We start from the raw sequence: 54,041 nt of genomic DNA, 5'->3' as shown, positions 1-54,041 counted from the left end.
GGCGTCGCCTCCAAGCGCCTAAAGGCGGGCTGGAACGCCGACTACCTTGGCAAGGTGTTGGGCCTGGCCATCTGATCCTTCATGCAATCGCCCTGCGCGCTGCGCCATGAGGGCAGTAAAACCACGGGCAAAGGGCTGGGGTCCTCAGCGCGGTTGCAGCCACTGCTGCACGGCGTCGCGCCGCCATTGGCCGGCGGCGTAGTCGCGCAGCTTGGCCGGCACCGGGTCGCCGTTGAGGATCAGGCGGTTGAGCATCAGCGCCAGGTCGGTGTCGGCGATGCTCCAGGCGCCGAACAGGTGGGCGCCGTCGACCAGGCTGTCGGCAATGCGGATAAGTTTGTCGGCGGCGGCCTGGCCGTCCTGCGACAGCGGCGTGTCTACCGGGCCGACGAAGACCACGCGGGTGCTGCGCTCGGCGCGCAGCGCCAGCAGGTCGCTGCGCAACCAGGCCTGGATCTGCCGCGCGCGGGCGCGCTGGCGCGGCTCGGCCGGCAGCAGCGCCGCGTAGCCGGGCGCCGGGAACACCTCGTCGAGGTATTCGACGATGGCGCTGGACTCGCTCAGCACGAAGCCGTCGTGCTGCAACGCCGGCACGCGCGCCGTCAACGCCAGGTCGCGGTACGGCGCCAGCTTTTCCTGGCCGATGTCGAGGTCGACCGTCTCCAGCGTGAACGCCAGCTTTTTCTCGGTCAGCCCGACAAACACCGACATCGCGTACGGGCTGTGGAAATGGCGGTCGGTGTACAGTTTCAGGGCGTGCGCAGACATCGTGGCTCCGGTCGGTGGATGGGGTAGGCCAACCATCTTAAGCCCGGCCCGGCGCGCCGCGTAACGTTATATATTCGACTTGTTTGTGAATTCCATTCACAAACAATTACATGACGATCTTGACCATCGGGTGCGCCGACAGCGCCGTGTAGAGCGCGTCGAGCTGTTCGCGGCTGGTGGCGCGCACCATCACGGTCAGGCCGGTGTAGTTGCCCTTGGGCGAGGGGCGCGCTTCCAGGCGCCCGGCGTGGAAGGTCGGGTCGAAGCCGAGCACGACTTCGGTAATGGTCGGCGCGAAGTCGATATGGGTCGGACCCATCACCTTGATCGGGAAGTCGCTTGGGTACTCGATCAGGGATTCGCTGCGGGGGATCGTTTCCATATGTATTCCAGTCAAAGTAGTAAAAAAAACCAGGCGGGAACGGCGCCGTGTTGCGCCACCCCCGCCTGGTATTGTAGCGAAAATCCGCCGGCCGGCCCCCGCCTTCATGGCGGGGGCCGGCCGCAGCCTTTACGCGGCGCTCTTGGCCGACAGGCGCTTCAGGCGTTCCAGCGTCGACTCGCCGGCCGTGTCGGCCTGGCTGACCGACTTGCGGATGGCCTCGATTTCGGCCGCCTGGTCGATTGGGCGCTGGCCGATGTCGGCGACGATGCGCATGCCGGCCGCCTCGTTGCTAACGGTCTGGGCGCGCCGCGTCAGCGCTTCCAGCGCGCTCGAGTTGCCTTGCAGGCCGGACAGGCCGGCCAACTGGCTCTGGCGCTCGCTGCGGATCGCCTGCAAGTCCTTTTGCGCCTTGGCGGTGGCCAGCGCCTGCAACGCCTTCTTGGCGGCGGCGTCGAAGTCGGACAGCTGTTTCGACAGCGCGTCGACGATCTTTTGCAACTCGTCCATGTATTGCTGGGCGTCCGCCTCTTCCTGCACTTCCTGCGGCAGGCGCGCCTTGTTCGACTCCAGCTCGTCGCAGAACAGGTTGATGGTCGCCTCCGAAATCTTGCCGGCGGCCAGGCGCTCGCCCAGCGTGTCGGTGGCCTTCTCGTCGGTGGCGATCAGGTTGCGCAGCTTGACCACGTCGGCGTGCTCCTTCTCGAACGAGGCGCGCGCCGCCGCCAGCTTTTGCGCGGTCGAGCGCAGCGTGTCGGCCAGGCGGTCGCGGTCGGCTTCGGTCGCCGTCTCGGGATCGAAATTGGCGATCGCCTCGGAGACGCGGTCGCCCAGCACGCCGAAGTGTTTGGAAATCAGGCGCGCGGTCAAACCCCAGCCATTCGAATTGCTCATTTGTATTCCTCTCGTAGAATTTGAAAACACCACATATTGGCCGTCCGCCCTATTGGATGACGAGCCGCTCCTGCTCAACCGGTATGCCAATGACGAAGTCGACGTGGATACCGCGTTGTGACGCATCGCCGTTGACGCTGGCGATTATTTCCGTTGTGATCAATAAATACTCCAGCCCGCCGCCCTGCAGCTCGCGCACGTAGGGCATGAAGTACATCTCCTGCTTCAAGCCGCGGGCGCCGGCGGCGTCGTCCAGGCGCACCTCGGTGCCGGTGAACGGCGCGACGAACTCGGCCGCCGGGTCGCCGGCGTCGCGCCGGTAGTCGAGGCGGTCGCTGTCGCCGAACACCAGGTCCAGTTCGGCCTCGTCCAGGCCGATGTCGCCGAGCTGCTCGCGCCACAGCGTGTAACTGGGGTCGCCCAGGCCGTGGCCGGACCCGCCGGTGTAGGCGTCCTGGTCCTCGGCCGTCTCCGGCACCACCCGCGCCAGCTGGGTGCAATACATCAGCTCGGCGATCTCGCCCTGGGCGTTGCGGAACACTTGCAGGAACTTCTCCTTGGCGTCGATGTCGCCCGTGGCCAGGTAATAGCGGTACAAGCCGCCCGCCATGTTCAGCTTGATCTGCGACACCGCCAGCACCCGCGTATCGCTCGGGCTAGGCAAGGTGATCAGTGAACCGTTGCTGTTGGCGCGGATGAACGGCGACTGCTGCAACTTGACCACGCTGCCGATGCGCGCGCCCAGCGGCAAGCCCTCGTCCTCGCGCCGCGCCTGGGTGTCGACGCCGCGCTTGGAGGCGACGCCGCGCATGTATTCAAATGCATCTTTCCAACCCATCTCATTCCCTTTCAAAGGAGTAGTTCGCGCCGCTGCGCGCGCCGGCGCGCTTGAAGCGCTTGACGCCGAAGTAAATCAACCAGCCCAAGCCGCCCAGCAGCGCCAGCCAGGCGAAGGTGCGCAGCACGGTCGCGCCGAACGACGGCGCCGCCGCCGCCGCCGGCAGGCCGGCGGCGCTGCCGATGCTGCCGGCGCCGGCGGCCGCGCCGAGGTTGGCGTTGCCTTGGTTGACGCCCTGGTTGACGCCTTGGTTGCCCGCGCCATTGCCCGACGGGTAGCCGCCGTTGCCGGCGCTGGCGCCGGTCGAGCGGCCCAGCATGAATCCCGTCAACACGTTGCCCCAGCTAACATTGCTCTGCGGCATAGAAGTCCGCCCCGATTGCTGCTCATACGAGGGCTGGTTCGGCCGCTCGTAAGGCTGTTGCTGGTTCGCCTGCTGCCGGTTCGCCTGCTGCACCGGGTCCAGCGGCGGCGGCGCGGCCGCAGCGGCGGCGGCGGCGGCACGGCGCGCGTCGAGCGTCTTTAAGGCGTTGGCGTTGGCGCTTTTTTGCTCCAGCTCCCTCGACAACGCCGAATCCGACTTGCCCGGGGCCGGCGCGTCGCCGCCGCGGGCGCTGCCAAACGAGCCGAAGCCGCCACCCGGCCGTTTCGGCGCGGCATCGTCGCCATACGATGGCGCCGGACGCGGCGCGGCCGCCGGCTGGCGCGAGCCGAACGTGCCGAACGACGGCTTCTCGCCGCTCGGGGCCGGACGCGCCTCGTAGCTTCTGGCCGGCGCCTTCTTTTGCGACGAAAAACCGCTCTTGTACGACGACGAGGTGCCAGACGACTTGTTGGCCGGACGAGAATCGGACAGGGCATGCGCCCCCAGAGGCAGCAGCAGGGCCGCAAGCAGTGCGATCTTGAATGACTTCATCGTTGTCTCTTATGCTATAAACTCGGTTGAAAAGGAGCATAGCAGCCTATATGGCGTTATGCATCGGTAATAAAAGGCTCACTTCACCATGACACGAAAATATCTGGACATGAATCAACACGACGCGCTCTACAAGGTGGCGCGCGGCTATCCCGGCGGGGTCGATGCGTTGGCGCAATGCATGGGCATATCCGTCAACGTCCTGCGCAACAAACTGGCGCCGACCATCGCATCGCATTATCCATCGTTTGAAGAAGTCTCAGCAATCATCGAACATTGCCAGCGCGCCGGCGTCGACGACGCAATGTTGCCGCTGCACGCGCTGCTGGTGCGCCACGGCATGGCGGCCTTCGTCGTGCCGCGGCCGGAGCAGGTGAGCAGCGACGACCTGTCGCAAACCGTGTGCCTGGTGATGAGCCAGGTGGGATCGGTGGCGGCGGCCGTCTCGACCGCGCTGATGGACGGCCGCGTGACACTGGCCGAAGCCGACCTGATCGAGCGCGAATTCCACGGCGCGCTCGCCGCGCTGGGCGAATGGCGCGCCCGCATCCGCCTGCGCACCGACGCCGCCTGAGCAACGCCGAAGCCGCTGTCGACGCCAGTCGGGTTACGCCCGTTGGGCTAACCCGACCTACAAAATCGGCCTATCACGGCTTGATGCCGCTCCTGCGGTCGTTCAGGCGTTCACGCGCGGCCTCCCTGCTTTGCTGCTCGGGACGCGCGGCGGCCGCCGGCGCCGGCGCGCTCGGCTGCGCCCGCATCACCGGCGGTGCTTGCTGCGGCTGCGGCCGCGCGGTGTCGGCCGCCGCGCCGCGCTGGCCACGCTCACGCTCGTGTTCCCTGCGCTCGCGCCCGGGATGCTGCGTTGCCGGCGATGCCGGTTCTGTCTCGGTACGCATGCGACCAGACCAAGGACGCTGCCCGCCCCAGTCGGGCCGGTGCGGCAGCTGCGCCGCTGGCGCCGCGCCGGCATCCGGCGGCGCCGTCGTCAGCGTCTGGTTGCGCGGCCTGCCAGGCGGCGTCACGGTCACGCCGCCTGGATGGCGGTCGCGCTCGTGCCAGGCGCTGGAACGGTCGCGCTGGCGCCACGCATCGACCCGGTCCGGCGCGCCGTCCTGCCTATGCCCGCGGCGCCACTCCTGGCGCCACTCTTGTTCCGCCGCCGTGCGGTAGCCCGGAACGTAGCGCTGGTGCGGCGCCAGCGGAACCCAGCCGCTGGCGGGCCGCTGCGCGCCGGGTCCGGCCGGCTTGGTATGCGTATGGTTGCCGCCGGGCCAGCCCACCAGCGCCGGAGCCCATACTTGGCGCTCCCTGCCGCGCCCCGGCGCCCAGTGCCAGCGCTGCCGCAGTAGTACCCAGCGGCCGTAATGCGACGGCGCATAGCCCCAGGGCGCGTTGTCGATCCAAGTCCAGCCCCACGGCGCGATCCAGCTCCAGCGGCCGTCGCTGTAGGGCGTCCAGCCGGCACGCAGCGCGCCCGGCAGCCACAACGGGCCATATTCCGCGTCGTCGCGCCAACTGCCGTAGCGGTCCAGCTCCTCGTAACCAGTAACGTCGTCGCTGAGGTAGCGCAGCGCCGCCGGCGCGGCGGCCGCGTCGGGCCAGTCGTCGAACGCGTCGCGCCGCAACTGCGCGGTGCGCACGGCGTCGGCGCGGATGTCGGCGCGCTGGCCGGCGCGCAGCGCGAAGCGGCCGGTGGCGCTGTCGACTTCAACCGCCCCCGCCACCACCCCGACCACGCTGGCGCCCACCTCGCGCCCGGCCTCGACCCGCAACTGGCCGGGTTCAAGCATGAGCACGCGCGCCTGTTCGGTTTCCAGCGCGAAGCCCGACAGCATGTCGGGGTTGGCCAGGCGCACGCCGACGCTGCCGTAACGCAGCCGCAACTTGAAGCTGTCGTCGTCCAGTTCCACCACCTCCAGTTCGGAGTCGCCGGCCAGGCGCACCGCGCCCGAGCCGACACGGAACTCGGCGCCGGCGCCGCGCCGCGTGGTGATGACGTTGTCGCTGGTGACCGGCCAGTTCAACGCGGCGGCGTTGCTGTCGGCGCCGCTGCGTACCAGCACCTGGCCCTGGCCGTCCACGGCGGAGATGCGCCCGACCAGCGCCGGCGGGTCGGCCAGCGCCTGCGGCACGCACGCCGCCAGCGCCAGCGGGAGGAATTGCTTGAGCAAGGTCAATCGCATGGCGCGCTCCCTGTGGAGAAGCCGGACGTGGCGTCCAGTTCGTCCAGATTAAAGCGCAGCCGGCTGGCCCGCAAGCGGGCTTACAAATGTTTTCACAGTGTACCGGCGGCAAGGCGGACACAAGGAGCGGGACCTAGGCCGGCGCCGCCAGCAACGCCCGCCAGCGCGCGCGGTAGGCCGGCCAGCCGGCCAGCGCCAGCGGCACCGCCGCGCGGCCGTTGGCGGCCGGCTGGCGGCCCCAGTGCCGCAGCATCCAGGCGCCGCACACGGTGCCGCTGGCGTCGTCCGAGACCGCCACCTCGCGGCCGGCGCGCAAGGCGGCCAGCAAGGGCGCGAAGTGGGCGTTGTCGGTAAACGAGCCTTCCACCACCACCGGCCCGGTGGCGCCCAGCGCGTCCAGGCAATAGTCGCTCATCAACACGCAATACAGCGTGGCCAGCGCGTAGCGTTCGGCCGGCGTCTCCGGCGCCGCGCCGAGGATTTTTCCGGCGCGGCCGACAAACGGCCCGCCCGACGCCGAGAAGCAGGGCAGCGCCATCGTGCCCCGGCCGACCAGCCGTTCCAGCTCGGCCGGGCCGCAGGGCGCCGCGTCGGTGCCGGCCGGCCCGGCGAACTCGCGCCCGCCCATGAAGCGCATGCAGGCGACCGGCTGTCCCAGCGCGTTGACGTTGGCCGGCATGTCGGCGCCCTCGTCCAGGCGGTCGAGCGGCGCGCCCAGCGCCGCGGCGATGACCCAGGTGCCGGTCGACAGCACCGTGCAGGCCGGCGCGCCGGCGCCGATATGGCGTAGCAGCGAGGCGTTGCTGTCGTGGATGCCGCATAAGACCTGGCAGTGGGGGCGGCAGGCCGGTGCGTTCGCTCAAGTCCCGGCGCAAGGGGCCGAGCGCACGCTCCACGCCGGCCGCAGCGGCGGGAATTTATCCTGCCAACCCATCTGCGCCACCAGCGTCGACGGGCGCCGCCGCAGCGGCTCCCGCAGGTCGGTGTGGCAACCCAGCGACGTCACTTCGCCGCCGGCGACGATGCCGTTCGGGCCGCGCCGCTCGGCCAGCACGGCGCCGTCGTCGTCGAGCAGGGTCAGCTTGACGTTGGTCTGGCCGATGTTGAACACCGCCGTGGCCGTCGTGACATTCGTGTTTTGATTCATTCTTCAGTCCAGGTGGAACATCGGCTGCAGCGGCGACGTCAGCGGCGCCAGCCCGGCGTTGGTGTCCATCAAGTCGGCCATGTGGGTCCACCAGCGGCGCATCAGCGGATGCCGCGGCAGCGCGTCCATGGTATGGGTGGCGCTGCCGAGCTGGGGCGCCGGCACCGGCGGCACCCGCTTCGCCCGCTTCTCCGGCGTCGGCGAGCCGCGCGGCGCGCTCGAGAAAATCGAGGACTGCGGCGTGATCCACCAACTGACGCGGGCGCGCCGACGGTGTCGCCGCACTTCCCCTGGGACAAGGTCAGCGACACCGCCGCGCTGCGCGACATCGCCGGCGGCTACGGCCTCAGTTTCGACGCCGTCAATTCGAACACCTTCCAGGACCAGGCCGGCCAAGTCCATTCGTACAAGCACGGCAGCCTGACCGCGAGGAAAAGGGCCGCCAGCGGCCGCCGAAAGCGGGCGCCAGCGGCATCGTTTAAGGCGTCGCGCCGCGCCCGTCATCCACACCAAGGGCGTGAAACTGGGGTCGGACCCCTCGCGCCAAGGCGAGAAGGCCTGACCCCGGCTCGTTGCCTTCGGCCGGGTTTCGGCGTTCGCGGCCCGCGTCGACTACAACCACACGTCGTTGACGGCGGTGCGCTCGCCCACCGCCTCCTCCCCCGTGTTGAGTACGCCGCGCGGCTCGATCAGCAGCAGTTTGACTTCCCGCCCGGCCGACGGTTTGTGTTCGACACCCTTCGGTACCACCACCATCTCGCCCTGCGACACGATCACGTGGCCGTCGCGATAGTCGATGCGCAACTCCCCCTCCAACACGATAAAGGTCTCGTCGGTCGCGGCGTGGCTATGCCAGACGAAGTCGCCCTGCAAGCGCGCGATCTTGAACTGGTAGTCGTTCATTTCGGCGATGACCTTGGGCGTCCACTGCTCCTTGAACAGGCTGAATTTCTGCGCGAAGTTAGTACTTTGATGGTGATCGATATTCATCTGGCCGCTCCTGTGGCTGGTTCGTAAGCGTCCAGAATAAGCGGGGCCGCGCGGCGCGTCTTGTACGTTTGTGCGGACCTTAGCGCGTCCGGGGCGCCGCGCTGGCGCGCATTGCCAGCCAGCGCGCCGGCGACATGCCGTAGGTCTTGCCGAAGTGGCGCGTCATATGGCTTTGATCGCTGAAGCCGGCGCGCAGCGCCGCCTCGGCCAGCGACAGTCCCTGCAACAGCAACGCGCGCACCAGGTCGAGGCGGCGCATGGTCAGATAACGGTAAGGGGAGGTGCCGAACAGCAGCCGGAAGTCGCGCGACAGGCTCCAGCGGTCGCGCCCGCTTTCCCGTTCCAGCTGGTCCAGCGTGACGCTGCGTTCCAGCGCGCCATGGATGAACCCGCGCGCGCGCTCGGCCGCCAAATAATCGACAGTGTGCCGCCGCGGCGGCGCGCCGGCCGCCGCGCTCAAGGCCCGCGCCAGGTCGAACAGCGCGTCGTCTTCCTGCAGCGGGTCGAGCGCGCCGTCCAGGCTAGCCAGCAGGGCGGCGGTGGCCGCGCCCAGGCGCGGATCGGCGCACAGGCCGCCCTGGATGAAGGGCAGCGGCTTGCCGCCCAGCACCTGCTGGATCAGCGCCGGCTCGACATACAGCATGCGGTACTGGAAGCCGTCCGCCGTGCCGGCCTCGCCGTCGTGCACCTCGTCGGGGTGCAGCACCATGGTGCCGCCGGGAACGCTGTTGCACTGCCCGCCCCGGTAGCGGAAGCTTTGCACCCCCGCCAGCGTCTTGCCGATCGCGTAGGTGTCGTGGCGGTGCGGAGCGTAGCCGTGGCCGGCAAAGAAGGCCTCGATGCGCTCCAGTTTACCGCCGGGCGGGGCGCGCTGGATCCAGTCGCCGCCCTGGTTGGCCATGGCCATGGCGCGTCAGGCGTGGGCGCCGCCGCGCTTGACGAAGAACAGCGCGGTGCCGACGGCCATCAGCATGCCGCCGAAGAAGCGGTTTTGCTTTTTTACCGCGCCGGCGTCGCGGAAATAACGCTGCATCGACGCGGCCAGGTAGGCGTAGCTGTGCATCACCACCAGGTCGATGCTGCACATGGTCACGCCGAGTATCAGCAGTTGCGGCAGCAGCGGGGCGGCGCCGTCGATGAATTGCGGCAGCACCGCGACCATGAAGATGATGCCTTTCGGGTTCGTGGCGTTGGTCAGGAAGCCGGTCAGCAGGCGTTTTTGCAACGACGGCAGTTCGCTGCGCGCCCCGGCCGCGGCGACGCCGCCCACCTGCACCTTGGCGCGCCACTGGCTCAGGCCGAGGTAGATCAGGTACAGCGCGCCGACCGTCTTGACGACGTTGAACGCCAGCTCGGAGGCCAGCAGCAGCGAACCGACGCCGGCGCCGGCAATGATCAGGATGACGATCAGGCCGACCTGCAGGCCGGCGATGGTGGCGCTGGTTTTCTTGACGCCGTACGACAGCCCGTGCGACATCGACAACACGGCGCCGGAGCCCGGCGAGACGGCGATGATGCAGGCGGCGATGACAAATCCGATCCAGGTGGCAAAGCTCATGCGCGTTCCATCATAAAAATAGAGGGGGAGCAACAATTCTACAGGTAGCGCGGCGGCCCCGCTGGCCGCGCCCCCGGCGCGTGCGTAAGTGCAGCGCTCCTTGCCGCTCTGAGGTAAGATTCCGCGTATATTTCTCAATGCACAAGAGCCCCATGACAATTCCCGCCCGCACGTCCGCCTCCGCCCATTCCGCCGCATGGGGAGGGCGCTGAGATGGCCAGCAGCCTGATAGCCCTGCTCGACGACATCGCCAGCATCCTCGATGACGTCGCCCTGATGAGCAAGGTCGCCGCCAAGAAAACCGCCGGCGTGCTGGGCGACGACTTGGCGCTGAACGCGCAGCAGGTGTCGGGCGTGCGCGCCGAGCGCGAACTGCCGGTGGTGTGGGCGGTCGGCGTCGGCTCGATGAAGAACAAGGCGATCCTGGTGCCGTCGGCGCTGGCCATCAGCGCGCTGGCGCCGTGGGCCATCACGCCGCTGCTAATGCTCGGCGGGGTTTACCTGTGCTTCGAGGGCTTCGAGAAGATCGCCCACAAGCTGATGCACAGCGAGGCCGAGGACGCCCGGCACCACGCCGTGCTGACGCAGGCCCTGGTCGACCCGAGCATCGACCTGGTGGCGCTGGAGAAGGACAAGATCAAGGGCGCCATCCGCACCGACTTCATCCTGTCGGCCGAGATCATCGTCATTGCGCTGGGCACCGTCGCCGAGGCGCCGTTCGGCCAGCAGGTGGCGGTGGTGGCCGGCATCGCCGTCGCCATGACGTTCGGCGTGTACGGCCTGGTGGCCGGCATCGTCAAGCTCGACGACGCCGGCCTGTACCTGAGCCAGCGCCCCGGCGCCGGCCGCCAACTGGTGCGCGGCTTCGGCCGCCTGCTGCTGGCCGCCGCGCCGCAACTGATGAAGGCCTTGTCGGTGATCGGCACGGTCGCCATGTTCATGGTTGGCGGCGGCATCCTGACCCACGGCCTGCCCGGCGCGCACCAGGTGATCCACCACGCCGCCCAGGCCGCCGGTACGCTGGCGCTGGTCGGCCCGACGCTGGAGGCGGCGACGCCGACCGTGCTCGACGCCTTGGCCGGGGTCGCCGCCGGCGCGCTGGCGCTGCTGGGCGTGAGCGCGGTGACGCGGGCGTGGCGCGCGGTCAAAGGCCAGCCGTAAGGGCCGGCGCCGGAACGCCGTTTTGGCGGCTTCCGCGTGGAACTCGTTAAGCCCCAAGACGTAACCCCGGGGAACCTCCGGCCGCGGGCGCCATCCAACCATCACCATGGCGGCAACGGTGCCGCCGGTTTTTTATTGGGTGCGCGGACATGCCGATGAGTGACCTTCAACGACGTTTGCAACTGGCGCTGGACGCGGCGCGTATGGCCATCTGGGATTCCCGCATCGTCAACGGCAGGGTGGCCGACGGCACCGTCAGCTGGTCGGCGCAGGGCGCCGCGCTGCTGGGCCTGAAAGCCGAACCGCTCACCCATGCGTTCAACGACTTCCTGGCGTTCGTCCATCCGGAAGACCGCGAACGCGTCACCGCCGTGCTGCAGGACGGCGTCGACCGCCGCACCGGCTACGAACTGGAATATCGCGTGCAGGCGCCGGACCAGTCGGTACGCTGGCTGGCGGCCAAGGCGCGGGTGTTTTGCGACGCCGCCGGCGCGCCCGAGCGCACGCTGGGCATCATCTGGGACGTCACCGAGCGCATGCTCAAGGAGCTGCGCGCGGCCGAGCGCAAGGACCTCGCCGAGGTCACGCTGGGCTCGATCGGCGACGGCGTCATCACCACCGACGCCGACGGCAAGACGCGCTACCTGAACCGGGTCGCCGAACAATTGACCGGCTGGACCACGGCGCTGGCGCGCGGCCTCGACATCGGCGCCACGCTGGCGCTGGTCGACGAGGCCAGCGGCGAGCCGATCGAGCACGTGGCGCTGAAATGCCTGCGCCAGCGCCAAGCCATCGGCGTGTCCTCGCACAGCATGCTGGTCACGCGCGACGGGCGGCGCATCGCCGTCGAGGACTCGGCCGCGCCGATCTGGTCGCGCGACGGCGCTATCCTCGGCGCGGTGGTGGTGTTCCGCGACGTCAGCCACGAACGCAAGCTGAGCCAGCAACTGTCGTGGCAAGCGACGCACGACGCCTTGACCGGGCTGATCAACCGGCGCGAGTTCGAGAACCAGGTCGCCGCCGCGCTGCACGCGTCGAAGCAGGACGGCCACGTGCACGCGCTGCTGTACATGGACCTGGACCAGTTCAAGATCATCAACGACACCTGCGGCCACGGCGCCGGCGACGTGCTGCTGCAACTTCTGGCGAAAATGCTGCAGGGGCCAATGCGCGACAGCGACATCCTGGCGCGCCTGGGCGGCGACGAGCTCGGCGTGCTGCTGCCGCACTGTCCGCCCGACCACGCGCATCTGATCGCCGAGCAGATCCGCCAGTCGATCAAGGACTTCCGCTTTACCTGGGACGAGCGCAGCTTCGAGCTGGGCGTGAGCATCGGCCTGGTCGAGGTCAACGAGCAAAGCAAGTCGATGACGGAGCTGCTGATCGCCGCCGACCAGGCTTGCTACCTGGCCAAGGAGCAGGGCCGCAACCGCATCCACGTGTACCGCGAGTCGGACCTGATGCTGGCGCGGCGCCAGGGCGAGATGCAGTGGGTGGCGCGCCTGAACGAGGCGTTCGAGCAGCAGCACTTCCGCCTCTACGCGATGCCGATCGTGCACTTGCACACGCACGCCGAAAGCCACGACGAGGTGCTGATCCGCATCCTCAACGCCAAGGGCGACCTGATCCTGCCGGGCGCCTTCATCCCGGCCGCCGAGCGCTACGACCTGATGGTGTCGATCGACCGCTGGGTCATCCGCGCGGTTTGCCACCACATCAAGAGCGTGCGCGACAGCCTGACGCCGCTGGAGGCGTTCGAGGAAAGCCACCGGCGCAGCCCGGCGCTGTACTCGGTCAACCTGTCGGGGGTGTCGCTGGGCGACGCCAAGTTGCAGGAGTACATCACCGAGCAGTTCGTCGAGCACGAGGTGGCGCCCGAGCAGATTTGCTTTGAAATCACCGAAACGGCGGTCATCGCCAACCTGCCGAAGGCGCAGGTGTTCATGGGCCGGATGAAAACGCTGGGCTGCCGCTTCTCGCTCGACGACTTCGGCAGCGGATTTTCCTCGTTCGGCTACCTGAAGGCGCTGCCGGTCGACTACCTGAAGATCGACGGCATCTTCGTGCGCGACATCGCCAACAACGCCATCAACCGCGCGATGGTGAAGGCAATCAACGAGGTCGGCCACGTAATGGGCTTGAAGACGGTGGCCGAATACGTCGAGGACGAGGCCACGCTGGAGGTGGTGCGCGAACTGGGCGTCGACTACGCCCAGGGTTACGCGGTCGGCCGGCTGCGCCCGCTGACGCCGGGGCTGGATTAAGCGCGTTGGCGGCGTTGAAAATCACGCCAAGGCAAAGAGCCGGGGTGAGACCCTGGGGTAACGCCTCTGGTTTTAACAGCGCCGGCGGCCGCTCCGATGAGCAAAAAACGATATCTTTCCGACCATCCTCATTCTGCCCAATATTGGGGTTTTTGATCTATATCAATAAATTTGCCGACACGACTCCGTACACTTGGTCGTCTCTTGCAATTGCGCAAGAGTTACCACACCCATTTGTTCCGGAGAGTCGCGATGCGCCAAAACCTGCCAATTAGCCAACAAGAAGTCCATGTGATGGACGACCAGGCCATCGTCTCCAAAACCGATTTGAACGGCGACATCACCTATGTGAACCCGTATTTTTGCCAGATCAGCGGCTACCTGGAGGCCGAACTGATCGGCGAGCCGCAAAATATCCTGCGCCATCCCGACATGCCGGTCGAGGCCTTCGCCGACCTGTGGACCTCGCTCAAGGCCGGCACGCCGTGGACCGGACTGGTAAAGAACCGCTGCAAGAACGGCGCCTTCTACTGGGTGCGCGCGAACATCACGCCGATCATGGACCAGGGCAAGACGGTCGGCTATATGTCGGTGCGCGTCAAGCCCGAGCGCGCCGAGGTCGCCGCCGCGCAGCGTAGTTACGCCGCCTTCAAACAGGGCAAGGCGCAGGGCTTGCGCATCAAGAACGGCCAGCTCATGCACACCGGCCTGAAACACCTGGTGGCCAACCTGGGCCACATGTCGCTGGCGATGCGCATCTGGCTGTGCACCAGCGTCGTCAACACGCTGCAACTGGGCGTGTGCGCCGCGGTGTTGTTCTCGACCGGCTCGCCGGCGAGCAACTACGGCATCTTCGGCGCCACCCTGTTGGGCTTCCTGGTCAACGTCTTCCTGTGGTACACGCTGCGCGTGTCGGTGCTGCGCCCCCTCAACAAGGCCGTCGGCGGCGCCCGCGCCATCGCCGCCGGCGACCTGTCGGGCAGCTTCGACACCGTCAGCACCGACGAGGTCGGCCAGCTGCTGCGCGCGCTACAGCAAATGAACAGCAACCTGATCGCCACCATCCGCGACGTGCGCGTCAACGTCGAAACGATGGCGGTGGCGACCCGGCAGATCGCCGCCGGCAACGTCGACCTGTCCGGGCGCACCGAGTCGCAAGCCGCCAGCCTGGAGGAGACCGCCTCCAGCGTCGAGCAGTTCTCGGCCACCGTCAAGCAAAACGCCGACAATTCGATCGAGGCCAACGTGCTGGCCGTGGCCGCCTCCAAGGTCGCCGTCGAGGGCGGCGAGATCGTCGCCGACGTCATCACGACGATGGGCGACATCAACGCCTCGTCGCGCAAAATCGTCGACATCATCAGCCTGATCGAGGGTATCGCCTTCCAGACCAACATCCTGGCGCTGAACGCCGCCGTCGAGGCGGCACGGGCCGGCGAGCAGGGCCGCGGTTTCGCGGTGGTCGCCGGCGAGGTGCGCAACCTGGCCCAGCGCTCGGCGACGGCGGCCAAGGACATCAAAAACCTGATCGAAATTTCGGTTGGCAAGGTTAGCGCCGGCATGGTGCAGGTGAACCGGGCCGGCTCGACCATGGAGCAGGTGGTCAGCTCGGTGCAACAGGTGACGACGATCATGCAAAGCATTTCGCTGGCCTCGCGCGAGCAGAGCGTCGGCGTCGACCAGGTCAACCAGGCGATCGCCCACATGGACCAGGTGACGCAGCAAAACGCCGCGCTGGTGGAGGAGGCCGCAGCCGCCGCGACCAGCCTGGCCGAGGAGGCCGGCCACCTGACGCAGGCGGTCAGCCTGTTCAAGTTCGGCAAGTTGCCGCAGCCGCAGCCAAGGCAGCGCCCGGCCCGCGCCGCCCCGGCCAAGCCGGCGCCGCGGGGCCTCAAGCGCCTGGCGGCCTGAACCGCACCCCGACCCGCTTTTCGAGAATCGATTTTATGTCCCCATCCCACAGCATCGCCGCGCCCGGCGCGAGCATCGAATTCGACGCCGGCGTCATCGGCAAACTGAGCCAGTCGGGGCCGCGCTACACATCCTACCCGACCGCCGACCGCTTTTCGGCCGACTTCGGCTACGGCAATTTCCTCGAGGCGCTGGCCGCGCTGCGCCTGCGCGGCGGCCGCCGGCCGCTGTCGCTGTACGTCCACATCCCGTTTTGCGACACGGTTTGCTATTACTGCGCCTGCAACAAGATCGTCACCAAGGACCGCGCCAAGGCCGCCACCTACCTGAGCTACCTGAAGCAGGAAATCACCATGCAGGGCAAGCTGTTCGCCGGCATGCACCAGATCGAGCAACTGCATTTCGGCGGCGGCACGCCGACCTACCTGAGCGACCGCCAGATGCAGGATTTGATGGCCCACCTGCGCCACCACTTCGAGTTCGCGCCCGACGACGCCGGCGAGTATTCGATCGAAATCGACCCGCGTACGGTCAGCCGCGAGCGCGTGCAGTCGCTGCGCGCGCAGGGCTTCAACCGCATCAGCCTGGGCGTGCAGGATTTCGACGCCGCGGTGCAGAAGGCGGTCAACCGCATCCAGCCCGAAGCCGAAACGGTGGCCATCATCGCCGCCGCGCGCGAGGCCGGCTTCCGCTCGGTCAGCATCGACCTGATCTACGGCCTGCCCAAGCAGAGCCTGGCCAGCATGGAGCAAACCCTGGCCAAGGTGATCAAGGCCGACCCGGACCGCATCGCGCTGTACCACTACGCCCACATGCCGCACCTGTTCAAGCCGCAACGGCGCATCCTCGACGCCGACATGCCCGACAGCGCCACCAAGCTGGCCATGCTGGGGCAGTGCATCGCCCGCCTGACGGCGGCCGGCTACGTCTACATCGGCATGGACCACTTCGCCAAGCCGGGCGACGACCTGGCCGTGGCGCAGCGCCAGGGCCGGCTGCACCGCAACTTCCAGGGCTATTCGACGCGCGCCGAGGCCGACCTGATCGCCTGCGGCGTGTCCGCCATCAGCTCGGTGGGCGCGGTCTACAGCCAGAACGAGAAAACCCTCGACGCCTATTACGAAAAGCTCGACGAGGGCCGCCTGCCGATCGCCCGCGGCATCAAGCTCGACACCGACGACCTGCTGCGCCGCATCATCATCCAGATGCTGATGTGCAATTTCGAGCTGTCCATCGCCTCGGTCGAGCAGGGTTACCCGATCGTCTTCAAGACATATTTCGCGGCCGAGCTGGCCAAGCTGGCCGAGTTCGAGGCGGACGGCCTGCTGACCATCGACGCCGAGTGGCTGAGCGTGACGCCGAAAGGGCGCCTGCTGATCCGCAATATCTGCATGGTGTTCGACCGCTACCTGAGCGCCGCCAAAGAGAACGCGCCGCAACCGCTGCGCTACTCGAAGACCGTCTGACGGCGCCGGCATGAGCGCGCTCAACCTGCTACCGGTGTTCATGGTGGGCCTGGCCGGCAGCGTCCATTGCATCGGCATGTGCGGCGGCATCGTCGGCGCGCTGTCGGCCGCCTCCAGCCCGCGGCCGCGGCCGGTGGTCGCCATCGCCGTCGCCGCCACCGGTGCGCGCTTGCACGACGGCGCGCCGCTGCGCGTGGCCGCCTACAACGCCGGGCGCATCGCCAGTTACATGGCGGCCGGCGCGCTGGCCGGCGGCTTGGCCGGCGGCGCCGCCCACCTGCTGCGCCTGGCCGGGCTGCAACTGGCGTTCTACTGGATGGCCAACCTGATGCTGGTCGCGCTGGGCCTGTACCTGATGGACGCCTGGCGCGGCCTGGCGCGGCTGGAGGCGGCCGGCAACCTGGTGTGGCGCCGCGTGCAACCGCTGTTGAAGCCGCTGCTGCCGATGGATAGCGCGCTGAAGGCGCTGGCGCTGGGCGGCCTGTGGGGCTGGCTGCCCTGCGGCATGGTCTACAGCGTGCTGCTGACGGCCATGCTGAGCGGCTCGGCGCTGCAGGGCGCCCTGGTGATGCTGGCCTTCGGCCTGGGTACCTTGCCGACGCTGCTGGCGCTGGGCCTGGTCGGCGCGCGCCTGCGCGCCGCCGTGCGGCGCCGCGGCGTGCGCCTGGCCGGCGGCCTGCTGGTGCTGGCCTTCGGCCTGCTGGGCCTGGCGCGCGCGGTCAACGGCGTCTCGCTGGGCTGGCTCGACGCGCTGTGCCTGACGGGCCACCCATGAGCGCGCAACCGGCCATGGCCGGCGCGCCGGCCGACCTCGACGCCGGCTGCTTCCACTGCGGCCTGCCGCTGCCGGCCGGCGCCGACTGGCCGGTCGACATCGACGGCGCCGCGCGCGCCATGTGCTGCCCCGGCTGCGCGGCGGTGGCGCGCAGCATCGTCGAGATCGGCCAAGCCGCGTACTACCGCGACCGCTCGGCGTTCGCCGCCAGCGCCGCCGGCAGCGAGCTGGTGCCGCCCGAGCTGCAACTGTACGACAACGCCGACGTCCGCTTCGCGCTCGACGAGGCCAGTTGCGAAACGACGCTGGCGGTCGAGGGCATCCGCTGCGCCGCCTGCGTCTGGCTGGTCGAACGGCGCCTGACGCGCCTGCCCGGCGTGCAGGCGGCCAAGCTGAACGTCGCCACCGAGCGCCTGTACGTGCGCTGGAGCAAGGACGCCTGCCGTCCCGGCGACATCCTGGCGGCGCTGCGCCAGGTCGGCTACGCGGCCTACCCGTACGACGCGGTGCGCCACGGCGAGCAGTTGCGCGGCGCCACCAAGACGCTGGGCCGGCAACTATTCGTCGCCGGCCTGTCGATGATGCAAGTGATGATGTACGCGGTGCCGGTCTACCTGGCCGACGACGGCACCATGGACGACAACATCGCCGGCCTGATGCGCTGGGCCAGCCTGCTGCTGACGCTGCCGGCGATTTGCTACTCGGCGCAACCGTTTTTCAAGGGCGCCTGGGCCAGCCTGCGCGCGCGCGCGCCCGGCATGGACGTGCCGGTGGCGCTGGGCATCATCGCCGCCTTCGCCGGCAGCGCGGTGGCGACCTGGCGCGGCCATGGCGAGGTGTATTTCGACTCGGCCACGATGTTCATCTTCCTGCTGCTGTGCAGCCGCTACCTGGAACTGCTGGCGCGGCGCAAGGCCGCCTCGGCGCTGGAGCGGCTGCAACACGCGCTGCCGGCCTGCGCCGCGCGGCTGGACGGCTATCCCGGCAGCCGCGCCGCCACGGTGGTGGCGGCCGCCGCGCTGGCCGCCGGCGACGTCATCCTGGTCAAGCCGGGCGAGGCGATCGCCGCCGACGCCATCATTATCGAAGGCAACACCGCGATCGACATGGCGCTGCTGACCGGCGAGAGCGCGGCCCAGCGCAAGGGGCCGGGCGAGGCGGTGCCGGGCGGCGCCATCAACGCCAGCGCGGCGGTGCTGCTGCGCGTCAGCCGGCCGGCGCGCGAGAGCACGCTGTCCGACCTGATCAAACTGGTCGAACGGGCCGGCCTGGGCAAGCCGCGGATCGCCCAGTGGGCCGACCGCGTCGCCTCCTGGTTCGTGGTCGCGCTGCTGCTGTTCGCGCTGGCCAGCTTCGGCTTCTGGTATTGGTATGAACCGGCGCGCGCCTGGCCGGTCGCCATCGCCGTGCTGGTGGTGTCGTGCCCGTGCGCGCTGTCGCTGGCGACGCCGTCGGCGCTGGCCGCCGCCACCGACCGGTTGCTGCGGCGCGGCGTGCTGATCGTCCGGCCGCACGTACTTGAAACGCTGCACCGCGCCACCCACGTGGTGTTCGACAAGACCGGTACGCTGACCCTGGGCAAGCCGGTGGTGCGCGGGGTCGAACCGCTGGGCGCGATGGCGCGCGAGCTCTGCCTACGGGTCGGCGCCGCGCTGGAGGCGGGCAGCGCCCATCCGCTGGCGCGCGCCATCGTCGAGGCCGCCGACGCCGAGGCGGCCGGTGTGCCGCAATCACACGCCGAGGCCGTCGAGGAAATACCCGGGCAGGGCTTGCAAGGCACGCTGGACGGGCGCCGCTACCGGCTCGGCAACGCCGCCTTTGTCGCCGGACTGGCCGGCCCGGGCCGCGCCGACGGCGCCACCGATACCGCCGGCATGACGCCGGTGTACCTGGGCGCCGAGGGCGAATGGCTGGCGCGTTTCCTGCTGAGCGACGCGCTGCGCGCCGACGCCGCCGCGGTGGTCGACTATTTCCGCGCCGCCGGCAAGAGCGTGCTCCTGCTCAGCGGCGACCAACAGGCGCTGACCCAGGCCGTCGCCGCCGGGCTGGGCATCGACGTCGCCAGGGGCGAATGCCTGCCCGACGAAAAGCTGCGCGTGGTGCAGCAATTGCAAGCCGGCGGCGCGGTGGTGGCGATGGTCGGCGACGGCATCAACGACGCCGCCGTGCTGAGCGCCGCCGACGTTTCATTCGCGATGGGTTCGGGCGCCGCGCTGGCCCAGGCGCACGCCGACACGGTGCTGCTGTCGGGCCGGTTGTCGTCGGTGGCCGAAACGGCGCGCGCCGCCGCCGCGACCATGGCGGTGATCCGCCAAAACTTGGCCTGGGCCACGCTGTACAATCTGCTGGCGATCCCGGCCGCCGCGCTGGGCTATCTGAACCCCTGGCTGTCGGGGCTGGGCATGGCGCTCAGCTCGGCCGTCGTCATTGCCAACGCGCTGCGCTTGCGCCGGAACTGAGCATGGAAGCCCTCTACCTCCTGATCCCCGTCAGCATCGCCACCGTGTTCGTTGCGCTGTGGGTGTTTTTCAAGGCCTCCGACGGCGGCCAATTCGACGACCTGGTCGGCCCCGGCCTGCGCGTGCTGCAGGACGACGACAGCGGCGCCGCCGCCAACGCACAGGAAGCGCTAAACACGCGGGAATAGCAAGAAACGCCGCGCCAGTGAGCGCCGCGCCAGACGTTTGCGCCCGCGTTTGCGGTAAACCCGCCGCGCTTACCCGGCCTGCGCCCGGAACACCTGATCCAGCGTGGCAGCGTCCACAAAGTCCTCGGACCACACCAGCAGTTCGGCCCAGGTAGCTTGTTCAAGGCGCCGTTGCACAGGATCGGGCAAGGCGCCGAAGCGCCGCCGCAACTGCTGCGTCAGCGCCTCGCGCAATCCCTCCTGCCGTCCCTCCTGCCGTCCCTCCTGCCGTCCTTCCTGCCGTCCCTCCCGCAGTCCTTCCCGCAGTCCTTCCCGCAGACCTCGCTTGAGGCCGCGCTCCAGGCCGATACGCTCAAAGGATGAAATATAAGGCATAGCCCGACTCCTTTCGAATTTCTCGATGCGGCGCCATAACTCGTGCTCCAGTGGTTGAGGCAGGCGCATTAACCAGTCGATCACCACGGTCAGGTCAATGATAATCCTCCTGTCCCGATTTTGCAGCAGGAGCCGTTCGAGTATGAACCACTTCGCGGCCGCGCGGCGGACGTCGTCGCCCTTGGTTTCGCGGGTGGCGAGGTAGGCCGCCGTCACCAGCGCGAACGGGTTCGGGTCGTCCAGCAACTGTTCGGCGCGTCCGGCGAAATCGTCCAGTTTAACAACGGGAAATTGAATCCCCACCGTGCAGCCGAGCAACTGGTAGCCGAAGCTGTCGGGTTTCCAGCCGGCGTTGCCGTCGGCCAGCAGCGCCATGCTGGCGACGGGCCGGCGGTAGCGGTCGAAAATGCGGTAGTTGTAGGTAAACATGCGCTCGGCGAAACGGCTGTCGCGCCGACCCTGCACTTCCAAATGCACCAGCACCCACTGCGGCGCCCCGCCCTTCAGGGTGACCTCGACCAGTTTGTCGGCCAGGCGCTTCCCCAGTTCGGCGTCGTGCGCCACCTGCGCCAATTCCTGCTCGAGGAAGCGCTGCGGGCGCGACCAGTCGATCTCGGCGTGGGCGCGGGGAAAATAGAAGGCCATGAAGTCCGCAAAATACCGGGTCACGGCGTCCTTCCAGGGCGTGTCGTAGTCGTCGTTCGGCGTGCTCATGAGCTAGTGTAGCGAAGCGCGGCGGCGGCGCCACCGCCGCGCGCAAACACCGGCGACATGCACCGGCCGGCCCCAACGCCCCACGTATCGGGGTCGTGGTAGCGCGCCCCCGCGTTAGTGCCTATCTGCAATTGATCTGGTGAATTTTGATCCACATCAAAGTTTTTTGATGGTCGAACCCGTACTCTTTGATGCACTACATCATCAAAGCAATCCCGGGAGAGCACGAGTGGACCATTCACTGAACTACAACTACAAGATCGTCAAGCAATTCGCGATCGCCACCGTAGTCTGGGGCATCGTCGGCATGCTGGTTGGCGTCATCATCGCCGCCCAACTGGCATGGCCGGCGCTGAACCTGGACATACCCTGGCTGACCTACGGCCGGCTGCGGCCGCTGCACACCAACGCCGTGATTTTCGCCTTCGGCATCTGCGGCCTGTTCGCCACCTCGTACTACGTGGTGCAGCGCACCTGCCAGGTGCGGCTGTTCTCCGACAAGCTGGCCGCGTTCACCTTCTGGGGCTGGCAGGCGGTGATCCTGTCGGCCGTGGTCACCCTGCCGATGGGCTTCACCCGCGGCAAGGAATACGCCGAACTGGAATGGCCGATCGCCATCCTCATCGCCGTGGTCTGGATCGCCTACGCGGTGGTGTTCTTCGGCACCCTGCTCAAGCGCAAGGTGGCCCACATCTACGTCGCCAACTGGTTCTTCGGCGCCTACATCATCGCCGTCACGCTGCTGCACGTGGTCAACGCCGCGGCGATGCCGGCGTCGCTGTGGAAATCCTACTCGGCCTACTCGGGCGTGCAGGACGCGATGATACAGTGGTGGTACGGCCACAACGCGGTCGGCTTCATCCTCACCGCCGGCTACCTCGGCATGGTTTACTACTTCATCCCGAAACAGGCCGAGCGCCCGGTGTATTCGTACCGCCTGTCGATCGTCCACTTCTGGGCGCTGATCTTCACCTACATGTGGGCCGGCCCGCACCATCTGCACTACACCGCCTTGCCCGACTGGACCCAGTCGATCGGCATGGTGTTTTCGCTGATCCTGTTGGCGCCGTCGTGGGGCGGCATGATCAACGGCATGATGACCTTGTCGGGCGCCTGGCACAAGCTGCGCACCGACCCGATCCTGAAGTTCCTGATCGTCTCGCTGTCGTTCTACGGCATCGCCACCTTCGAGGGGCCGATGATGTCGATCAAGACCATCAACTCGCTGTCGCACTACACCGACTGGGGCATCGCCCACGTCCACGGCGGCGCCCTGGGCTGGGTCGGCTTCATCACGATGGGCTCGATCTACTACCTGTTGCCGCGCCTGGCCGGCCGGACCAGGATGTACAGCACCCGCCTGATCGACATGCACTTCTGGGTCGCCACCATCGGCATCGTGCTGTACATCGCGGCGATGTGGATCGCCGGCGTGATGCAGGGCCTGATGTGGCGCGCGGTCAACCCCGACGGCACCCTGACCTACACCTTCGTCGAGGGGGTCAAGGCGACCTATCCGTACTACGTGGTGCGCTTCGGCGGCGGCTTGCTGTACCTGAGCGGCATGCTGTTGATGGGCTACAACACCTACATGACCCTGCGCGGCCGCCAATCGGTGACGGCGCGCATTCCCGCGCTGGCCGCGGCCCACGCCTGATTCGGAGTGAGCGATGAAATTTTCACATGAATGGATTGAGAAGAACCCCTGGCTGCTGATCGCGCTGGTGACGCTGGTGGTCAGCGTCGGCGGCCTGGTCGAGATCGTCCCGCTGTTCTTCCAGAAGTCGACCACCGAGCCGATCGCCGGCCTCAAGCCGTACACGCCGCTGCGCCTGGCCGGGCGCGACATCTACGTGCGCGAGGGCTGCTACAACTGCCACTCGCAGATGATCCGGCCGTTCCGCGCCGAAACCGAACGCTACGGCCACTACTCGGTCGCCGGCGAGTTCGTCTACGACCGGCCGTTCCAGTGGGGTTCGAAACGCACCGGCCCCGACCTGGCGCGGGTGGGCGGGCGCTACAGCGACGAATGGCACAAAACCCATTTGAACAAGCCGCGCGACCTGGTGCCCGAGTCGAACATGCCGAACTATCCATGGCTGGCGAAAACCGCCCTGGTGCCGGCCGAGATCGCGCCGAAAATGCGCGCGCTGAAACGCCTGGGCGACCCGTACAGCGAGGCCGAGATCGCCGCCGCGCCGGCCGCGCTGGTGGACAAGACCGAAGAAGACGCCCTGATCGCCTATCTGCAGGGCCTGGGCACATTAATCAAGACAAGGAACTAGCATGGCAATCGAGAACCTCTTTGACAGCGCCAGCAGCGTCATGACGGTGGTTTCCTTCACCACCTTCCTGGGCATCCTGTGGTGGACCTTCGTGACCCGGCGCAGCAGCGACTTCGACAGCGCCGCGCAACTGCCGTTCGCCGACGACGCCGCCGACATCGTCGTGGGGGAGGGCGGCCATGTCTGACTTCACCAGCGGTTTCTGGAACATCTACATCGTCGTGCTGTCGCTGCTGGGCATCTTCGGCTGCGGCGTGCTGCTGTACTCGCAGTCGACCCACAAGGTCGGCGCGCTGAAGGACCACGACGGCCCGGTCGGTACCACCGGCCACATCTGGGACGAGGACTTGACCGAGCTGAACACGCCGATGCCGCGCTGGTGGATGTGGTTGTTCTACATCACCATCGTGTTCGCGCTGGCCTACCTGTTCCTCTACCCGGGCCTGGGCACCTACGCCGGCAAGCTGGGCTGGAAGTCCAGCGGCCAGTACCAGGGCGAGCTGGACAAGGCCGACGCCGACTACGGCCCCCTGTTCAAGCAATTCCTCGGACAGGACCTGAAGACGGTGGCGGCCAACCCGACCGCGCACGCCGTCGGCGAGCGGCTGTTCCTGACCTACTGCGCGCAATGCCACGGCTCGGACGCGCGCGGCAACAAGGGCTTTCCGAACCTGACCGACAAGGATTGGTTGTACGGCGGCACGCCGGAGATCATCAAGACCACCATCCTGCACGGGCGCAACGGCCAGATGCCGCCGATGGGCGCGGCGCTGGGCAGCGACAAGGACGTGGAAAACGTCGCCCACTACGTGCTGAGCCTGTCCGGCTCGACCGCCGACCCGATCAAGGTGGTGTTCGGCAAAAACAAGTTCGGCGCCTGCATGGCCTGCCACAACGCCGGCGGCACCGGCAACCAGGCGCTGGGCGCGCCCAACCTGAGCGACAAGATCTGGCTGTACGGCGGCAGCGCCGACACCGTCATGGAAACCATCCGCAAGGGCCGCAGCAACGCCATGCCGGCGTTCGACGACTTCCTCGGCGAGGCCAAGGTACATGTGCTGGCATCGTACGTGTGGAGCCTGTCGAACCCGCAACCTTGATAGGCGAGCAGCCATGAGCGATCCCGCCCCCCAAGTGATCAAGATGTACGCGGCCCGCGAGGAGATTTATCCGCGCGAGGCGAAGGGCCGCTATGCCAGCCTGCGCTGGGTCTGCGTCTGGCTGACCCAGCTGATGTTCTACGGCTTGCCGTGGCTCAGCTGGAACGGCCGCCAGGCCCTGCTGTTCGACCTCGGCACGCGCAAGTTCTATATCCTCGGCGTGGTGCTGTGGCCGCAGGACTTCATCTACCTGGCGGCGCTGCTGATCATCTGCGCCTACCTGCTGTTCCTGGTGACGGCGATCGCCGGGCGGGTCTGGTGCGGCTTCGCCTGCCCGCAAACGGTGTACACCGAAATCTTCCTGTGGATCGAGCGCCGCATCGAGGGCACGCGCAGCGCCCGCATGCTGCTCGACAAGCAGGGGCCGTCGCTGCGCAAGGCGGCCAAGAAAACCGCCAAGCACCTGGCCTGGGGCGCGGTGGCGCTGTGGACCGGCTTCACCTTCGTCGGCTATTTCACGCCCATCCACACGCTGGCGCACGAGGTGGCCACGCTCAGCTTCGGGCCGTGGGAATGGTTCTGGGTGCTGTTCTACGCGCTGGCCACCTACGGCAACGCCGGCTGGCTGCGCGAGCAGGTCTGCAAATACATGTGCCCGTACGCCCGCTTCCAGAGCGCGATGTTCGACCAGGACACGCTGATCATCACCTACGACGTCAAGCGCGGCGAGCCGCGCGGCGCGCTCAACAAGAAGGCCACGCCGGCCGTCGCCGCCAAGACGGGCGACTGTATCGACTGCACCCTGTGCGTGCAGGTGTGCCCGACCGGCATCGACATCCGCCAGGGCCTGCAGTACGAATGCATCGGCTGCGCCGCCTGCGTCGACGCCTGCAACACGGTGATGGACAAGATCGACCGCCCGCGCGGCCTGATCCGCTACAGCACCGACCACGCGCTGGCCAACAATTTCAGCGTCGAGCAGATCCGCCAGCGCGCGCTGCGCCCGCGCGTGCTGATCTACACGGCGATCCTGGCCGTCATCACCGCCGCCGTGGTCGGCTCGCTGGCGCTGCGCACGCCGCTCAAGCTGGACGTGATCCGCGACCGCGGCGCGATGGGGCGCGAAGTCGAGGACGGCATGGTCGAAAACGTCTACCGCCTGCAGATCATGAACACCGCGGAGACGCCGCACCGCTACAAGGTGAAGGTGTCGGGCCTGCCGAGCCTGGCGCTGGTCACGCCCGACGAGGTCAGCGTCGGCGCCACCGAAACGCTGGCGCTGCCGGTGCGCCTGCGCGCCGCCCACGGCGCCGGGGCCAAGGGTTCCAACCAGATCGCCATCGAGTTGACGGCGCTCGACGACCCAAGCCTGCACGTGATGGAAAAAGCGGTGTTCTTTGTGCCGCGCTAAGCAATAAAGGAGAAACCATGTCGAACGTATTGCCATTGCGCCCCCTGGCGCCGGCCGAACGCCCCTGGTACACGCACCGCTGGCCGTGGTTGCTGATGCTCGGCCCCTTCATCGTCATAGTGGCCGGCAGCTACACCGGCTACCTGGCGTTTTCGCGCCAGGACGCGCTGGTGGTGGGCGACTACTACAAGAAGGGCAAGGCGATCAACCAGGACTTGCGGCGCGACCGCGCGGCCAGCGCGCTGGGGCTGACGGCGGCGCTGCGCTACGACGCCGCCAACGCCGTGCTGGTGGGCAAGATCGACAGCCACGGCCTGCCCTACAGCGCGCCGCTGCTGCTGCACCTGGCCCATGCGACGCAACCGGAGAAGGACATCAAACTGGCGGTCCAGCCCGACGCGCAAGGCAACTTCAGCGCGCCGCTGGCGCTGTTCGAGCGCAGCCGCTGGCAAGTGCTGGCGGAAAACGCCCGGCGCGACTGGCGCCTGGATGGCAGTTGGACCTGGCCGACGCAGCGCGCCGTGGCGCTGCGCAGCGATTGATGGGATTGCCGCAGGTCGGTTAGCCCAGCTCCGTTACACGGCGTGGGCCAGCCGACCGGCGTCGCCGGCGGCTTAGGCGCAAGCCTCCGGCGTACCGGCGGTAATCGCCTTCAGCATGGCCGGATTAAGGATTTCAATTTCGCGGTTGCTGACGCGCAGCCAGCCTTCCTTCTTAAACTTCGACAACAGCCGGCTGATGCTCTCGATGGTCAGCCCCAGGTAGTTGCCGATTTCCTCGCGCGACATGCGCAGCTGGAACGTGACGCTCGAATAGCCGCGCGCCTCGTAGCGCGAGCCCAGGTTGACGATGAAGGCGGCGAAGCGCTGGGTCGCCTGCATATTACCCAGCAACAGCATGACGCTTTGCTCGCGCGTGATCTCCTGGCTCATCATGCGGTGGAAATGGCGCAGCAGCGTCGGCATCTCGCCGAGCAGCTGTTCAAGGCTGGAAAACGGGATTTCGCACACCTCGCTGTCTTCCAGCGCCACCGCGTTGCAATGGTGGCGGTCGGCGCTGATCGCGTCCATGCCGAGCAGCTCGCCGGCCATCTGGAAGCCGGTGATCTGCTCCTCGCCGCCGGCGTTGATCTGGTAGGTCTTGAAATGGCCGAGGCGGATCGCGTACAGGTTGACGAACGGGTCGCCGATGCGGAACAGCGTGGCGCCGCGCGGCACCTTGCGGCGCCGGCCGATGATCTGGTCGAGCCGGTCCATATCGCCCATGTCCAGGCCCATCGGCAGGCACAACTGGTGCATGCTGCAGGTGGAGCAGCGCGCGCGCAACACCTCCACGGGAACGCGGGGCAGGGTCAGGGCGGGCAGTTCTGTGAGCATAGCGGGATATACCTATTCGGAGGCTGTCATGGAGTTTATCGCATCCCGACGTTACCAAGTGGCAATAGCCCACTAAACGACCCGGGGTTGGTCGATTTAATTATATGGCAACTACGCCGGGGCGGCCGCTCCCGACGCCAGGCGCCCGCCTCAGCCCACCAGATACTCGCGCGCCAGCAGCCGGGCGCAGTGCAGCCGGCTCTTGGCGGCGGCCGCCGTCAGGCCGAGCAGGGCGGCGATTTCGGCGATGCTCAGCTCGGCGAAATCGCGCAACAGGATCATGTGCAGATAATCGGCCGGCAGCGATTCGAGCGCGTTCACCAGGTCCAGCCGCAGGCCGGCCGTGTCCTGCGCGGCCAGCCAGCGTTCGGCGCGCTCGTCGTCGTAGGGAGCGTGGCGCAGCGCCAGACGGGCCAGCTTGCGGCACTCGTGCCGCACCACCTTGAACAACCAGCCGGAGAACGCCGCCAGCAGGCGCACCGAGCCGAGCCGGCGCGACAGCACCAACAAGGCCTCCTGGACGGCGTCGTCGACGTCGCTGAGCAGGCAGGAGCGCCGGGCGTAGCGGCGGATGTCGGGCTGGCACAGCCGCAGCAACTGCGCCAGCGCGGCGGGATCGCCGCCGTGGGCGGCGTCCAGCACCGGTCGGTGTTGCTCAGCGAGCGTCATCGGCGCGGCCGGCGCGGTCCAGGCGGCGCCCGAGCAGCGCGCACATCGGACAGAAACCGAACAGCCCGGAGGCGACGAGGCCGGCGCCGCCGAGCGCGAGGCCGACGCCGGCCGCGCCGCCAAGCGCGAGCACGCCGAAGGCGATCGCCAGCAGGCCGGCGACGGCGCGCAAGAGCCGCTCCCAACCCGGTACATTTTTCATATAGAACATATTTTTCCCTTTCGACGGTGGCGAGGACATCCCTCGGCTACTAAGAGGCGGGCCGCGGCGGTTTCGATTCGCCGAAAGAAAAATATACTGGCGCCGCGCCATTCTACCCGCTGGCGCGGCGCCCGGCATCGCGAGCCGCGGGCCGATCCGCGGCAGCGCCTTCGGCGAGGCGGTCGGCCGGCGGCGGTGGCGCCGGTGATCCTGGCGGCCGCCGCGCGGCAGGGTAGTGCTTGCTAAGTATCCTTATTGATAGCACAATTCCCGGGCGGCCTGAATGCCCGCGCGGGCGTCCATAAAGGAAAGCAATGAAGCCACTCGGGATCAAAGCGAAAGTCGCCCTGGCAACGAGCCTGACGTCGATTCTCATGATCGCGCTGGTCACCGTGGCCCAGATGCAGCGCATGCGCGAGGACTTCACCGGGGTCTTGCTGGCGCAGCAGAACGCGCTGGTGCGCAGTACCGCGACCGAACTCGACGACAAGTTGCAGATCCTCCTCGACGTCGTCGGCGCCAGCGCCAGGCAGCAGCCGCCCGAGCTGATGGATTCGCCGGAGAAGCTCAGGGCCCACTACGCGACGCGGGCGGTGCTGACGCTGTTCGACGACGTGCTGGTGCTCGACGCCCGCGGCCGCCTGATCGCCGACGTGCCGGCGGTGCCGGGACGGGCCGGCACGGACGCCTCCGACCGGGCCTTTTTCAAAACCGTGCTGCGCACGCGCCGGCCGATGATCGCCGAACCGGTGCTCGGCAAGACCAGCAAGCAACCCATCGTGCAATTCGTCGCCCCGGTGCTGGACGCGCGCGGCGAAGTGGTCGGCATGCTGATCGGCGTGCTGCGCCTGTACAAGGACAACGTGCTGGGCCGGCTGCGCAGCGCCAAGGTCGGCAAGAGCGGCTATTACTTCGCCATCACGCGCGGCGCGGTGCCGCTGTACGTGCTACACCCGGACGCCAGCCGGCTGCTGCAGCCGCGCGCGGCCAACGCCAACGCGCTCACCACGCGCGCGCTGAAGGAGGACGGGGCGGACTCGGCGGTCAGCAGCAACAGCCAGGGCGTGGCAATGATCTACAGTTTCAAGACGCTGAAGTCGGCCGACTGGACGCTGGGCGCCGCGTTGCCGCTGCGCGACGCCTTCGAGCCGCTCGACGGCGCCTTGTACCGGCTGGCGGCGTGGAGCGCCTTCGCCTCGCTGCTGGCGGCCGCCGCGCTCGGCTGGCTGACGCTGCGCCTGCTGTCGCCGCTGGTGCGGCTGCGCGACGCCATCCGCGGCCTGCGCGCCGACGCCAGCCAGTTCGTGCCGATCGGCGTGGCCAAGCACGACGAAATCGGCGAGCTGACGATGGCCTTCAACGAGTTGATGAGCGCGCGGCAGGCGGCCGACGCGCGCCTGCAAAGCCTGATCGAATTCGCGCCGAACGCGATGGTCGTCGTCGGCGCCGACGGCCGCGTCGAAACCTTCAACCGCCAGGCCGAGCGCTACTTCGGCTACCGCCGCGACGAGATCGTCGGCCAGGCGGTGGAAACGCTGATGCCGGCGCGCTACCGGGCCCGCCACGCCAACGCCCGCAAGGGCTTCCTCGACACCCGCCTGAGCGCCGAGCCGCGCGTGATGGGGCGCGGCCAGGCGCTGTTCGGCCTGCGCCGGGACGGCAGCGAATTCCCGCTCGAGGTCAGCCTGAGCGCGGTGCAAACCGACCAGGGCACCAAGGTGCTGGCGGTGATCGCCGAAATCGCCGAGCGGCTGCGCCTGCAGGTCGAGGTGCAGGCCCGCGCCGCCGAACTGGTGGACGAGCGCGACCGCGCCGAGGCGGCGAACCGGGCGAAAAGCGATTTCGTCGCCAACATGAGCCATGAAATCCGCACCCCGCTGAACGCCGTGCTGGGCATGGCCTACCTGCTGGGCAACACCGCGCTGACCGCCGAGCAGCGCAAATACCTGACCATGGTGCGGGTTTCGGGGCAGTCGCTGCTGGGGATCCTCAACGATGTGCTCGACTATTCGAAGATCGAAGCGCGGCGCATGGAACTGGCGCCGGTCGAGTTCGACCTCGACGAGGTGATGAACACGCTGGCGACGACGATGACGATGAACGCCGGCGACAAGGAGCTGGAACTGGCGATCGGCGTCGACGCCGACGTGCCGCGGCGCCTGCGCGGCGACGCGCTGCGGCTGCAGCAAATCCTGGTCAACCTGGCCGGCAACGCCATCAAGTTCACGCCGCTGGGCGAGGTGCTGGTCGGGGTCAGCCTGGAGCGGCGCGACGCGGCCGGCGCGCGGCTGCGCTTCGAGGTGCGCGACACCGGCATCGGCATGAGCGCGGCGCAGCAGGCGCAATTGTTCACCGCCTTTTCGCAGGGCGACGAGAGCATCACGCGGCGCTTCGGCGGCACCGGGCTGGGGTTGGCGATCAGCAAGCACCTGATCCGCTTGATGGGCGGCGAAATCGCCTTCGACAGCGCCGAGGGCGGCGGCAGCAACTTCTGGTTCAGCCTGCCGTTCGAGGTGCTGCGCGAGCAGGAGGGCGCGCGCCGCAAGCCGGCGCTGGGCCAGTTGCGCCTGCTGGTGGCGGACGACAACCGCACCAGCCGCGAACTGATCGGCAAGCTGATCCACGCCTGGGGCTGGGAGGTCGACGAGGTCGACTCCGGCGCGGCCGCGCTGGCGCTGTACCGGCGCCGCCAGGCCGAGCGCGCGCCGTACGACGTCGTGCTGGCCGACTGGCACATGCCGGAGATGGACGGCCTGGCCACGGCGAAGGCGATCCGCCAGGCCGCGTCCGGCCAGAAGCAGCCGATCGTGGTGATGGTCAACGCCTTCGCCCGCAACCGCCTGGAGGAAATCTCCAGCGCCGCCGAGGCCGACGTGGTGCTGATGAAGCCGATCACCGGCTCGAGCCTGTTCGACGCGCTGCACCAGGCGCTGACGACGCCGGACGGCGGCGACGAGCAGATGATCTTGAACCGCAACCTGGGCCAGCACCTGCGCGGCGTGCACTTCCTGCTGGTCGAGGACAACCTGCTGAACCAGGCGGTGGCGCGCGGCATCCTCGAGCACATGGGCGCGACGCTGGACGTGGTCGGCGACGGCCTGCAGGCGGTCGAGCGGCTGCGCGCCGAGGCGCAGCGATACCACATCGTGCTGATGGACATGCAGATGCCGGTGATGGACGGCTTCAGCGCGACCCACCTGATCCGCACCGAACTGCGCCTGACGCTGCCGGTGATCGCCATGACGGCGGGGGTGCTGGCGTCGGAGCGCGAACGCTGCATCAGCGCCGGCATCAGCGACTTCATCGCCAAGCCGGTGGTGGTCGAGGAAATGCTGGAGGTGATCGACCGCAACTTGCCGGGCCGGGCGGCGACCGCGCCGGCCGTGGCCGCCATCGCCGCGCCGGCGCCGGCGCCGAAGCCGGAGCCGGACGAACAGGTATTCTCGATGGCGCCGTTGATGCGCGTGCTGGGACGCGACGCCAAGGGCCGCGGCATCCTGCGCAAGATGGTGGCTGAAGCGCTGGGCAACGGCATGGCGCCGCTGCGGCAGGCCGAACTGGCGGTGCGCGAAGGCCGCTGCGACGACGCCGCGCGCACGCTGCACAGCCTGCGCGGCGCGGTCGGCACGCTCGGCACGAAGCGCCTGATCAGCGCCTCGCTGGAAGCCGAACGCGCCATCGCCGGGCAGCGCCACGCCGAGGTCGCTGCCCTGCTGGCGCTGGCCGGCGCCGAACTGGAGTTGGTGCTGGCGCACGCCAGAGCCTGGCTCGACGGCTTGCCGGAGTAGCGCCGGCCGTCACACCCTCAGGGTTTGCCCCCGGGTACCGCCCTTGGTTTTCAGCGTTTCCGCGCCGAAGCCGCCTAACTTACAGGCCCCAAGGTTGGCCCGGATGTTTCACGTGGAACGTTGGCCCCAGGTGTTTTCGTAGACCAGCTCGCCGATCGCGCGGCGCGTGTCCCAGCCCTCGGTTTCCAGCATCGGCGCCGGGTAAAACTCGGCGACCGGGGCGATGCACAGGATCGCGATCGGTTTGCTGCCTTCGGGCATGTGGCACAGCGCCCGCAGTTGCGCCGGATCGAACAGCGACACCCACCCCAGGCCGATGCCCTCGGCGCGCGCGGCCAGCCACATGTTTTGAATCGCGCAGGAGGCCGACGCCAGGTCCATCTCCGGCATCGTGCGGCGGCCGAACACGTATTGCTCGCGCTGGTCGGTCAGGCCGACCACCAGCAGTTCGGCGCACGACAGGATGCCCTCGACCTTGAGCTTCATGAAGTCCTCGGCGCGCTGCCCCAGCGCCTCGGCGGTGAGGATGCGCTCGGCCTCGACGTGGGCGTGGATGCGCTCGCGCAAGGCGCGCTCGCCGACGCGCAGGAAGCGCCACGGTTGCATGAAGCCGACGCTGGGCGCCATGTGGGCCGCGCCGATCAGGCGCTCCAACTGGCCGGGCGCCAGCGCCTCGGCGCTGAAGTGGCGCATATCGCGGCGCTCGCGGATGGCGCGGTAGACCGCGGCGATTTCTGCAGGCGTGAATTGGTTCGGCGTCATGCTGGGCCTTGTGGCGTGGGGACGGGACGAATTCTAGTGCATCGGCGCCGCCCCCCTATCTTTGCCACGAAAATAAAAACCCCCGTCGCTCGGCAGCGCGACGGGGGTTGGGTACTACCGGGCGCGGCCTGGCCGCGGCCCGACCGCGGCGCTTAGCCGGCGGCTTTGACTTTCAAGTCGTTTTTGACTTCCTTGACGCCGGCGACCGAGGCCACCAATTGGACGACGCGGTCGCCGGCTTCGGCGCTAGGCACGTCGCCTTGCAGCATGACGACGCCTTTTTTGGCGCTGACGCTGATCGGCAGGCCGGCCAGTTGCGCGTCCGCGCTCAGGGCCGCTTTGGCCGAGGCGGTGATGGCTTCATCGGTCACTGCTGCGTTGGCGGCGAGCAGGGTCGCCTTCGCAGGAGCGGCTTGTTCCGCGTCCGCTGCGTAGGAAGCTGTGATCGATGCGCCCGACAGCAGGACGACGGCAACGAAGTTGTTCAGCAGTTTCGATTTTTGCATGGTCATGGTAAATCCTCTCGTATGTGGTTGAAGCAACACTGTTTGAAGCGTCACACCAAGACATATAGCAATCGCCGTGCCAGCTATTTAAATCGCTTATAAATCAATGACTTAGTATTTCACCCCGGCGACGGCCGCCGCCGCGGCGGGTTTTACGCCGCTTTTTGTCGCCTGGCAGCGACAACATTTCCACCCGTATCGCCAAGTCGTTGATTTTACAGCGCTTATTTCTGTCGTTCGTCGGCGACAAGCTCGGCGTCGGCCCTGAACAGGCTCGGCGTGAGTTCGTATTTTTGCAGCAGGCGGTAAAACTCGGTGCGGTTGCGGTCGGCCAGGCGCGCGGCGTCGGCGACGTTGCCGTCGGTCAGGCGCAGCAGTTGTACCAGGTAGTCGCGCTCGAAGCGCTGCTTGGCCTCGTTGTAGCTGAGCGCCTCCAGCGACGGCACCCGCAGCGCGCGCTGCACCAGCGACAAGGGCACCAGCGGCGCCGTCGCCAGCGCGCACACCTGCTCGACGACGTTGAACAACTGCCGCACGTTGCCCGGCCACGGCGCGCCCACCAGCGCCGTCAGCGCGTCGGGCGCGAAGCCGTTCAGCGGCTTCTGGTACTTGCCGGCCAGCGTTTGCAGGAAATGCTTGGCCAGCAGGGCGATGTCCTCGCGCCGCTCGGCCAGCGTCGGCAGCGACAGCGTCACCACGTTCAGGCGGTAATACAAGTCCTCGCGGAACTGGCCCTCCCGCATCGCCACGTCGAGGTCGCGGTGGGTCGCCGACAGCAGCCGCACGTCGACCGGCTTGACCTCGTTGGCGCCGACTTGGCGCACCGCGCGTTCCTGCAGCACGCGCAGCAGCTTGACCTGCAACGGCAGCGGCATGTCGCCGATTTCGTCGAGGAACAGGGTGCCGCCGTCGGCCGCCTGGAACAGGCCGTCGCGGTTGGCCACGGCGCCGGTGAAGGCGCCCTTGACGTGGCCGAACAATTCCGACTCCAGCAACTGCTCGGGGATGGCGCCGCAGTTGACGGCGATGAAGGGCGCCTTGGCGCGGTGGCTGGCGTTGTGCAGCGCGCGCGCCAGCAATTCCTTGCCGGTGCCGCTGGCGCCGCGGATCAGGATGCTGGCGTCGGAGGCGGCCACCAGCTTGGCCTCGGCCAGCAATTCGGCCATCTGCGCGCTGCGGCTGATCAGGCCGGCGCGCCAGTTGTCGTCGCTGGCCGCCGGCGCCGCCAGGTTGGGGTTCAGGTTGACGGCGTAGGCCACCTTGTCGAGCAGCAGCTTGCCGTCGAAGGGCTTGGTCAGGTAGGCGAACGCGCCGCGCGCGGTGGCCTCGACCGCGTCGGGGATGGTGCCGTGCGCGGTCAGCAAGATCACCGGCAGCGCCGCGTGCTGGCGGCGGATTTCGTCGAACAGCGCCAGGCCGTCGCGGCCGGGCAGGCGCACGTCGGTGATGACCAGGTTGGGCAGCTCGACCGCCAGCCGGGCCAGCGCCGCCTCGGCGCTGGCCACGGCCGTCACGCGGTAGTTGCCGGCGTTCAGGCGGATCGTCAGCAGGCGCAATAAATCGGGGTCGTCGTCGACCAGCAAGATGTGCGCTTGTTGGGCCGGTTGGGCCATGGCGGCGCTCATTTCGGCACCGACGCGGCCGGGCGGACCGACATCGTGCGCTCGATGTTTTTCAGCGCCTCGAGCTTCTCGTTGAGCTGCTCGTTGCGGCGCTGGGCTTCGCGCACCTGCTGGTTCAGCTTGTCGGCCGCCTCGTCCTGGCGGCGCGCGTCGGCGTAGCCGGCGGCGAGGAACTGGGCCAGCGGCTTGAGGCGCTGCTCGTCCGGCGCGGCCGCCTGGGCCACGCCGTCGAGCAGCGCCTGGGCGCGGCCCAGGTCGCCGGCGCCGCGCAGCGCCGCCAGCAGCATGGCGCGGCGCACGGTGGCCTTGGCGGACGCGTCCTGTCTATTCAGCTCGACCAGGGCGCGCCCCAGCTCGGCCTGCGGCAACGCGCGCAGGCCGGCCTGGAAGGCCAGCAGTTCGTTGACGGCGCCGTCGGGCGCGGGGGCGGCGACGACCGGCGGCGGCGGGCAGGCCGCCACCGGGGCCGGCGGCGCCGGCTTGACGGCGCAGGCCGCCAGCAGCAGCGCGCAGGCGCAACTGAAAATTTTATGCATCATAGGGGAGTTCGATCCGAAAATGGGCGCCCGTCGGGCTGGGGAGAAGTGTGACCGTGCCGTGGTGCGCGGCAATGTATTCGCGCACGATGGACAGGCCGATGCCGTTGCCGTTGCGCGCGCCGGCAGCCTGGCGCGCGCCCTGGTAAAAGGGTTCGAAGATGCGTTCGGCGTCTTCCGGCGCCACGCCCGGGCCGTCGTCGCTGCAGTCAATACGCAGGCCGTGCGCGGCGGCGCCGACGGTAAACACGATGACCCCGCCGTCGGGGCTGAAACGCACCGCGTTCGACAACACGTTGGCCAGCGCGGCGGCCAGCTTGTCGCGGTCGGCCAGCGCGCCGACCGGCGCGCCGCGCACCTGCACGCTCAGGTGCCGGGCTTGGCATTGCAGGCGCTGCTCGTCGACCACCGCGTGCAGCAGTTGCAACAGGTCGACGTTGACGCGCTGCAGGTGCTGGGCGTCGAAGGCGGCGGTGTTATAGCGCAGCAAATCCTCGATTTGCGTTTGCAGCGAGGCGGTGTTCTGGCGCAGGATGCCGGCGATTTCGCGCTGGCCGGACGTCAGCGGCCCCGCCACCTCGTCCTCCAGCAGGGCGACGCCCTCGCGCAGCGCCGCCAGCGGCGTCTTCAGCTCGTGCGAGATATGCCGCAGGAAGCGTTCCTTGTCGGCGTCCAGGTCGGCCAGGCGCTGGCGCAGCCAGTCCAGTTGCTGGCCGAGGCGGCGCGTGTCGGCCGGGCCGCCGACGGTAATCGGCTGGTCCAGGCGGTTTTCGCCGAGGCGCTCGATGGCGCTTTCGATGCGCCGCAGCGGGCGCGACAGCAGGAAGCCGAAGCACATCGCCAGCGCCGCCGCCAACAGCACGGCACCGGCCACCAGCGCCGCCAGCAGGCCGCGCTGGCGCTCCAGTTCGCTGAGCAGGGCGTCGCCGCGGCGGCCGATTTCACGCTTGCTCTCGCGCGCCAGGCTGTCGTTGATCACCGGCAGGCGTTCAAACACCTTGTACAGCGCCGGGTGGCCGCCGCGGTTGCGCCGCTTGGCCGTTTTCAGCACGGCCCACGCGGCCTCGCCCTGGGCGCGCCATTCGGCCTGCAAGGCCGGCGCCAGGCCGGGCATGGCGCCGGCCAGCGCCAGCAGCGCGGCGTCGGCCTCCTGCCAGGCGGCGAAATAGCGGTCGCGGAACACGCCGTCGTCGAGCACCAGGAATTGGCGCGCGCTGCGCTCCATCGCCAGGGTGCGCTCCGACAGGCGTTGCGACTGCTCGGTCAGCATCACGGCCTGGGCCGCGCTTTCGCGTCCCAGCCGGGCCAGCCGCTCCAGCGTCAGCAGGGCCTGCAGCGAGGTCGCGGTCAGCACGCCGGCGATCAGGATGAAGGCGGCGAACAGCAGCTGACGAAATGAAAGTTTAGACAAAATACCAACCTAGTTGCATGCGCAACCGCGAGCTTACAACAATACCAAGCATCGGCGCTTTCGATTGGCGCCGCCGCGCCCGTCACGGCTCCATATAGATCAGTTCCCACATGTGGCCGTCGAGGTCCTGGAAGCCGTGGCCGTACATGAAGCCGTGGTCCTGCGCTTGCTTGAAGGTGGTGGCGCCGGCGGCGACGGCCTTGGCGACCGTGGCGTCGATGGCGGCGCGGCTTTCCGACGACAGGCAGATCAACACCTCGGTGCTGGTGCTGGTGTCGCAGATTTTCTTCGGCGTGAAGGTGAGGAATTTTTCCTCGGTCAGCAGCATGACAAAGATGTCGTCGCTGACGATCATGCAGGTCGCCGTCTCGTCGGTGAACTGCGGATTGAACGTGAAACCAAGCGCGGAGAAAAATTCGACCGAGCGGCCGAGGTGCCGGACCGGCAGGTTGACGAAAATTTTGCTTGCCATGAGGAGTCCTGTTTGAAGGTTCGATGGAGGCTGCGGCGACACGCTGTCGCCGAATAAATTCTATCCCATCAACAAGGCAAAAAAGACATTTTTTTGCGCCAGTGTAGCGCGACGGGCCGCGCCATCGTACCGATGGCGGGCGAAGTGGCGCTCGCGCGGCTGCCGGATTAGCGGCCGTAGTGCGCGGTCAGGCTGGCCGTGCCGAGCGCGTTGGCGTTGATCATGTAGCCGATCAAGGCGGCGCTGGCGCCGGCCGGCACGTCGAGTTTGGCCACCTTCAAGGCGTGCACGGTAAAGATGTAGCGGTGCGGCTTGTCGCCGGCCGGCGGGCAGGCGCCGCCGAACGCGCTGGTGCCGTAATCATTGCGACCCTGCAAGGCGCCGGCCGGCAGCGCGGCGCCGTTGGCGTCGCCCGCGCCGGCGGCCAGGCCGGCCAGCGTCGGCGCCAGGTTCACCACTTGCCAGTGCCACCAGCCCGAGCCGGTCGGCGCGTCCGGGTCGTAGACGGTCACGGCCAGGCTGCGGGCGGCGGCCGGCACGCCCTGCCATTGCAAGGCCGGCGACAGGTTTTTGCCGCTGCAGCCGAAGCCCTTGAACACTTGCTCTTCGCGCAGGACGACGCCCAGGTCCGGGCTGCTGAGGGTGAAGTCGGCGGCGCTTGCCCACAGCGGGCAGGCCAGGGTGATCGCCAGGAGGGCGGTGTTGAGACGGAACGACATGGGGATTCTCCAATCAGTGTGGGTGGCCAGTATGGCCGCCCGGCCCCGCCCCGATTAGCCCGCGCGCGCCAGCTTCTGTGCGCAAACGTCCACACCTGCGCCGTCGCGATTGCCTACGCCACCCTGGCCGCTTCCGGCGGACGCAACTGTTTCGGTGGAAACCCGAAGCGCCGGCGGAACGCGGCCGAGAACCGGCTGTGCGACTGGTAGCCGCAACGCAAGGCGATGTCGCCGACCGCCAGCGGCGTGCTCTGTAGCAAGGCCAGCGCCGTTTCCAGCCGCGCCTCGCGCAGGATGCCGGCGAAACTGGCGTCGCAGGCGTGCAGGCGCCGCCGCAGGGTGCTGGCGCTGGTGTGGAACGCTTCGGCCAGCAGCGCCAGCGTCCAGTCCGCGTGCGGACGCTGGCCGACCATGCGCCTGACCCGCTCGTCCCAACCCGGCGCGCCCGGCGGCGGATAGGCGACGCCGGCCTCGGCCAGCAACAACAGTACTTCCAGCAGGCGGTGCGTCTGCAGCAGGCCGGCGCGGGCCTCGAAGGCCCGCTGCGCGCTGTCGCGCAACTCCGCCGTCATGTCCAGCCCGGTGAACGGCGCTTGCCGCGTCGCCGGGAACTGGGCGCCGTACAGCGCGTGGAACTGTTCGATCAGCGCCGGCGAAAATTGCAGGATCAACGCGCGGTAGTGGCCGCCCGGCGCGGGCTCGTTGACCACGTCCCACTGGGTGCCTTGGGCAAGCAGGAAGGCCTGGCCGGCGCCATAGTGCTGGTGGACGTGCCGGCCGATCAAGGTCTTGCGGCCGGACTGGACCCAGCCGAACATCGGCTCGCGTATGGTCATGCGCGCCACCCGGTGGGCGGCGCGGGTGGCGATCAGACAAGCGGTGGTGGCGGTGGTGGCGGCGATGGCGGTCAATGGAGGTTTCCTACTGAGGCAAACTGGCAAAGGGGAATTTTCTCACGGACGACGCCGCTTAGCCAAATCCCGGTCTAGCCCGGTATCCGGTTGGCGCACCCTTGGCCGGCCATGAAACAGGCCAGGTTGTCGAAGGTGATGCCGGCGATTTCGCGCAACGCCTCGATGGTGAAGAAACCCTGGTGGCCGGTAACGAGCACGTTCGGAAACGTCATCAGGCGCTGGAACACGTCGTCGTCGATGATGTCCGACGAGTGGTCGTGGAAAAACAGGCTGCTTTCCTGCTCGTAGACGTCGATCGCCAGCGCGCCGAGCTGGCGCGACTTGAGCGCGGCGATCACCGCGCCGGTGTCGACCAGGGCGCCGCGCGAGGTGTTGACCAGCATCGCGCCCGGCTTCATCAAGGGTAGCGTGGCGCGGCCGATCAGGTGCCGGGTAGCCTCGGTGAGCGGGCAGTGCAGCGAAACGACGTCGGACTGCGCCAGCAGCGCGGGCAGCTCGACCATCGTCCCCAGCGCGTCGAACCGCGGCGACGGAAACGGGTCGTGCCCGAGCACGCGGCAGCCGAAGCCCTTGAAAATGCGCGCCGCCGCCAGGCCGATCTTGCCGGTGCCGACAATGCCGACGGTTTTGCCGTGCAGCGTCATGCCGAGCAAGCCGTCCAGCGCGAAATTACCCTCGCGCACGCGGGCGTAGGCGCGGTGCGTGTGGCGGTTCAGCGTGAGCACCAGCGCCAGCGCGTGCTCGGCCACCGCCTCCGGCGAGTAGGCCGGCACGCGCGCGGCGAACATGCCGAGCCGGGCGGCGGCGGCCGCGTCGAGGTTGTTGTAGCCGGCGCAGCGCAGCAACAGCGCGCGCGTGCCGAGCCGGTGCAGCGCCTCCAGCACCGGCGCGTCCAGGCAATCGTTGACGAACACGCAGACCGCCTGGCAACCCTGCGCCAGCACCGCCGTCTCCAGCGCCAGCGGCGCCGTGTGGTACAGCAATTCGATCGCGGCGCCGTTCGGCTGGCGCCGCAAGGCTTCGTCGAAGAAGCGGCGGTCGTAGGGCTGGGTACTGAATACGGCGATTTTCATGCGCTGACTCCTGGAGCGAATGGCGTGGCGGGTTGACGCGCGACAGGGCGGGCGTCCTGCCACTGAATACAGTCGGCACATTATTGCCGACATCGCCCCCGAGCGCGTGCGGCGTTCGCCTGTTTTCCAGGCGGTAACGAATGAAGTAGTGCGCCGAAACGTGCGCGCGGCAAGGCTGGTATTTTTTATAATACACGCCTATCCTGAAGTCCCTTTCACGTCACCCAGAAGGAGAATGCCATGTCATACGTAGATGGTTTCATTGTTCCCGTACCCAAGTCGAATGTGGAGGCCTACCGCAAGATGTCCGAGGTCTGCGGCAAAATCTGGCGCGAACATGGCGCCTTGCGCTTCCGCGAATGTATGGCGGACGACGTCAAGCCCGGCAAGCTGACCTCGTTCCCGCAGAGCGTGGATCTGCGCGAAGGCGAAGTGGTGTTTTTTTCGTGGATCGAATACGCATCGCGCGCCAAGCGCGACGAAATCAACGACAAGGTGATGAAGGATCCGCGCATGGCCGACATGATGAAGCCGGAGGCGATGCCGTTTGACGGCAAGCGCATGATTTACGGCGGCTTTGAGTCGATGGTCGACCTGTAAAGCGGCGGCGCCCGCAACTTGGTACAGCCGGGTGCGCGCGCGTCCTTGCGGCGCGGCGCGCTCGACTTCGTCACTGATGGCCGAGAATGTTGACGAGCCTGCCGAAAGGGTCGCGCACATAGAAGCGGCGCACGCCCCAGGGTTCGTCAACCGGCCCGTATTCAATCGGGAAGCCGGCGTTGCGCATACGTTCGAGTGCGGTGTCGACGTCATCGACTTCGATCGACAGATCCGGCACCGGCGTGCCCGCGCCGCCTTCCGAGGCAAAGCTGATCTGCACGCTCATCTGCTCGACCGGCGAGCCGTAGGTTTGAATCCAGCCATGGTCCATCAACAGGTCCAGGCCAAGCACGTCCTGATAGAAGGCTTTCGCGCGGCCGGGGTTTTGCGTACTGATATTGGCAAGCACTCGTTTGACTTTTATCGTCCTCATCGCCTTTTCCTGATTTTTACGGTGGTAAATCGAGCCGTACACTGAGCAATATCGGCTCGCCCAGAACACGGGACGCCACGGTTGCGCGGCACTTTCCTTATAATATGCAACAAACTAACTTGCGCCAGCAAATGCCCAACATCTCCACCGATCTGCCAAACATCCTGTCGAGCGTGCGTTGCGACGGCGATTTTTATAGCGCCGGCACCAGCGAAATTGCGCCGCCCAATCTCAGCGTTGACGGCGTCGGCCTGATTTCGCTGCCGTTCCAGCAAGCCCAGCTTGAACAATTGATCGCGGTCGCTAATCGCGCGCCCTTCGGCCTGGGCGCGCAAACCCTGGTCGACACCAGCGTGCGCAAGACTTGGCAGATCGACGCGTCGCAGCTGCATTTCGGCGGGCGCCACTGGCAGCGTTCGCTCGACGCCATCGTCGCGCAAGCGAGCGCCGGGCTGGGCGTAACAGAGCCCGTGGTGGCGCAGTTGTACAAACTGCTGGTGTACGACACGGGCAGCTTTTTCGTGCCGCACCGCGACACGGAAAAGGCGGACGGCATGTTCGCCACGCTGGTCGTGGTCTTGCCGTCGGTGTATACGGGCGGCGAGTTATCGATACGCCACCGCGAGCGCGCGGTGAACCTTGAACTGGCTTGCGCCGATCCGTCGGACGCCGCCTTCGTCGCCTTCTACGCCGATTGCCTGCACGAAGTGCGTCCGGTCAACTCCGGCACCCGCCTCACGCTGATCTATAACCTGGTCCGTAGCGGCCCGGCCGGCGCCGCCGCGCCGCCGCAATACTTGTCCGAGCAGGCGCAGGCGACCAGCCTGTTGAAACGCTGGCTGGCGCAGCGCGAGGCGAACGACGAGGACGCGCCGGAAAAGCTGGTGTATCCGCTCGAACACGCGTACTCGGCGGCGGAACTGGGGTTTTCTACCTTGAAGAGCGCCGACGCCGCCGTGGCGAAAGTGCTGCTGGCCGCGGCCGCGGCCAGCGCTTGCGATATCCACGTGGCGCAACTGGTGATCGAGGAAAGCGGCAGCGCCGAGTATGACGGCGGCGACGATTACTATTCGCGCCGGCGCGGCCGCTACCGGGACGACGACGACCCGGACAACTACAGCGTCGCCGAGATCATCGAGCGCAGCGCCAGCGTGTCGGGATGGCGCGACGTCGACGGCAACGCGCCATCGTTCGGCGACTTGCCGCTGCAAGACATGGAATTATGCCCGCCGGACGTGCTCGACGAGGCCGATCCCGACGAGCAGCATTTTCGCGAAGCCACCGGCAACGAGGGCGCGAGCTTCGAGCGCAGCTATCGGCGCGCGGCGCTGGTACTGTGGCCGCGCGCGCGCCGGCTCGCCGTGCTTGCCCAGGGCGGGCTGGCCGGCACGCTGCCCTACCTCGACAAGCTGGTGCTGGCCGGCCATGCGGACGGCGCCGACGCCGCGGCCCTGGACGACGCCAAGTCGCTGGCCGGCATGATCGTGCGCGACTGGCCGAGCCGCGTTAGCCATCGGGGCGACGCGGCGGCGCGCTGCCTGGCCAGCCTGGCCCGGCTGGGCGAGACGGCGCTGATCGACCGCTTCCTCGCCGAGATACCGGCCAGCGGCCGCTACGACGGCGGCGAAAACGCCAGCCTGGCCGCCGCCGCTTTGCTGTTGCCGCCGGCGCGCGCGGCCGAGCTGATCGACCAGATCGTCGGCGCCAACGCCAACTACGCCCTGGGCGCGTGCGCCGATCTGCTCGCCAAGAGTTGCGCCGAACGACCGGACGCGCCATCCCTGCTGGCGCCCGCGGCGCGCACGTTGGTCGACGCGCTGCTGGGCGTCCACGTCGGCGCGCCCGCTGCGCAGTCGTGGCGCTCCGCGGCGTGCGCGGACGCCGCGCTCGTCGTCAATATGCTCGGCGCGCTGCGGCGCATGGAGGCCGGCGAACTGGCCGGCGCGGCAATCGAGCACATGCTCGCCCACTACGACGCCGACGCCGTGCTGGTGGCGGCCGCGCTGGCGCTGGGCGAAGAGTGCGACCAGTTCGCGCCGGCGCGGCGGCTGCGCGCATGGGCGCGGGCCCATCTGCGCGCGCGCATTGCGCTGGACTTGAGCGCGCCGCAAGATTTTCGGCGTCCCAGCGCGCTCGCCTGCGACTGCGAATACTGCCGCCGGCTGGCCGCCTTCCTGGCCGACCCGGCAAGCGCCAGCTGGACCTTGAAGGCGGCCGAGGCGCAGCGGCGCCACGTCGAGCGATCCATCGCCGAAAGCCGCTGCGACGTCAACTGCGCCACGGTCAGGCAAGGCAGCCCCCACGGCCTCGCATGCACCAAGAACCAGGCCAGTTACACCAGGCGGGTGGCGCAGCGCGCGCAAGACCTGGCCCACCTCGCGCGGTTGACGCCATGAAAATCCTCGAATACACGGCGCTCGACACCACCGGCGTCAAGGCCGCCTACCGCAAGGTGGTCGAGGCCATCGCGCGCGGCGACTTCCGCGCCGCGCAAGTGAAAAAACTCAGCAATATCAGCCACGGAGAGTTTTACCGCGCCAAACTCGACGGCGCCGACAGGCTGTTGTTTTCCCTGGTCCGCCACGGCGACGAAGTGTGCGCGCTGATGCTGGAAGTCATCGCCAACCACGCCTACGAAAAGTCGCGGTTTTTGCGCGGCACCCCTGTCGACGAGGAAAAAATCGTCGACGTCGACGTCGACGAGGCCGCCAGGGAGGCGCAGCCGCTGCGCTATCTCCACCCCGACTCCGGCCGCATCCACATGCTCGACAAGCCCATCTCCTTCGACGACGCGCAGCAAGCCGTCTATCTGGAGCCGCCGCCGCTGATCGTGGTCGGCAGCGCCGGCAGCGGCAAGACCGCGCTGACGCTGGAAAAGCTCAAACTGGCCGACGGCGCGGTGCTGTACGTGACCCATTCCGCGTTTTTGGCCAAGAACGCGCGCGAACTCTACTATGCGAACGGCTTCGAGCGCGAGGGCCAGGAGGCGGCGTTCCTGTCTTACCGCGAGTTCGTCGAATCGCTGCGCGTGCCGGCCGGGCGCGAGGCGGGCTGGCGCGATTTTTCGGCCTGGTTCGAGCGCATGCGGCAAAGCCACAAGGGCTTCGACGGACACCAGGTGTTTGAAGAAATCCGCGGCGTGATCGCCGCCAACGCCGGCGGGGTGCTGTCGCGCGACGCCTATCGGACGCTGGGCGTGCGGCAGTCGATCTTTGCGGCGCAGCTGCGCGATGAACTCTACGACCTGTTTGAAAAATACCGGGACTGGCTGGACGCGAGCGCGCTCTACGACCTGAACCTGGTGGCCCAGGCGTGGTTGCCGCTGGCGGCGCCGCGCTACGATTTCGTCGTCGTCGACGAGGTCCAAGACATCACCGGCGTCGAGCTGGCGCTGATACTGCGCACGCTCAAGCATCCGGGCAACTTCCTGCTCTGCGGCGACTCCAACCAGATCGTCCACCCGAATTTCTTTTCCTGGAGCCAGGTCAAGAGCTTGTTTTGGCGCGATCCGACAATGGCGGAGCGACAAGAGCTGCGCGTGCTCAGCGCCAATTTCCGCAACGGCGTGCAGGCGACCCGCGTCGCCAACGACCTGCTCAAGATCAAACACCGGCGCTTCGGCTCCATCGATCGCGAAAGCAACTTCCTGGTGCAAGCGGTCGGCGGCGAAAACGGCCAGGTGGCGCTGATCGCCGACAAGGACGCCACCAAGCGCGAACTCGACCAGAAAATCCGCCTATCCACCCAGTTCGCCGTACTGGTCATGCGCGACGAAGACAAGGCCGAGGCGCGCAAGCATTTCGCCACCCCGCTGCTGTTTTCGATCCACGAAGCGAAGGGATTGGAGTACGAGAATATCGTGCTCTACCGCTTCGTTTCCGACCACCGCGCCGAGTTCGCGGAAATCGTCGACGGCGTCGGCAAGGCCGACCTCGCGGCCGACACGCTCGACTACCGGCGCGCGAAGGACAAGGGCGACAAGTCGCTGGAGGTGTACAAGTTTTATGTCAACGCGCTCTACGTCGCGCTGACGCGCGCCGTCAAGAACCTGTATGTGATCGAATCGGACGTCGGCCATCCCCTGTTCGGGCTGCTCGAGCTGAACGCCGGCGACGTCAAGGTGGCGGTCGAGAAATCCTCGGCGGAGGAGTGGCAAAAGGAGGCGCGCAAGCTTGAGCTGCAAGGCAAGCAGGAGCAGGCCGACGCGATCCGCCGCGGCATCTTGAAACAGACGCCGGTGCCTTGGCCCATCCTCGACGCCGCCAAGGTCAACGGTTTGCTCGTCAAGGTGTTCCGCGAGCGGGCGCCGGGCAACAAACTCAAGCAGCAACTCTACGACTACGCCTGCTGCTTCGACGAGCCGATGCTGGGGCACACCTTGGCGCTGGAAGCCAAATTCGAACCTGCGCAACATTTCCCCCAACAGCGCGACGCGCTGCGGCGCAAAACCTTCGCCCCCTATTTCGCCAGCCGCTTCAAGGATATCCTGCGCCAGTGCGAGCAATTCGGCGTCGAGCACCGGCTGCCGATGAACCAGACGCCGCTGATGGCGGCGGCGGCGGCGGGCAATGTCGCGCTGGTGGAAGCGCTGCTGGAACGCGGCGCCGACCGCGAAGCGGCCGACCACTACGGCAGCAACGCCTTGCACTGGGCCATGCGCGAAGCCTTCCGCGACCCGGCCTTCGCCCAGGGCCCGTTTACCACCCTCTACGAATTGCTGGCGCCGCCCTGCGTCGACGTCCAGTCCGGCGAGCGCCTGGTGCGCATAGACCGCCACCTGTCCGAGTATTTCCTGTTCCAGACGCTGTGGGCGCTGTTCAAATCGCGCTTTACGCACACGCAACGGCGCGCCAACGGCGCCTTCGACGCGCAAACGATCTTGCAGGCGTGGCAGCACATGCCGGCCAACGCGCTGCGCCCCGAGCGCAACAAACGCACGCACCTGTCCAGCGTACTGTCGCGCAACGAAATCGAGCGCGACTACGCCTACAACCGGGCGCTGTTCATGCGCGTTGCGCAGGGCTGGTACCAATTCAATCCGCAATTGTCGGTGCGCATGCGCGTCAAAGTTGGCGAAGAGCAGCGCTGGACCCCGGTTTTCGAGGCGCTCAACCTGCCGCTGATCAATGAGTTTGCCTGGGACAACGACTGGACCAATACCCGCGAGCCCATCGCGCGCTACCTGAACCTTGGCGGTCTGCCCGAACGCACCGACGCCATTCTCGCCGAAGGCTTGATCGCGCGCGAAAAGGCCAGGGAGGCGGCGCGCCTGGCGCGGGCGGGGAATGTCCGTGGCTGAAGAAACGCAGGCCGGCCGTTATCGGCCGGCGGCGGTCGCGCGCGCGTCCGTCCACGCCGGGACGGTTGCAGGCAAACGACCGCCGGCTACGCTGGCAGGAACGGTGTGATATTGCGCATCGCGCGCGCAACGTAGTCTTCCTTTTCCCCCACCGGCGCGACGTAGTGAATGGCTTCGCGCGCCGACTCGACGCCGTCCAGACGGGCAATGAGCCAGGCGGCAAGATACTGCGAGGCCAGGCAGCCGCCCGCCGTGGCGACGTTGCCCTTGGCGACGAATGGCTGGTTCAGCACGGCGACGCCGGCTTCCTCGACCCAGGGCTTCGTCGTCAGGTCGGTACACGCCGGGACACCGTCGAGCAAACCGAGCTTGGCCAGCACCAGCGTGCCGGAACATTGCGCCCCCAACAACTGCCTTGACGGATCGAGTTGCAGCTGCGCCATCAAGGCCTCGTCGCGCACGACTTCCCGGGTCAGCATGCCGCTGCCCACGAGCACCGCATCGGCCGCGCATGCCTCGCGCAACGAGACCTGCGCTTCCATCAGCAGACCGTTCATCGAGCGGACCTGCGTCGTGGGACTGGCGATCGAGACGCGCCAGCCCGGCTTCTTGACGCGCTTGAGGATACCCAGGGCAATCAGCGAATCGAGTTCGTTGAAACCTTCGAAGGTCAGAATGGCGATATGCATGGTGTCGTGGTCGAATGGGTTGCGGTGAAATATCGTATGCCAATAATCCAGTACAATCAAATTATTGTATTGGATACACTTCCACATGCCCCACGCCCGCTACAAACTCCTGGTCGACGCGTTTGCCGCCGATATCCGCTCCGGGCGCCTGCCGCCGGGCGCACGCCTGCCAACCCACCGCCAGCTTTCGGCCAAGGAGGGCATCGCCCTGGTCACCGCCACGCGGGTGTATGCCGAACTCGGCGCCATGGGACTGGTCAGCGGCGAGACCGGCCGCGGCACCTTTGTCAGGGAAACGTCGCTGCCACGTGGCTTGGGCATCGACCAACAGGCGGCGACGGCGGGCATCGTCGATCTCAATTTCAACTATCCCTCGCTACCCGGCCAAGCGGATTTGCTGCGTGGCGCCTTGCGCCAGCTGGCGTCGTCCGGCGACCTGGATGCGCTGCTGCGCTACCAACCCCACGGCGGCCGCCGGCATGAGCGCGACAGCGTGGCCCGCCACCTCGCGTGCCGCGGGCTGGTAGTCGGCGGCGACCAGGTGTCGATCGTCAATGGCGCGCAGCAAGGGCTGGCGGTGACTGCCATGGCGCTGTTGCAGCCCGGTGACGTTGTCGCGACCGACGCGCTGACCTATTCGGGGTTCAAGGTGCTCGCCGAAGCGCAACGCCTGGAACTGGCGCCGATTCCAACGGCCGGTCAAGGCCCCGACCTGGACGCGCTGGAGCGCCTGTGCGCCAGCCGGCGGGTGCGCGCCGTGTACGCGATGCCGACGCTGCACAACCCCTTGGGCTGGGTGATGAGCGAGCGGCGGCGGCGGCAACTGGTAGCGATCGCCCGCAAACACGGGCTGCTCATCATCGAGGACGCGGCCTATGCCTTCCTGGCGGAGGATGCGCCGCCCCCGCTGGCGGCGCTGGCGCCGGAAAGGACCGTGTACGTCTCGGGGCTGTCGAAGAGCGTGGCTACCGGGCTGCGGGTGGGATTCGTTGCTGCGCCCGCCGCATGGGTGCCGTCGATCGAGCGGGCGATCAGGGCCACCACATGGAACACGCCCGGCGTGATGACGGCGATCGCCTGCGGCTGGCTCGACGATGGCACCGTCGCCCGGCTGGAGTCGGAGAAGCGGCGGGATGCGATGCTGCGTCAATCGATCGCCGGCGAGGTCTTGGCCGGATTGCCATGCGTTGGCCATCCGGCGTCGTATTTCCTCTGGCTTCCCCTGCCGGAAGAGGTGCGCGCCGACCAGGTGGCGATGGCGCTGATGCGCGAACGCATTTCGGTGTCGACCGCGGAACCCTACGCGACCTCGGTGCACCTGCCCCATGCGCTACGCCTGGCGCTCGGGTCCGTGGAGTTGGAGGCGCTCCGGCAGGCGTTGGAAACGGTCAAGCGGGTAATCGGCGCTTACGCGTATTGAGGGAGTTGGTTGCTGCGGCCCGGTAAGGCTGGCACAGCTCAGCGGTCAAACTACGTGTTTCCGCGAATGGCGATGGCAATGTCGATGATCCGGCGGCTGACCTCGATGACCTCGAATTCAGCGAGGATGGCGTCCAAGACCGGTTTATCCTGCGGGCGTGGTATCTCGCCGGCGCGTAACTCCATGTAAGTGACGACGCTAATTGCCGGCCTGTCGTAACTTCCCAACTCAATAGTCGCTTGGTGGACACCATCCAGCATGTCGATGAAGATATTGGTATCGAAAAGAACTAGCGCCATTCAGCCCTCAGTTGCCCCTGGTATTCAACCCCGTCCTATGGGATGTCCTTGCGGTCCTTCCAGAGTCCCTCGGCCGCCGTCAAAGCAGCATGCAGGCGCTGCCGGCCCGCGTCTTGCGGCGTTATGGCAGGTTCAGGCGACGCGGCGATATCCGCAGGTCCGTCGCAGTTTTTTAGAGTGTCCATACGGCCTCCCGTCCATTAAATTCAGGATCAGTGTATCCGATTCCGGAATTGGTGTCGTTGAGCGAATTCAGAAAGCTTCGACGAATTGATCGCTTCACTCTGGCGTTCCAACGGTAAGGCAGGGGCTGGAAAGCAACGTTCGTGTATAAGCAAATTATTCTATTCGATACGTTTCCGCGTGGCGGGTCGATTACGCTTTCCTGCATCCGACGCGCGTCCGCGCAAGCCGAACCGGAAAAACGCTTACACCAGTGGGCGCCGGGGCGGAAGGCCGTCGCCGAACAGGTCGGCCAGGCGCGCCAGCGCCTTGCCGTTATGCATATGCAAGCGCCCCTCGTCAATGTGATGCAGGCCGAGCAGTTCCAATTTGCGCAGCGTCTTATTCGTGTGAACCAGCGACAGGCCCAGGCTGTCGGCCACATGCTGCTGGGTAAGCGGAAACGGCACGCCCGAGGCGCCGCCGTCCTCTTGCAGCGCGGCGGCGCGTTTGAACAGCACAATCAACAGGGCGGCAATGCGCTCTTCGGCGTTGCGCCGGCCAACGGAGAGCAAGGTATCGTCGACCATCGATTCTTCGTGGGCGGTCAACCAGGTGACGTCGAAGCCCAATCTGGGCGAGCGCCGGTGCAACTCCCACAGCGAGTCGCGCCGGAAAACGCAGAATAAGGCGTCGGTCAGGGTGGCGACGCCATGGGCGGCCATGTCGGCCATCTTTTGCTGGACGCCAATGAAGTCGCCCGGCAGCAGAAAACCGAGGATCTGCCGGCGCCCGTCGCTCAGCGTCTTGAAACGGAAGGCCCAGCCTTGCCTCAACGTGAAGAGGCGGGCGTCGGTCTGGCCCTCAAAAATCAACATCTCGCCGGCGCGCAGCCTCAGTTCGCGCTCCTTCAACGACTGCACTACGTCGATATCCTCCGCGGTGTTTTCAAGAAAACTAGGCGATTGCCTCAGCGGGCACCGGCTACAACGTACTTCAGTCATTATTTTTCTCGATAAACGGTGGAGGGCGGACAAAACATGTCTTTTCACACAGGCACGAATAGACAAACCGGCTACACTTCGGTCGATTATCGAACTTACGTTAATGCAACATTAACGGGTCCACGCGATCCGGTCTGTTCGCTGCCGCATAGAACGAAAAACAGGATTCAACGCCGCCGCCATCCGCGCTTGCCGCCGATGGCAGCCGGGGCCGCATTCGACCGTCACCGCCAAGTTAATAATATTGCATTAATGATCAAGACTCCGCTACCGCCAATTTCCCCCCACCGCTGCGCGTCGTGCGGAGCAACCCTGCCGGAAAAAAATGCAGAGGGCTTGGGCGCGGCCAGGCAAACGCCGCCGCTGGTGGCGGACGATGCGGGCCAGCGCGCCGTAAAACTGGACTTGCGCGAAAAGGCTTTGCGGATACGCGAAGAGGCCATTGAGGAGCGCGAGAGCGACTTCCGCCGGCGCGAAGCCTTACTCGCCGTGCAGCAAGGAAAAACGTTCGCGCTCAGGGTCCAGGAAATTTCCGACGCGCAAATCGCCAAGGCGACCCAGGAATACCGCCACACGCAATCGAACGAGGCCGATGGCAAGCCGCGCGGCGCCCCCCCGGTGCGCGACGGCGAACAGTAGGGGCCAGCTGTTGCCGATGGCAGACATTGCGGCCAAACTCGCCGAGCTGGTTGCCCTCTAGCTTTATTGGCTACACAGAGGTTTAGCTTTTGTCCCCTTTATTCTGTTGATGATCGCTTTGGTTCGACAGCGGCCCTTCGCGCAGGCCGAGAAGGGGGCTTGCCGATATGGGCCGCCATTTGCAATTAGCGCGAGCACACCGCCATGGAATGCGCGCTGGCGCCGTCAATTGCAAGCTCATTTGCAGATAGCGTGAGCATGGACCTGCCTTCGTTTGCAGTTATTTCGAGCCGAAATCAGCGTCAAATGCGAGCACGGTAGGTTTCGAATGCGAGCCGCTACACCTAAACACCGCTGCATTCTGGAACCCGGAGAAAGTCGCGGAAGCACGCAGCGCGCGCGACGACCTCGCCAAGGTCAACCGGCAGATCGCGAGTAAAGCTGTTGAGGTGGCCAACCTGCTTTTGCAACGGGAATATCTCCACAACACCTCCGGCTTTAGTTGCAATACCCATTACCACGTTTGCAACCTGATCAAGGCGGCTGGCAGAAACAACCACGGGTTCACTTCTCGCGCTCGCCTCTCTGGTGAACTGCGCGCTGGACCTTGACGCGGAGAAGTTGTCGGACGGGACGTACTTGAAACGGCTGCGTCAGCGAGAACGCGAGGGATCCCAGTAGCCTGGTTCGAAGCGGCGATTCCGGCATGCTGGTCAATCCAGAGCGCATGCGAAAAAATGGCGCAGTCCGTGAGGGGCTGCGCCACTTGTGTCAAACTTAATTGGTTTGTGTCAAACTTAATTGTTTTGTGTCGAACTTAATTGTTGTCCACAACTCTCGTCATGCTTCAACTGGTTCCTTACTCGACCGTCACCGACTTGGCCAAGTTGCGCGGCTTGTCGACGTCGGTGCCGCGGGCCAGCGCGGTGTGGTAGGCCAGCAATTGCAGCGCGACCACGTGCAGGATCGGCGACAGCAGGCCGTAGTGTTCCGGCAGGCGGATCACGTGCAGGCCTTCGCCCGAGGTGATGCGCGAGTCGACGTCGGCGAAGACGAACAGCTGGCCGCCGCGGGCGCGCACTTCCTGCATATTCGATTTCAGCTTTTCAATCAGCGCGTCGTTCGGCGCGATCGTGACAACCGGCATTTCCTCGGTCACCAGCGCCAGCGGGCCGTGTTTCAGCTCGCCGGCCGGATAGGCTTCTGCGTGGATGTAGGAAATTTCCTTGAGCTTCAGCGCGCCTTCCAGCGCGATCGGGTAGTGCATGCCGCGGCCGAGGAACAGCGCGTTTTCCTTGCGCGCGAAGTCTTCCGACCAGGCCATGATTTGCGGCTCCAGCGCCAGCACGGCGGCAATCGCCACCGGCAGGTGGCGCATCGCCTTCAGGTGCGCCGCTTCTTCCTCTTCCGTCAGGTGGCCGTTGACTTGCGCCAGCGTCAATGTCAGCAGGAACAGCGCCGCCAGTTGCGTGGTGAAGGCCTTGGTCGAGGCCACGCCGACTTCGACGCCGGCGCGGGTGATGTACGACAACGCGCATTCGCGCACCATCGCGCTGGTGGCGACGTTGCAAATGGTCAGCGTGTGCAGCATGCCCAGGCTGCGCGCGTGCTTCAGCGCGGCCAGGGTGTCGGCCGTTTCGCCGCTTTGCGAGATCGTCACGACCAGGGTGTTCGGGTGCGGCACGCTGTCGCGGTAGCGGTATTCGCTGGCGATTTCCACGCTGACCGGCACTTTGGCGACCGATTCGATCCAGTATTTGGCGGTCAGGCCGGCGTAGTAGCTGGTGCCGCAGGCCAGGATCAGTACGCGGTCGATCTGTTTGAAGACCTTGTAGGCGCCGTCGCCGAACAGTTCCGGCATGATGCCGGTGACGCCTTCGAGGGTGTCGCCGATCACGCGCGGTTGTTCGAAGATTTCCTTCTGCATGTAGTGGCGGTACGGACCCAGTTCGGCCGCGCCGGTGTGGGCGTACACGGTTTTGACGTCGCGCTCGACCGGTTTGCCGTCGGCGTCGACGATCCAGACGCGCGACAGTTGCAAGTCGACGACGTCGCCTTCTTCCAAGTAGATGATCTGGTCGGTGGTGCCGGCCAGCGCCATGGCGTCCGAGGCGACGAAGTTCTCGCCCTCGCCCAGGCCGACGATCAGCGGCGAGCCTTGGCGGGCGGCAACCACGCGGTGCGGTTCCTCGCGGCAGAACACGGCGATGGCGTAGGCGCCGTGCAGGCGCTTGACGGCGTGCTGGACGGTATCGAACAGGTCGCCGTTGTACATGTGTTCGACCAGGTGGGCGATCACCTCGGTGTCGGTCTGGCTCTGGAACACGTAGCCGAGGGCAGTCAGTTCGGCACGCAACTCGTCGTGGTTTTCGATGATGCCGTTGTGCACCAGCGCGACGCGGGCGTTCTCGTCGCTCGGCGAGAAGTGCGGGTGGGCATTGTGCGACACCGGCGCGCCGTGCGTGGCCCAGCGGGTGTGCGCGATGCCGGTGAAGCCGCCCAGGGTCGCGCTGTCGATCTGTTTTTCCAGGTCGGTCACGCGCGAGGTGCTGCGCGAACGGCGCAGTTGGCCGTCCACGTGCAAGGCCACGCCGCAGGAATCATAGCCGCGGTATTCCAGGCGCTTCAGGCCTTCGAGCAGGACAGGGGTGATATTGCGTTGCGCTACTGCGCCGACGATGCCGCACATGGGAGCCTCTTGAATGGAAAATAGTGAATGGACGCATCGTAATGCAGAGACTATGAAATATGCTTTCTAATTCAATTAAAATATGAAAGAATATTTCACTGATATTTTTCAATGAAATATAATTTCATTTTCATTGAAAATCTTTTCCATATTGATGAAAGCGTTCATGGCAGACTCCACCTTGCATCTCGACGAAGTCGATCGTCGCATCCTGAATGCGCTGCAGCTTGACTCTTCACAAAGCAACAGCGAGCTGGCGCTGGCGGTCCACGTGTCGGCGCCCACTTGTCTGCGCCGCGTCAAGCATCTGACCGAGAGCGGCGTCATCGAGCGCCAAGTCGCCATCGTCGCGCCGCAGATGGTGGGCGCGCGCCTGAGCGCCATCGTCGAAATCACGCTCGACGTCCAGGCCGCCGAGCGGATGCTGGAGTTCGAGCGCCATGTCGCCGCCGAGGCCGCCGTGCTGCAGTGTTACCGGGTCTCGCCCGGACCCGACTTCGTGCTGATCGTGCAGGTTGCCGATATGCCAGCCTACCACGCGCTGGCGCACCGGCTGTTCGCCGCGCACGCCAATGTGCGCAACGTGAAGACGTATTTTTCTACCTTCCGCAGCAAGTTTGAGACTCGCATTGCTGTTTGATGGGCTGGAGCGAAAGTTGTACACCGCTTATGCACATCCTGTCCAGCGTTTGCACACATGCTTATACCGTGCTTGCCAAAGCCTTATACCGGTGTTTTTCACAGGCTTATACACAGGCTCACTAAGTACGTCATAGCGAAAATTTGGATGGACTAGCGACTAATAGAGCAAATACTTATCCTCTTCTTTTGGGCATGCTTTTCCACAGGCTTACCCACAATAACGATCCGCATGCATCAGGGCGATTGCATGAAGAATCAGGCCGGCAGCCCCAAGACCTTGGCAAGATAGTCGGCGCTCCATCCTGCCTTTAAGCGTTTGCTGGCGATTCC

52 protein-coding genes are annotated in these 54,041 nt (G+C 67.0%); 21 read left to right on the top strand and 31 right to left on the bottom strand.

Translation table 11 applies throughout. From position 1 onward, the window contains the following. Positions 1–144 precede the first annotated feature (144 nt). From yfcF to ACFDR9_RS07225, 5 genes are all read right to left on the bottom strand, one after another. Positions 145–768 carry a glutathione transferase gene (yfcF, locus tag ACFDR9_RS07245; protein ID WP_409030559.1) on the bottom strand — a complete coding sequence of 208 codons (624 nt, stop codon included), beginning with the start codon at positions 766–768 and terminating at the stop codon, positions 145–147. A 106-nt stretch (positions 769–874) separates the two neighbouring features. Continuing rightward, positions 875–1,150, bottom strand: coding sequence for a DUF493 family protein (locus ACFDR9_RS07240; protein ID WP_017878242.1), 276 nt, complete (start codon positions 1,148–1,150; stop codon positions 875–877). A 129-nt stretch (positions 1,151–1,279) separates the two neighbouring features. Continuing rightward, complete coding sequence (locus tag ACFDR9_RS07235; RefSeq protein WP_017878241.1) at positions 1,280–2,044, bottom strand: hypothetical protein; 765 nt, start codon at positions 2,042–2,044, stop codon at positions 1,280–1,282. A 49-nt stretch (positions 2,045–2,093) separates the two neighbouring features. Next, positions 2,094–2,882: a DUF2491 family protein gene (locus tag ACFDR9_RS07230; protein WP_026133232.1), complete on the bottom strand. Its 789-nt coding sequence runs from the start codon at positions 2,880–2,882 to the stop codon at positions 2,094–2,096. A gap of 1 nt (position 2,883) precedes the next feature. Next, positions 2,884–3,798: a hypothetical protein gene (locus ACFDR9_RS07225; RefSeq protein ID WP_409030558.1), complete on the bottom strand. Its 915-nt coding sequence runs from the start codon at positions 3,796–3,798 to the stop codon at positions 2,884–2,886. A 109-nt stretch (positions 3,799–3,907) separates the two neighbouring features. On the opposite strand from ACFDR9_RS07225, the gene ACFDR9_RS07220 reads away from it, so the two are divergent. After that, positions 3,908–4,372, top strand: coding sequence for a phage regulatory CII family protein (locus ACFDR9_RS07220; RefSeq protein ID WP_409030557.1), 465 nt, complete (start codon positions 3,908–3,910; stop codon positions 4,370–4,372). A gap of 73 nt (positions 4,373–4,445) precedes the next feature. Here ACFDR9_RS07220 and ACFDR9_RS07215 read toward each other — a convergent pair whose 3' ends face one another. The 7 genes from ACFDR9_RS07215 to ACFDR9_RS07185 form a co-directional block, all read right to left on the bottom strand. Then, positions 4,446–5,984, bottom strand: coding sequence for a DUF6600 domain-containing protein (locus ACFDR9_RS07215; protein WP_409030556.1), 1,539 nt, complete (start codon positions 5,982–5,984; stop codon positions 4,446–4,448). Between the two features lie 133 nt (positions 5,985–6,117). Further along, the gene (locus ACFDR9_RS07210; protein ID WP_409030555.1) at positions 6,118–6,738 is read right to left on the bottom strand and encodes a hypothetical protein; all 621 of its coding nucleotides are present in this window, start codon (positions 6,736–6,738) and stop codon (positions 6,118–6,120) included. 105 nt (positions 6,739–6,843) lie between these two features. Next, positions 6,844–7,131, bottom strand: a complete 288-nt coding sequence (locus tag ACFDR9_RS07205) for a hypothetical protein (protein ID WP_409030554.1) — start codon at positions 7,129–7,131, stop codon at positions 6,844–6,846. Between the two features lie 3 nt (positions 7,132–7,134). Further along, positions 7,135–7,416 carry a hypothetical protein gene (locus ACFDR9_RS07200; protein ID WP_409030553.1) on the bottom strand — a complete coding sequence of 94 codons (282 nt, stop codon included), beginning with the start codon at positions 7,414–7,416 and terminating at the stop codon, positions 7,135–7,137. Positions 7,417–7,743: 327 nt separating this feature from the next. Further along, a complete protein-coding gene (locus ACFDR9_RS07195) occupies positions 7,744–8,121 on the bottom strand; it encodes a cupin domain-containing protein (RefSeq protein WP_017878236.1) in 378 nt (125 codons plus the stop codon). Positions 8,122–8,200: 79 nt separating this feature from the next. Beyond that, the gene (locus ACFDR9_RS07190; RefSeq protein ID WP_409030552.1) at positions 8,201–9,028 is read right to left on the bottom strand and encodes an AraC family transcriptional regulator; all 828 of its coding nucleotides are present in this window, start codon (positions 9,026–9,028) and stop codon (positions 8,201–8,203) included. A gap of 6 nt (positions 9,029–9,034) precedes the next feature. Continuing rightward, complete coding sequence (locus ACFDR9_RS07185; RefSeq protein WP_017878234.1) at positions 9,035–9,679, bottom strand: LysE family transporter; 645 nt, start codon at positions 9,677–9,679, stop codon at positions 9,035–9,037. 213 nt (positions 9,680–9,892) lie between these two features. Here ACFDR9_RS07185 and ACFDR9_RS07180 point away from each other — a divergent pair, with 213 nt between their 5' ends. The 7 genes from ACFDR9_RS07180 (at position 9,893) to ccoS (ending at position 19,900) form a co-directional block, all read left to right on the top strand. After that, positions 9,893–10,840, top strand: coding sequence for a DUF808 domain-containing protein (locus ACFDR9_RS07180; RefSeq protein WP_409030551.1), 948 nt, complete (start codon positions 9,893–9,895; stop codon positions 10,838–10,840). Between the two features lie 155 nt (positions 10,841–10,995). Next, complete coding sequence (locus ACFDR9_RS07175; protein ID WP_409030550.1) at positions 10,996–13,104, top strand: EAL domain-containing protein; 2,109 nt, start codon at positions 10,996–10,998, stop codon at positions 13,102–13,104. 252 nt (positions 13,105–13,356) lie between these two features. Next, on the top strand, positions 13,357–15,012 hold the full coding sequence (locus ACFDR9_RS07170) for a methyl-accepting chemotaxis protein (RefSeq protein ID WP_409030549.1): 1,656 nt from the start codon (positions 13,357–13,359) through the stop codon (positions 15,010–15,012). Positions 15,013–15,047: 35 nt separating this feature from the next. After that, positions 15,048–16,478, top strand: a complete 1,431-nt coding sequence (gene hemN / locus ACFDR9_RS07165) for an oxygen-independent coproporphyrinogen III oxidase (RefSeq protein WP_017878230.1) — start codon at positions 15,048–15,050, stop codon at positions 16,476–16,478. A 10-nt stretch (positions 16,479–16,488) separates the two neighbouring features. After that, a complete protein-coding gene (locus ACFDR9_RS07160; protein ID WP_409030548.1) occupies positions 16,489–17,253 on the top strand; it encodes a sulfite exporter TauE/SafE family protein in 765 nt (254 codons plus the stop codon). Further along, positions 17,250–19,712, top strand: coding sequence for a heavy metal translocating P-type ATPase (locus ACFDR9_RS07155; protein ID WP_409030547.1), 2,463 nt, complete (start codon positions 17,250–17,252; stop codon positions 19,710–19,712). The genes ACFDR9_RS07160 and ACFDR9_RS07155 overlap by 4 nt, the downstream gene beginning before the upstream one ends. A 2-nt stretch (positions 19,713–19,714) precedes the next feature. Beyond that, the gene (ccoS, locus tag ACFDR9_RS07150; RefSeq protein WP_017878227.1) at positions 19,715–19,900 is read left to right on the top strand and encodes a cbb3-type cytochrome oxidase assembly protein CcoS; all 186 of its coding nucleotides are present in this window, start codon (positions 19,715–19,717) and stop codon (positions 19,898–19,900) included. Positions 19,901–19,969: 69 nt separating this feature from the next. On the opposite strand, the gene ACFDR9_RS07145 is transcribed toward ccoS, so the two are convergent. After that, a complete protein-coding gene (locus tag ACFDR9_RS07145) occupies positions 19,970–20,989 on the bottom strand; it encodes an Rpn family recombination-promoting nuclease/putative transposase (protein WP_409030546.1) in 1,020 nt (339 codons plus the stop codon). 229 nt (positions 20,990–21,218) lie between these two features. Between ACFDR9_RS07145 and ccoN the strand changes: the two genes are divergently transcribed. From ccoN to ACFDR9_RS07115, 6 genes are read left to right on the top strand one after another with little or no spacing between them, the layout of a single operon-like run. Continuing rightward, on the top strand, positions 21,219–22,646 hold the full coding sequence (ccoN, locus tag ACFDR9_RS07140; protein ID WP_017878225.1) for a cytochrome-c oxidase, cbb3-type subunit I: 1,428 nt from the start codon (positions 21,219–21,221) through the stop codon (positions 22,644–22,646). A 13-nt stretch (positions 22,647–22,659) separates the two neighbouring features. After that, positions 22,660–23,274, top strand: coding sequence for a cytochrome-c oxidase, cbb3-type subunit II (gene ccoO / locus ACFDR9_RS07135; RefSeq protein ID WP_017878224.1), 615 nt, complete (start codon positions 22,660–22,662; stop codon positions 23,272–23,274). A gap of 1 nt (position 23,275) precedes the next feature. Beyond that, positions 23,276–23,461, top strand: coding sequence for a cbb3-type cytochrome c oxidase subunit 3 (locus ACFDR9_RS07130; RefSeq protein WP_017878223.1), 186 nt, complete (start codon positions 23,276–23,278; stop codon positions 23,459–23,461). Continuing rightward, positions 23,454–24,374, top strand: a complete 921-nt coding sequence (gene ccoP, locus ACFDR9_RS07125) for a cytochrome-c oxidase, cbb3-type subunit III (protein WP_017878222.1) — start codon at positions 23,454–23,456, stop codon at positions 24,372–24,374. Before ACFDR9_RS07130 ends, ccoP begins: the two co-directional genes overlap by 8 nt. Before the next feature lie 13 nt (positions 24,375–24,387). Continuing rightward, a complete protein-coding gene (gene ccoG / locus ACFDR9_RS07120) occupies positions 24,388–25,785 on the top strand; it encodes a cytochrome c oxidase accessory protein CcoG (protein WP_327075750.1) in 1,398 nt (465 codons plus the stop codon). A 17-nt stretch (positions 25,786–25,802) separates the two neighbouring features. Then, complete coding sequence (locus ACFDR9_RS07115) at positions 25,803–26,327, top strand: FixH family protein (RefSeq protein ID WP_327075749.1); 525 nt, start codon at positions 25,803–25,805, stop codon at positions 26,325–26,327. Positions 26,328–26,399: 72 nt separating this feature from the next. Here ACFDR9_RS07115 and fnr read toward each other — a convergent pair whose 3' ends face one another. The 3 genes from fnr to ACFDR9_RS07100 all read right to left on the bottom strand — a co-directional run bounded on the left by fnr (position 26,400) and on the right by ACFDR9_RS07100 (position 28,041). Then, on the bottom strand, positions 26,400–27,161 hold the full coding sequence (gene fnr / locus ACFDR9_RS07110) for a fumarate/nitrate reduction transcriptional regulator Fnr (RefSeq protein WP_026133228.1): 762 nt from the start codon (positions 27,159–27,161) through the stop codon (positions 26,400–26,402). Positions 27,162–27,311: 150 nt separating this feature from the next. Next, positions 27,312–27,830 (bottom strand): sigma-70 family RNA polymerase sigma factor, encoded by a 519-nt coding sequence (locus ACFDR9_RS07105; protein ID WP_327075748.1) that lies wholly within the window; start codon positions 27,828–27,830, stop codon positions 27,312–27,314. Further along, on the bottom strand, positions 27,817–28,041 hold the full coding sequence (locus tag ACFDR9_RS07100) for a DUF2892 domain-containing protein (RefSeq protein ID WP_026133226.1): 225 nt from the start codon (positions 28,039–28,041) through the stop codon (positions 27,817–27,819). The genes ACFDR9_RS07105 and ACFDR9_RS07100 overlap by 14 nt, the downstream gene beginning before the upstream one ends. Before the next feature lie 305 nt (positions 28,042–28,346). Between ACFDR9_RS07100 and ACFDR9_RS07095 the strand changes: the two genes are divergently transcribed. Further along, a complete protein-coding gene (locus ACFDR9_RS07095; protein WP_409030545.1) occupies positions 28,347–31,820 on the top strand; it encodes a response regulator in 3,474 nt (1,157 codons plus the stop codon). Positions 31,821–31,928: 108 nt separating this feature from the next. On the opposite strand, the gene bluB is transcribed toward ACFDR9_RS07095, so the two are convergent. The 9 genes from bluB to ACFDR9_RS07050 all read right to left on the bottom strand — a co-directional run bounded on the left by bluB (position 31,929) and on the right by ACFDR9_RS07050 (position 39,835). Then, positions 31,929–32,582, bottom strand: coding sequence for a 5,6-dimethylbenzimidazole synthase (gene bluB, locus ACFDR9_RS07090; RefSeq protein WP_409030544.1), 654 nt, complete (start codon positions 32,580–32,582; stop codon positions 31,929–31,931). A gap of 152 nt (positions 32,583–32,734) precedes the next feature. Beyond that, positions 32,735–33,094, bottom strand: coding sequence for a BON domain-containing protein (locus ACFDR9_RS07085; RefSeq protein WP_017878214.1), 360 nt, complete (start codon positions 33,092–33,094; stop codon positions 32,735–32,737). Between the two features lie 218 nt (positions 33,095–33,312). Continuing rightward, positions 33,313–34,701 carry a sigma 54-interacting transcriptional regulator gene (locus ACFDR9_RS07080; RefSeq protein WP_409030543.1) on the bottom strand — a complete coding sequence of 463 codons (1,389 nt, stop codon included), beginning with the start codon at positions 34,699–34,701 and terminating at the stop codon, positions 33,313–33,315. Positions 34,702–34,709: 8 nt separating this feature from the next. Then, complete coding sequence (locus ACFDR9_RS07075; RefSeq protein ID WP_409030542.1) at positions 34,710–35,249, bottom strand: hypothetical protein; 540 nt, start codon at positions 35,247–35,249, stop codon at positions 34,710–34,712. Continuing rightward, complete coding sequence (locus ACFDR9_RS07070) at positions 35,239–36,657, bottom strand: ATP-binding protein (RefSeq protein WP_409030541.1); 1,419 nt, start codon at positions 36,655–36,657, stop codon at positions 35,239–35,241. Before ACFDR9_RS07070 ends, ACFDR9_RS07075 begins: the two co-directional genes overlap by 11 nt. 82 nt (positions 36,658–36,739) lie before the next feature. Then, positions 36,740–37,129 (bottom strand): VOC family protein, encoded by a 390-nt coding sequence (locus tag ACFDR9_RS07065; RefSeq protein ID WP_017878210.1) that lies wholly within the window; start codon positions 37,127–37,129, stop codon positions 36,740–36,742. A gap of 167 nt (positions 37,130–37,296) precedes the next feature. Then, positions 37,297–37,848, bottom strand: a complete 552-nt coding sequence (locus ACFDR9_RS07060) for a YbhB/YbcL family Raf kinase inhibitor-like protein (protein WP_409030540.1) — start codon at positions 37,846–37,848, stop codon at positions 37,297–37,299. 113 nt (positions 37,849–37,961) lie between these two features. Further along, on the bottom strand, positions 37,962–38,759 hold the full coding sequence (locus ACFDR9_RS07055) for a helix-turn-helix transcriptional regulator (protein WP_409030539.1): 798 nt from the start codon (positions 38,757–38,759) through the stop codon (positions 37,962–37,964). Positions 38,760–38,833: 74 nt separating this feature from the next. Then, positions 38,834–39,835 (bottom strand): 2-hydroxyacid dehydrogenase, encoded by a 1,002-nt coding sequence (locus tag ACFDR9_RS07050; protein WP_409030538.1) that lies wholly within the window; start codon positions 39,833–39,835, stop codon positions 38,834–38,836. 240 nt (positions 39,836–40,075) lie between these two features. Between ACFDR9_RS07050 and ACFDR9_RS07045 the strand changes: the two genes are divergently transcribed. Then, entirely contained in the window at positions 40,076–40,435 is a 360-nt protein-coding gene (locus ACFDR9_RS07045) for a DUF1428 domain-containing protein (RefSeq protein WP_026133221.1), read from the top strand. Positions 40,436–40,505: 70 nt separating this feature from the next. On the opposite strand, the gene ACFDR9_RS07040 is transcribed toward ACFDR9_RS07045, so the two are convergent. Continuing rightward, positions 40,506–40,859, bottom strand: coding sequence for a VOC family protein (locus tag ACFDR9_RS07040; RefSeq protein ID WP_409030560.1), 354 nt, complete (start codon positions 40,857–40,859; stop codon positions 40,506–40,508). 113 nt (positions 40,860–40,972) lie between these two features. Here ACFDR9_RS07040 and ACFDR9_RS07035 point away from each other — a divergent pair, with 113 nt between their 5' ends. Together ACFDR9_RS07035 and ACFDR9_RS07030 are read left to right on the top strand one after the other, a co-directional pair. Further along, a complete protein-coding gene (locus tag ACFDR9_RS07035; protein ID WP_409030537.1) occupies positions 40,973–43,264 on the top strand; it encodes a 2OG-Fe(II) oxygenase in 2,292 nt (763 codons plus the stop codon). Then, the gene (locus ACFDR9_RS07030; protein ID WP_409030536.1) at positions 43,261–46,167 is read left to right on the top strand and encodes an ankyrin repeat domain-containing protein; all 2,907 of its coding nucleotides are present in this window, start codon (positions 43,261–43,263) and stop codon (positions 46,165–46,167) included. Before ACFDR9_RS07035 ends, ACFDR9_RS07030 begins: the two co-directional genes overlap by 4 nt. Positions 46,168–46,253: 86 nt before the next feature. On the opposite strand, the gene ACFDR9_RS07025 is transcribed toward ACFDR9_RS07030, so the two are convergent. Beyond that, on the bottom strand, positions 46,254–46,856 hold the full coding sequence (locus tag ACFDR9_RS07025; protein WP_017878202.1) for a DJ-1/PfpI family protein: 603 nt from the start codon (positions 46,854–46,856) through the stop codon (positions 46,254–46,256). A gap of 85 nt (positions 46,857–46,941) precedes the next feature. Between ACFDR9_RS07025 and ACFDR9_RS07020 the strand changes: the two genes are divergently transcribed. After that, positions 46,942–48,276: a PLP-dependent aminotransferase family protein gene (locus tag ACFDR9_RS07020; RefSeq protein ID WP_409030535.1), complete on the top strand. Its 1,335-nt coding sequence runs from the start codon at positions 46,942–46,944 to the stop codon at positions 48,274–48,276. Between the two features lie 50 nt (positions 48,277–48,326). Here ACFDR9_RS07020 and ACFDR9_RS07015 read toward each other — a convergent pair whose 3' ends face one another. Further along, entirely contained in the window at positions 48,327–48,575 is a 249-nt protein-coding gene (locus ACFDR9_RS07015) for a hypothetical protein (protein WP_017878200.1), read from the bottom strand. 428 nt (positions 48,576–49,003) lie between these two features. Next, a complete protein-coding gene (locus tag ACFDR9_RS07010) occupies positions 49,004–49,660 on the bottom strand; it encodes a Crp/Fnr family transcriptional regulator (RefSeq protein ID WP_017878198.1) in 657 nt (218 codons plus the stop codon). 117 nt (positions 49,661–49,777) lie between these two features. Between ACFDR9_RS07010 and ACFDR9_RS07005 the strand changes: the two genes are divergently transcribed. Then, a complete protein-coding gene (locus ACFDR9_RS07005) occupies positions 49,778–50,380 on the top strand; it encodes a hypothetical protein (RefSeq protein ID WP_157406765.1) in 603 nt (200 codons plus the stop codon). Between the two features lie 344 nt (positions 50,381–50,724). Here ACFDR9_RS07005 and ACFDR9_RS07000 read toward each other — a convergent pair whose 3' ends face one another. Continuing rightward, on the bottom strand, positions 50,725–50,940 hold the full coding sequence (locus tag ACFDR9_RS07000) for a hypothetical protein (RefSeq protein WP_157406762.1): 216 nt from the start codon (positions 50,938–50,940) through the stop codon (positions 50,725–50,727). 299 nt (positions 50,941–51,239) lie between these two features. Beyond that, the gene (glmS, locus tag ACFDR9_RS06995) at positions 51,240–53,069 is read right to left on the bottom strand and encodes a glutamine--fructose-6-phosphate transaminase (isomerizing) (protein ID WP_409030534.1); all 1,830 of its coding nucleotides are present in this window, start codon (positions 53,067–53,069) and stop codon (positions 51,240–51,242) included. Positions 53,070–53,235: 166 nt separating this feature from the next. On the opposite strand from glmS, the gene ACFDR9_RS06990 reads away from it, so the two are divergent. Beyond that, positions 53,236–53,709 (top strand): Lrp/AsnC family transcriptional regulator, encoded by a 474-nt coding sequence (locus ACFDR9_RS06990; protein WP_409030533.1) that lies wholly within the window; start codon positions 53,236–53,238, stop codon positions 53,707–53,709. Positions 53,710–54,041 lie beyond the last annotated feature (332 nt).

This window comes from Janthinobacterium sp. CG_23.3 (assembly GCF_046115965.1).
In the GTDB taxonomy this organism is placed as follows: Bacteria; Pseudomonadota; Gammaproteobacteria; order Burkholderiales; family Burkholderiaceae_D; genus Janthinobacterium.
The sequence above is the reverse complement of the archived record's forward strand: the minus strand, read 5'-3'. Positions and strand labels throughout refer to the sequence as shown.

Coding starts and splice junctions, on each gene's coding strand:
- fnr (WP_026133228.1), bottom strand. CDS start 27,161: ATGCTCACAGAACTGCCCGCCCTGACCCTGCCCCGCGTTCCCGTGGAG.
- ACFDR9_RS07060 (WP_409030540.1), bottom strand. CDS start 37,848: ATGTCGTTCCGTCTCAACACCGCCCTCCTGGCGATCACCCTGGCCTGC.
- ACFDR9_RS07180 (WP_409030551.1), top strand. CDS start 9,893: ATGGCCAGCAGCCTGATAGCCCTGCTCGACGACATCGCCAGCATCCTC.
- ACFDR9_RS07020 (WP_409030535.1), top strand. CDS start 46,942: ATGCCCCACGCCCGCTACAAACTCCTGGTCGACGCGTTTGCCGCCGAT.
- ACFDR9_RS07235 (WP_017878241.1), bottom strand. CDS start 2,044: ATGAGCAATTCGAATGGCTGGGGTTTGACCGCGCGCCTGATTTCCAAA.
- ACFDR9_RS07205 (WP_409030554.1), bottom strand. CDS start 7,131: ATGAATCAAAACACGAATGTCACGACGGCCACGGCGGTGTTCAACATC.
- ACFDR9_RS07035 (WP_409030537.1), top strand. CDS start 40,973: ATGCAACAAACTAACTTGCGCCAGCAAATGCCCAACATCTCCACCGAT.
- bluB (WP_409030544.1), bottom strand. CDS start 32,582: ATGACGCCGAACCAATTCACGCCTGCAGAAATCGCCGCGGTCTACCGC.
- ccoO (WP_017878224.1), top strand. CDS start 22,660: ATGAAATTTTCACATGAATGGATTGAGAAGAACCCCTGGCTGCTGATC.
- ACFDR9_RS07080 (WP_409030543.1), bottom strand. CDS start 34,701: ATGGCCCAACCGGCCCAACAAGCGCACATCTTGCTGGTCGACGACGAC.
- ACFDR9_RS07130 (WP_017878223.1), top strand. CDS start 23,276: ATGGCAATCGAGAACCTCTTTGACAGCGCCAGCAGCGTCATGACGGTG.
- glmS (WP_409030534.1), bottom strand. CDS start 53,069: ATGTGCGGCATCGTCGGCGCAGTAGCGCAACGCAATATCACCCCTGTC.
- ACFDR9_RS07025 (WP_017878202.1), bottom strand. CDS start 46,856: ATGCATATCGCCATTCTGACCTTCGAAGGTTTCAACGAACTCGATTCG.
- ACFDR9_RS07185 (WP_017878234.1), bottom strand. CDS start 9,679: ATGAGCTTTGCCACCTGGATCGGATTTGTCATCGCCGCCTGCATCATC.
- ACFDR9_RS07085 (WP_017878214.1), bottom strand. CDS start 33,094: ATGACCATGCAAAAATCGAAACTGCTGAACAACTTCGTTGCCGTCGTC.
- ccoP (WP_017878222.1), top strand. CDS start 23,454: ATGTCTGACTTCACCAGCGGTTTCTGGAACATCTACATCGTCGTGCTG.
- ACFDR9_RS07045 (WP_026133221.1), top strand. CDS start 40,076: ATGTCATACGTAGATGGTTTCATTGTTCCCGTACCCAAGTCGAATGTG.
- ACFDR9_RS07190 (WP_409030552.1), bottom strand. CDS start 9,028: ATGGCCATGGCCAACCAGGGCGGCGACTGGATCCAGCGCGCCCCGCCC.
- ccoS (WP_017878227.1), top strand. CDS start 19,715: ATGGAAGCCCTCTACCTCCTGATCCCCGTCAGCATCGCCACCGTGTTC.
- ACFDR9_RS07115 (WP_327075749.1), top strand. CDS start 25,803: ATGTCGAACGTATTGCCATTGCGCCCCCTGGCGCCGGCCGAACGCCCC.
- yfcF (WP_409030559.1), bottom strand. CDS start 768: ATGTCTGCGCACGCCCTGAAACTGTACACCGACCGCCATTTCCACAGC.
- ACFDR9_RS07105 (WP_327075748.1), bottom strand. CDS start 27,830: ATGACGCTCGCTGAGCAACACCGACCGGTGCTGGACGCCGCCCACGGC.
- ccoG (WP_327075750.1), top strand. CDS start 24,388: ATGAGCGATCCCGCCCCCCAAGTGATCAAGATGTACGCGGCCCGCGAG.
- ACFDR9_RS07075 (WP_409030542.1), bottom strand. CDS start 35,249: ATGATGCATAAAATTTTCAGTTGCGCCTGCGCGCTGCTGCTGGCGGCC.
- ACFDR9_RS07225 (WP_409030558.1), bottom strand. CDS start 3,798: ATGAAGTCATTCAAGATCGCACTGCTTGCGGCCCTGCTGCTGCCTCTG.
- ACFDR9_RS07160 (WP_409030548.1), top strand. CDS start 16,489: ATGAGCGCGCTCAACCTGCTACCGGTGTTCATGGTGGGCCTGGCCGGC.
- ACFDR9_RS07215 (WP_409030556.1), bottom strand. CDS start 5,984: ATGCGATTGACCTTGCTCAAGCAATTCCTCCCGCTGGCGCTGGCGGCG.
- ACFDR9_RS06990 (WP_409030533.1), top strand. CDS start 53,236: ATGGCAGACTCCACCTTGCATCTCGACGAAGTCGATCGTCGCATCCTG.
- ACFDR9_RS07030 (WP_409030536.1), top strand. CDS start 43,261: ATGAAAATCCTCGAATACACGGCGCTCGACACCACCGGCGTCAAGGCC.
- ACFDR9_RS07015 (WP_017878200.1), bottom strand. CDS start 48,575: ATGGCGCTAGTTCTTTTCGATACCAATATCTTCATCGACATGCTGGAT.
- ACFDR9_RS07050 (WP_409030538.1), bottom strand. CDS start 39,835: ATGAAAATCGCCGTATTCAGTACCCAGCCCTACGACCGCCGCTTCTTC.
- ACFDR9_RS07220 (WP_409030557.1), top strand. CDS start 3,908: ATGAATCAACACGACGCGCTCTACAAGGTGGCGCGCGGCTATCCCGGC.
- ACFDR9_RS07240 (WP_017878242.1), bottom strand. CDS start 1,150: ATGGAAACGATCCCCCGCAGCGAATCCCTGATCGAGTACCCAAGCGAC.
- ACFDR9_RS07100 (WP_026133226.1), bottom strand. CDS start 28,041: ATGTTCTATATGAAAAATGTACCGGGTTGGGAGCGGCTCTTGCGCGCC.
- ACFDR9_RS07065 (WP_017878210.1), bottom strand. CDS start 37,129: ATGGCAAGCAAAATTTTCGTCAACCTGCCGGTCCGGCACCTCGGCCGC.
- ACFDR9_RS07230 (WP_026133232.1), bottom strand. CDS start 2,882: ATGGGTTGGAAAGATGCATTTGAATACATGCGCGGCGTCGCCTCCAAG.
- ACFDR9_RS07155 (WP_409030547.1), top strand. CDS start 17,250: ATGAGCGCGCAACCGGCCATGGCCGGCGCGCCGGCCGACCTCGACGCC.
- ACFDR9_RS07195 (WP_017878236.1), bottom strand. CDS start 8,121: ATGAATATCGATCACCATCAAAGTACTAACTTCGCGCAGAAATTCAGC.
- ACFDR9_RS07170 (WP_409030549.1), top strand. CDS start 13,357: ATGCGCCAAAACCTGCCAATTAGCCAACAAGAAGTCCATGTGATGGAC.
- hemN (WP_017878230.1), top strand. CDS start 15,048: ATGTCCCCATCCCACAGCATCGCCGCGCCCGGCGCGAGCATCGAATTC.
- ACFDR9_RS07145 (WP_409030546.1), bottom strand. CDS start 20,989: ATGAGCACGCCGAACGACGACTACGACACGCCCTGGAAGGACGCCGTG.
- ACFDR9_RS07095 (WP_409030545.1), top strand. CDS start 28,347: ATGAAGCCACTCGGGATCAAAGCGAAAGTCGCCCTGGCAACGAGCCTG.
- ACFDR9_RS07175 (WP_409030550.1), top strand. CDS start 10,996: ATGAGTGACCTTCAACGACGTTTGCAACTGGCGCTGGACGCGGCGCGT.
- ACFDR9_RS07005 (WP_157406765.1), top strand. CDS start 49,778: ATGTCTTTTCACACAGGCACGAATAGACAAACCGGCTACACTTCGGTC.